Below are 57,510 nucleotides of genomic sequence, written 5' to 3' on the forward strand. Positions count from 1 at the left end.
GTCTGAGGCGGCAGCACGAGCGCGTTGGCCCGGTCCGCCAGACGCGGATCGCCGCCGGGTGGAGGGGGCACGTTGCTCGGCTGGAACGGCGGGAACATGGTGTTGACCGCGTAGCCGTCGGCGGTCAGGGCGCCATCGCGGACGAACTTCGGCGGGCCTTCGAGTGCCGACGCCGGAGAATTCGGCGCGAGCTTCAGGCGCGAGCCGGTGGGGTCGTCGCCTTCGACTACGGCCAGCAGCCTGGCTGCCGGACCGGTGCTGGCGTCGGTGTAAAACGGCGGCTGAGCCGAGATCAGGAAGATGTGGTTCAGCCATGACCCACCGAATGCCGACATGAAGAAGTTGTCGCACAACGTGTATTGCTGTGCGAGCCCCCAGAGTCTCAGTGTGTCCGGCGAGTTCTGGTAATGACCCATGACGAGGCCGCCTGAATCGCCCCACGCCGCGAACTGGTTGTTGCGTCCGGCGTTGATCTGCATCTGGTTCTGATAGAACCGGTGCACGAGATCCCGCGTGATGACGGAATTGGGCAGCGGTGCGCCGTTTGCATCAGGAATCTGGAACGGCCCGTTGCGCAAGCCGGTGATCTGCTGCTCGGAAATGGCGTAACGCACGCCGTTCACTTCCTGCGCCTGCGGGACGAGGCCGCCCCAGATCTTCGGCAGCGAGGGCATGGGCGTGACGCCGTCGCGGTCCAGCTGGGTGTAGTGCGACGCAGGCACGGCCGAGAGCGGATATTGAACGCCCGGAAAATTGCCGTAGAGATTGGTGAAGCTGCGGTTTTCCGCGTAGATCACGACAATGTTCCTGACCTGCGCGGCAAGCGTGCGGTCGAGCGCGAGGTCTGCCGCTGTCTTCGGTGTGGACGGTTTCTGCTCGAACAGGTTGCAACCGCTGAGCGTGAGCCCCGCGAAACCCACGCCCGCGACGCCCGCCGCCAGCAGCCTGCGCCGCGCAGGGTCCGCGGGAGCGTCGCTGGCCAAGCCTTCGTTTCTCGATGATGCGTGCTCGTCAGAAAGCTCGTTCTGCGGATGGTCGTTCTGATTCATCGCCTGACTCCTCGTGAAGACACGGCACACGCCCGATGACGCACGCCAGACGCCCGTATTACCCGGCGGTCGATGGAGCGGCCATGATGCCGCATTGGCCGCTCGTGCGAAAGCTGGCCGAATGGGCTAGGACGAATACGGAATCAAACGGCGCCGGGATGCGGCAGGGTCAGAATCGGCCTATATCTTTTGGCCGACTGGAAACCATCATGCGACGTGACTAACATCAACTGAAAACGAGCTTGACTCCCACGAGCACCAGCGTGGTGGCGAGCACGTGTCGCAACAGGGCCTCGGGCGCCTTTGAGGAGAGCATGCTGCCCACGGCAATACCTGGAATGGAGCCCACGAGGAGGGAGGCGAGCAGGGCCCAGTCCACTGAACCGAGCATCCAGTGGCCCGCGCCGGCAATCAGCGTCAGCGGCACGGCGTGGGCCACGTCCGAGCCCACAATGCGCACGGTCGCGAGCCGCGGATACAGCAGCAGGAGCACGGTCACGCCAATCGCGCCCGCGCCCACCGAGGTGATCGAAACCAGCACGCCGAGCACGGCGCCGGTGAAGACGGTCCAGGCAACCGTGCGCGCCGGCCGCTCGGGACGGCTGCGGCCCTTCTGGTAGGCGAGGCGCGCGAGTTGCGGGCGGAAGATGAGTGAAACGGCGGTGATCAGCAGTGCGCTGCCGAGAATCACCTGAATGAGACGGGCGGTATCCGCAGAGCCTATGCCGTGCGCGTGCAGGAAATAGAGCGTGATGGCAGCTGCCGGCACGCTGCCCGCCGCGAGCCGGCCGGTGATGCGCCAGTCCACGGAACCCTTGAGGCCGTGTACCAGCGTGCCGGCGGTCTTGGTTGCGGCTGCATAGAGCAGGTCGGTGCCCACGGCTGTCGCGGGGTGAATGCCGAACAGAAGGACGAGGAGCGGCGTCATCAGCGAACCGCCGCCCACGCCCGTCAGTCCGACGAGGAAGCCCACCGCGAGGCCCGAGGCGGAATAGAGTAGATCAATATGCGGAAATGACATTGCGCGCGGAGAACCCGTCAGGCCCGGTTGAGTCGAAAAACCGTCGATGATAGCGGGTAAGCGCTTTACCGGGTGCATGCAGGTGCCGTCCGCACGGGCGTTCGGCGCATGCCGCGCCACTCCGGGTGCATTCAATCGTAGTTCACGAACACCCTTCAGATCACTTTCAGGAAGGTGCAATGACTAATCAGGAACAGAAGCAGGACCCCGGCCAACAGCAGCAGCAACAGCAACAGCAGCAGCAATCGGAGGGGCAATTGAAGCCTGCCGGCACGGACGAGGCATTCATCCCGACCGAGCATTCGAACATGCCCAGCGAGCGCCAGTTCGTGCTCAAGTCGGGCAACACGTTCGCCGTGTACGACGCCAATGGCGACATCCGTGGCGGCGACGACGGTCTGTTCGTCAACGACACGCGGGTGCTGTCCGAACTCGTCCTGACCTTTGGCGGCCGCGCTCCTTCACTGCTTTCAGGCAGCGTATCGAGCGACAACGCCGTTTTCACCGCGCATCTGACGAACCGCCCATTGCCGCCCATCGGCGGGGCGCGCACGCCGGAAGGCGTGATTCACGTCGAACGCAAGCGCGTGTTGTCCGGGCACGTGCTGCATGAAAGCATCGTCCTCACGAACTACGGCACGGAGCCGTCCACGGTACCGCTGTCCATTTCCTTCAAGGCGGATTTCCTCGACATGTTCGAGGTGCGCGGCGCGAAACGCGGCAAACGCGGCAGCCTGCGCGCGCCGGTGGTGGAGAACGGCGAGGTCGTGCTCCGCTATGTCGGTCTCGATGAAGTGGAGCGCACCGCGCGCATCCAGTTCACGCCGGCGCCGGACGTGCTGTCGCCCTCGCGCGCCGACTACGCGCTGCATATCCAGTCGGAGACGGCCATCTCGGTCTATCTGTCCGTCACGGCTGTCACCCGCGCATTGAGCGACGCCAGCGAGGAAAGCAAGCGCAACGCGGCTGAAGCCGCGGAGTGCGAGCCCGAATCAGGGCGGCCGGCCATCCGCGAAGCGCTCGTCGAGGCGCACCGGCGCATGCGGGACCGGCGTCGGGCCAGTGCCCGCGTGCGTTCGAGCAATCCGCTCTTCAGCGAGTGGATCGACCGTTCCCTGGCGGATCTCGGCTTGCTGACCACGGATCTCGACACCGGTCCGTATCCGTACGCCGGCATTCCATGGTTTTCCACGGCCTTCGGGCGTGACGCCATCATCACGTCGCTGCAGATGCTCTGGCTGCATCCCACGCTCGCGCGTGGCGTCCTGCGCTTCCTGGCCGCCCACCAGGCCCGCGAGGATTCGGCGTTCCGCGACGCGGAAATCGGCAAGATCATGCACGAGACGCGCAAGAGCGAGATGGCCGCCACCGGCGAAGTCCCGTTCGCGCTTTATTACGGCGGCGTGGACAGCACGCCGCTGTTCATCGTGCTGGCGGGTGCCTATGCCGAGCGCACCGGCGACCGCGCGTTGCTCGACGAAATCTGGCCCGCGCTGCAACTCGCGGCCGACTGGGTGGCGCGCCACTGCGACAAGAATCCATGGGGCCTGCTCGACTATCAGCGCGCCTCTGAACACGGTCTGGCCAATCAAGGCTGGAAGGACAGCCAGGATTCCGTGTTCCACGCCGACGGCAAGTTTCCCATCGGCCCGATCGCGCTGGTCGAGGTGCAGGGTTATGCATCGACGGCCTTTTCCACGATGGCGCGTCTCGCGCGCGAACGAGGCGAAGAAGAGCGCGCCCGCGAGTTCGAGCGGCGTGCGCGTCACATTCGCGAGCGGGTGGAAGAAATGTTCTGGATGCCGGAGATGGATTTTTACGGCATCGCGCTGGACGGCAAGGGCGATCTGTGCCGCGTGCTGTCATCGAACGCGGGACATTTGCTGGCCTTCGATCTCGTCGACCGGACACGAGGCGAAGCGGTTGCCCGTCAGCTCGAATCCACGCTGTTCCATACCGGCTGGGGCGTGCGCACATTGGCGGCGGGGCAGCCGCGCTTCAACCCGATGTCGTATCACAACGGCTCGGTCTGGCCGCATGACACGGCCCTGTGCGCGCGCGGTCTGGCACGCTATGGCGATCGCGGCGCGGCAGTCGGTCTGTTGCAGGCGCTTTTCGAGGCGGCCGTCACTTTCGACATGCGCCTGCCTGAACTGTTTTGCGGCTTCACGCGGCAGCGCGGCGAACGGCCGATCGCGTACCCGGTCGCGTGTCTGCCGCAGGCCTGGGCAGCCGGCACGCCGTTCATGATCCTGGAAGCGTGTCTGGGCGTGTCGGTGGATGCGGTGAAGGACGAAGTGCGCATCGATCGTCCGCAATTGCCCGAGGGCATCGACTGGCTCGAAATCGGTGACCTGCGGCTCGGCGACAAGAACGTGACGATCACGTTCCGGCGCGTCGGCGGGCAGGTGATTCCGTCTGTCGAGGGGGATGTCCGGGTGGTCGCGGTGCTGTGAGGTGCCCCCGCATGGCGCCTCGCAGGCGCCATGCAGGCACAGAAGCTCAAACCGCAACGCTCCCCACGTAGTTCTCGGCAAGCGCGGTGGCGGCCGCGCGCGACGTCGTCACATGCTCCAGTTCCGCCACCTGGAGACGCTGCTCAAACGGCGAGGTGTCTTCGAGCTTGTGCAGCATGCGCGTCATCCACCAGGAGAAGTGCTCGGCGCGCCAGACGCGTTTGAGCGCGGTTTGCGTGTAATGCGCCAGCTTCTCGCCGCTGCCTTCCTTGTAGAAGTCGATAAGCGCGGCATTCAGCACACGCACGTCGGACACCGCCAGGTTCAGGCCCTTGGCGCCAGTCGGCGGCACGATGTGAGCGGCATCGCCGGCGAGGAACAGCTTGCCGGACTGCATCGGCGTGGACACGAAACTCCGCATGCCGACAATGTTCTTCTGAAAGATCCGGCCTTCGGTGATCTGCCAGCCATCGGCGGTGTCGACGCGCGCGTGCAGTTCGGCCCAGATGCGATCGTCGGACCAGGCATCGACCGTGTCTTTCGGGTCGCACTGGAAGTACATGCGCTGCACGCCCGGCGACCGCGTGCTGATGAGCGCGAAACCGCGGTCGTGACGCGCGTAGATGAGTTCGTCCGAGGAGGGCGGCGCTTCCACCAGAATGCCGAACCAGCCGAACGGATAGATGCGCTGATAGTCTTGCCGCACCGCTTCGGGAATCGACTGCCGCGAGACGCCTTGCGAGCCGTCACAGCCGACAATGAAATCGCATTCGAGCGTTTCGTCGCGGCCCTCGTGCCGGTAGGTGATGCGCGGCTTGCGGTCGCTGCCTTCGTGGAAGTCGTGCAGCGAGACGTCCGATACATTGAACTTGAGCGCGCCATTCGCGGCCAGCCGCGCCGCGACCAGGTCCTTGATGACTTCGTGCTGCGCATAGACCGTGATCGAATGGCCGGTCAGTTCGGTCAGCGCGATGCGGCGGCGCTGTCCCTCGAAAGCCAGTTCGAAGCCGTGGTGCAACGCACCTTCAGCCTGCATCCGCGCGCCCAGACCGGCCTGATTGAGCGTGTCCATCGTGCCCTGTTCGAGCACGCCGGCCCGGATCGTCGATTCGATGTCGTTCTGACTGCGCGCCTCGAGCACGACGGATTCGATGCCCCGCAGATGCAGCAGATGTGAAAGAAGAAGCCCGGCCGGGCCCGCGCCGATGATGCCGACTTGAGTACGCATGCTTGTCTCCGAGAGGCAATGTGATGTTGTGCGTACAGTGTCGACAGACTGTTTCTATGCAGCAATGCGATAGCCGGGATAGGGAATATCTTATTTCGAGATAAAGGGGGTAAAAGGCAGTAAATCGCCCTGAATCGAGGGTAAATCCCTAGGCCTGACGGGCGGGTGGAAAGGCCGCCCGTCCCGCTTCAGGCCGAGGACTAGTCCTTCATCTGCTTCAGACGCGCTTCTCCCTGGCGCGTGAGCATCCAGCCCGGATATTCGGCAGGCAACTGACTGACTTCGTCGAGCGCCGCCAGCTCGTCTTCGTTGAGCTTCACCTGGGTGGCCGCGATGTTGTCGTCGAGTTGCTCGATCCGCTTCGCGCCGATGATCACGCTCGTCACGACCTTCTGATGCAGCAGCCACGCCAAAGCAATCTGCGCGACCGTCACGCCTTTCGACTCGGCCATGCGCCGCATCACGTCGACGCAGTCATAAGCGCGGTCCACGTTGACCGGCGGGAAATCGAACTTGCTGCGGCGGCTGCCTTCTTCCTTGCCGCCGTCGCGCGTGAACTTGCCTGAAAGCAGGCCGCCCGCGAGCGGACTCCACACCATCAGGCCGACATTCTCGCTTTGCAGGAGCGGCACGAGTTCGCGCTCCAGGTCGCGTCCGGCGATCGTGTAATACGCCTGGAGCGATTCGAAGCGCGCCAGCCCGAGCCGCTCCGAAATCCCCAGCGCCTTCATGATCTGCCACGCGGCCCAGTTCGACACGCCGATGTAACGCACATGTCCGTGCTGCACCAGCGTGTCGAGCGCGCGCAGCGTTTCCTCGATCGGCGTGGCGGGATCGAAACCGTGGATCTGATACAGGTCGACGTGATCCAGTTGCAGGCGTTGCAGGCTCGCCTTGACGCCGTCGATGATGTGATAGCGCGACGCACCGCGCGAATTGGCGCCCTTGGTGCCGGTTTCGCCAAGAATCTTCGTCGCGACGACCACGTTTTCGCGCGGCACCTTGAGGTTCTTCAGCGCCTGGCCAGTGATGATTTCCGAGCGGCCGTCGGAATACACGTCGGCGGTGTCGATGAAGTTGATCCCCGCATCGAGCGAGCGGCCTACCAGCGTGTCGGCATCCGCTTGCTGCAACTGGCCGATGTTGTCCCAGATTCCGCCGGTCCCGCCGCCGAACGTCATCGTGCCGAGGCACAGTTCGGAGACGAAAAGACCGGTATTGCCGAATTTTCTGTAGCGCATGGTTGCTCCCGAATGGCTGAACGGGCGCGGCATCGCCACGGACTAGCGACGAACCGCCCCGGCAGTGCAGTATCGTCCCGCCGTGCCGCGCGGTCATAGCCTGATCCTGCTCGATCCTTGCCTGTTCCTGCAAACGCATCGGGTGTCCCCGAGCAATCTCCCCCTCGCGCGAGTATCCTGAACGCACTCTCCCATCTCGAAAATGGTCCGGAAATCATGGCTTTGAACGACACACCCGAATTCGCCGGTAAAGAGGAGCACGAGCAGCCGCGGGACGCACGCAACGGCGGGCACGGCGGCCACGCCCCCGATCCCGCGCTGGATCAGGCCCGCCTCGATCTCGTCACGCTGCTGGACCGCTTCACCGCCGGCTGCGAAGGGTCGGTCGAAACGCCGGTGCCGGGGCTGGCCCTGCATCGCATCATGAATCCCGGCGGTCCGAAGCACGGCATCCAGACGCCCGCGCTCGCGCTGATCGCGCAGGGCAGCAAGCGGCTGATGGTCGGCGACGAGGTCTATGTCTACGACCCGATGCACTACCTGGTGTCGTCGGTGGATCTGCCGGTGTGCGGGCAGGTGTCGGTGGCGAGTGAATCAGAGCCGTATCTCGGCATGCGGCTGGAGCTGGATGTCGAGGAAATCACTTCGCTGATCCAGGACGAAAAACTGCCGCCCGCGACCCAGGCCGACGCCTCCCGTGGTCTCTATGTGAACCGCTTGGGCAACTCGATGCTCGACGCGGTCCTGCGTCTGCTGCGGCTCGTCGACACGCCTGAAGACGTGCCGATCCTCGCGCCGCTGGTGAAGCGCGAGATTCTCTATCGGCTGCTGATGAACGGCTCCGGCGCGCGCCTGCGGCAGATCGCGCTGCAGGACAGCCAGACGCAGCGCATTGCCAAGGCCATTCAGCTGCTGCGCCAGTATTTCGATCAGCCGCTGCGCGTGGAAGACATCGCGCGCGACGTGCATATGAGCGTGTCGTCGCTGCATCATCACTTCAAGGCCGTGACCGCGATGAGCCCGCTCCAGTATCAGAAGCAGTTGCGCCTGCAGGAGGCGCGCCGCCTGATGCTGCTCGATATCGCCGATGCCGCGACCGCCGCGCATCGCGTCGGCTACGAGAGCGCTTCGCAGTTCAGCCGGGAGTACAGCCGCCTGTTCGGTGCGCCGCCGCTGCGCGACACGCGCCGCTGGCGCGACGCCACGGCGGCGGCAGCCGGCGTCTGAGCGTGCGTGACATCACGAATCACTGGCCGAGCGCGCCCGAATGGTCTTGAATGGATGCCGTCTGGCGATGCGAGGGCGCTGCCGCATCGATTAATTTCATCGTCCGCGGAATAGTGCAGCGCTGACGAACGTTCTACGGATACTTCTACAACAAGGAAAGATGAAATGAAGAAGCGCATCCTGATGTCCGTCGCCGCGTTTGCCGCTCAGGCCGTGTTCACGGCGGGTTTTGCTTCGTCCGCCCATGCGGCGGCGCCGAAGGAAGCCAACGGCATGGCCGTCGATGAAAACGGCATGACCCTCTACACCTTCGACAAGGATTCGAAAGGCAGCCCGAGCGCCTGCACGGGCGGCTGCGCACAGGCGTGGCCCGCCGCGATGGCCGCCGACTCCGACAAGCCGTCGGGCAAATGGACCATGGAAGCCGCCGACGGGGGCAAGCAGTGGGCCTATGACGGCAAGCGTGTGTACCGTTTCGCGAAGGACACGAAGCCGGGCGACAAGAACGGCGACAACTTCCGCGACGTGTGGCATGTCGTGAAGCCTTGAGTAAGGCGGCACGACGCGGCACCAGGACGGGCTCGCGGAATAAAGCGGCTCGTCCGCCAGTCAATACACTGAAAGGAACACGATCATGAAACGATCGATCGGAGTGACGGCGCTCCTGGTCGCGCTCGTCCTCGGGGCGGGGCTGGCCGGCTGTGCAAGCGGAACGCAGGCGGCGCCTTCATCGGGCGCGCCGGGCGGACCCGCCGGCGGAGGGAGCTACTGATGGCCGATTCGGGGCAGCCGGCGCGATTGCGGTGCCGACGAAGGAAGTCCGGAACGTGAGCTTCGAAGGCGATCTCCTCGCGCACTTGCCGCAGCTGCGCCGCTATGCACGCGCGCTGACGGGCGACCGCGCCTGGGCCGACGATCTCGTGCAGGACGCGACCGAACGCGCGCTGAATCGCGCGGGATCGTTTCATGCAGGCACGAATCTGCGGGCGTGGTTGTTCACCATCATGCGCAACCTGTATATCGATCAGCTGCGTGGCCGGCGTGATATCGCGGTGGACGACGAAACCGCGCCCTGGCGGCAGATGGCCGCGCCGCGCGGAGAAGTCGACGGACTGGTGCTGCGGGACGTGCAGCGCGCGCTCTACTGCCTGCCGGTGGAACAACGCGAAGTGATGCTGCTCGTGTGCGTCGAGGAAATGAGTTATCAGGAGGCATCCGTGGTGTTGAACGTGCCGACCGGAACTGTGATGTCGCGTCTGTCGAGAGCGCGCGAGCACATGCGGGTTCTGCTCGGTGAGGAACCGAACCGCAAGGCTTCGGCGTCGTCGTTGAAAGTGGTGAGCCGCTCATGACAGATCAAGACCGTTCACCCGGTAACGGCGCGCACTCCGGGCAGCCCGTGCCGGATCGCGACCTTCAGGCGCTGTCCGCCTTCGTCGACGGCGAACTGAACGGCGGCGAGCGCGAGGCCGCGGCCCAGCGCGTCGCCAACGATCCCGCAAGCGAGGCGACCGTGGCCGCCTATCGTGCGCAGGACAATGCATTGCGCGCGCTGTTCGCCGATCAGGGCGAGCCGCAGGTCATCCGTCTGAAGCCGCGCCCGCGCGAGCGCTATCTGCTGGCCGCGTGCTTCATGGTGGTCGGCGGGGCGTGCGGCTTTCTGCTGCACATGCTGCTGCCTGCGCTCGGCGAGTCGAGTCCGCCTTTTGCCGAACGCGCCGACATCGCCTACGCGGTCTATGCGCCCGAGCAACGGCACGCGGTGGAAGTGGCGGCGTCGCAGCAGGATCACCTCGTCACGTGGCTGTCCAAGCGCCTGAACCGTTCGGTGACGATTCCATCGCTGGCGGAATACGGCTTTCAGCTGGTCGGCGGACGGCTGCTGCCGGACGAGGAGGGGCCCGCGGCGCAGTTCATGTACCAGAACGCGGCAGGCGAACGGCTCACGCTCTACATGACCACGGCAACCATCCGGCGCAACGACACGAAGATCCGCGTGCTGCGCGACGGGCAGCGCACCACCTTCTACTGGGCGTGGAATCGGGTGGGCTATGCGTTGTCGGGGCAGATCGGCGAGGCGAAGCTGCAGGCAATCGCCTACGACACCTGCAAGGAACTCGGCGGCGATCCGAAGCGCTGGTGACGCGCACCGTCCGCCCATGCAGAAAGGCCGCAGCGATATGGAAATCGCTGCGGCCTTTTTCATGCACTCAGGCGCATGCCCGATGCATCAATAACGATGCGGGGGCGGCGGCGCTACGTGATGATGATGGCTTTCCCATTCACGCCGTTGCCAATAGCGATGCCCGTCCCAGTACCGTTCGCCGTGCCAGCCCACGCTGACGTGATGCGGCGCGTAGTGATGCGTGTCCGCCGAGGCGGCGTTTGCGAGGCCCAAACCCAGGGCCGCGGCAAGGGTGGCGATCAACACACTCTTCTTCGTCTTGTTCATGATGTTTGCTCCTGTTTCGTGTCTGGGCGCTGCGAGTTCGCGCGATCAGCTACAACACAAACTGCGACATGCTCAATCCAGGTTGACTGGGTGCTGCACGGGTAAGGTCAGCGATAGTAGTCGCCGTGATGGTGGTGATAACCGCCGCCATCCGGAACGACGATGCAGCCGGACAGCGCACCGCTCAACAACACGCCCAACGCTGCGAGGATCGCTAGTCTTTTCATTGGTTTCTCCCTGTGAATCCATGGAGACCAATGTAGCGGTTAGCAAAATGACAAGCCGTGTTCCTTTGTAAGCAAACGTGTAACCTGAAATATTCGCGACGGCCGTCTGTAAAGGCGTACCCGTGCCCATCAGTGGATTGCACGACTGGTTAAGCAGGGCTATCCTGAACTCCGACATGATGCGTCGGAGTGGACATGGCTCACATCAGCACTGGAGTGGAGTACGCGTTGCACTGCATGCTGTATCTCGCGGAGCCGCCACACGGCGTGCGCGAGGCCGGCGTGCGCGATCTCGCTGAATTGCAAGGCGTGCCGGCGGACTACGTCGCCAAGCTGTTCACGAAGCTGCACAAGGCGGGACTCGTGGTGGCGACGGAAGGCGCGCGCGGCGGTTTTGCGCTTGCGCGGCCATCGAGTGAGATCAGCGTGCTGGATGTCGTCGATGCCATCGATGGCGACAAGCCGCTGTTCGAATGCCGGGAGATTCGCGCACGCTGCGCGGTGTTTGGCGAGGACGCGCCGCCCTGGTCGACCAGCGGCGTATGTGCCGTGCACGCGGTGATGAAGAACGCCGAGAAGCGCATGCGCGAGGCGCTGGCGGCGGACCGTCTGGCGGACCTGGCGGGCCGCGTTCACGCGAAGGCGCCGCGCGCTTACGGGCGGCAGGTCGTCAAGTGGCTGGACGGTCGCACCCTGCAGCGGCGTCCCCGTCAGAGGTAGCTTGAAGCAGGAGGATCAGCGAACGATCTTCGGCTTCATGTTGGGCGTGAGCGAAACGCCCACGACCTGTCCGTCGCGCACGCCGCAGCGGCTGTCCATGCGCGTCCATTGTTCCTTGCCGCGCGACTTGGCGAACGCGCGCATCACGATGACCTTGTCCACCGGAATCGGATTGCCGAGGCTCAGGATCGGCGTTTCGCTGTCGATCTTCGCGGCCAGCACGCGGCGGTCGGGGACGATCAGCGTGTCGTACTTCGGCGCGTGTTCCACCCAGCGATCGAATGCCGCGACGCATTGCACGACGGAGTCGGGCACGCGCAATTTGGTCAGATACGAGTAGTCCTCGGGCCGGTCCGGCGTTTCCTGGGCCTGGACGACCTGAAACATCGAAGCCGACAGCGCGAGCGCGAGCAAGGCGGGAGCAAGAGTGTTCTTCATGCGGTGGGCGATCCAAAGAAGCGGGGACGTTCGACAGGCGCGGATCGCCGGGACACGGATCGCGTGAATGGCGCTGTGGCTACGATGCGCGCGCCTGCGCAGGGATGGCGCGGAGTATACCGTGTGAGGTTTCGTGTCGTCGAGCGAAACGCGGCTCCCGAAGGCATAGAAAGGCTTTGTGACGCGTTGTATCCTTGGGCCGATCCGCATCACGCCGGGGAGGACACGCAATGAAGAGCGCGCGCTGGTCGCAGGAAGATGGCACGGGACTGGAGCATCTCGTGATGGAGGTGTCGGGGAAGGGCGTCGTGATCGAGAGCGCCGTGGTCGGCGAAAGCGATGCGCAGACGTTCGGTCTCGTGTACCGCATCGAATGCGACGGGCGCTGGCAGGTCACGCGCCTCGCACTGAAGCTCGCAGGCGGCGCGGCGCTAGACTTGCATCGCGACGATCACGACGCATGGCGCGATGCGAACGGCACGCCGCTCGATGCGCTGCGCGGCTGCATCGACGTCGATCTCACCGCGACCCCTTTCACCAACACGCTGCCGATCCGCCGGCTCGCGCTCGTACGCGGCGAGCGGCGCGTGATCCGGGTGGCCTACGTGCGCGTGCCCGAGCTTGCGGTCAATGCGGCGGAGCAGGCGTACACGTGTATCGAACCGGGGCGGCGCTATCGCTACGAGGGGCTCGACACGGGCTTCACGGCGGAGATCACCGTCGATGCGGACGGCCTCGTGCTCGACTATCCCGATTTGTTCAAACGGATCGTGTAGAACGTACTACGGCGCGAGCGGCGATAATGCCCGTTCAGGCACGCATCAATGCACGACCCCACATCCCTTTCCCCGACCATGAACGATACGACCTCTCCACGTCTCACAAGCTTGTCCCACGGCGGCGGCTGCGGCTGCAAGATCGCGCCCGGCGTGCTGGCGGACCTGCTGAAGCGCGCGACGCCGCTGCCCGTGTTCCCGGACCTGCTGGTCGGCAACGACACCGCCGACGACGCCGCCGTCTACCGGCTCAACGACGAACAGGCGATCGTTGCCACCGCCGACTTCTTCATGCCGATCGTCGACGACCCGTTCGACTTCGGCCGCATCGCCGCGACCAACGCGCTGTCCGATGTCTACGCAATGGGCGGCAAACCGATCCTCGCGCTCGCCCTCGTCGGCATGCCGATCAACGTGCTGCCGCACGAGGTCATCGCGCAAGTGCTGAAGGGCGGTGAAGCGGTGTGCGCCGCGGCGGGCATTCCCGTCGCGGGCGGCCATTCCATCGATTCAGTCGAGCCGATCTACGGTCTGGCGGCGATCGGCGTCGTGCATCCGTCGCGCGTGAAGCGCAACGCCGCCGCGCGTCCCGGCGACGTGCTGGTGCTCGGCAAGCCGCTGGGCGTCGGCGTGCTGTCGGCGGCGCTGAAGAAGGACCGGCTCGACGCGGCCGGCTATGCCGCGATGATCGCCGCGACGACCAAGCTGAATCGACCGGGCGCGGAACTCGCGCAAATGGACGGCGTGCACGCGCTCACCGACGTCACCGGCTTCGGCCTGCTCGGCCACACGCTCGAACTGGCGCGCGGCGCGCAGCTGACGGCGCGCATCCGCTATGCAGACCTGCCGTGGCTGCCGCAGGTTCAGGATTTCGTACGCGAAGGCATCTACACGGGCGCGTCCGGACGGAACTGGAACGCCTATGGCGCCGACATCGCGCTGCACGTCGAGGGCGACGAGGCGCGCGCCTTGCTGACCGACCCGCAGACCTCGGGCGGCCTGCTCGTTTCATGTGCGCCGGAAACGGTGAACGACGTGCTCGCCCTCTTCCGCGCCGATGGTTTCGACGAAGCCGCCGTCATCGGCGAGATGGTCGATGGCGCGGGGCGCGTCGAGGTTTCCTGAAACGTCCCTGATCGCCACGCAACCACACGACCGCATGAAGGAAGAATCACCGAAAGCGATTTTCTACGCGCTCGCCGCGAACTTCGGCATCGCCGTGTGCAAGTTCGGGGCGGCGGCGTTCACCGGCTCGGGCTCGATGTTCGCCGAAGCTATCCATTCCACCGCCGATTGCGGCAATCAATTGCTGCTGCTGTTCGGGCTGAAGCGCGCGCAGGCGCCGGCCAACGCGCTGCATCCGCTGGGCTCGGGCCGCGAGATCTACTTCTATGCGCTGATCGTGGCGCTGCTGCTGTTCTTCGTGGGCGGCGCGTTCTCGGTCTATGAAGGCGCGCACCGGCTCATGCATCGCGAGCCGCTGTCGAACCCGGTCGTGGCGCTGGTCATCCTCGGCATTTCTGTCGTGCTGGAAGGGTTTTCGCTCACGGGCGCGATTCGCGAGATCCGCAAGAGCACGCCCAACAAATCCCTGTGGCGCTGGTTCCGCGAAACACGCGAATCGGAATTGCTGGTGGTCGCGGGCGAGGATGTCGCCGCGTTGCTGGGCCTCGCCATCGCGTTCGCCGCCGTGCTGATGACGATGCTCACCGGCAATCCCGCCTTCGACGCGGCGGGTTCCATCGGCGTGGGCGTGCTGCTCATGATCATCGCGTATCTGGTGGCGCGCGAAGTGAAGTCGATGATCGTCGGCGAGTCCGCGAGCCCCGAAGTGCGCAAGGCCGTCGAGGCGCACTTGCGGGCGCGTCCCGAGATCACGCGCATCATCAGCCTCATCACGCTGCAATGGGGCAAGCATGTGGTCGTGGCGGTGCAGGCGGAAATGATCGACTACCCGAGCGGCCGCGCGATGATCGACGCGATCAACGTGATCGAGGACGACTTGCAGCGCGCGTTTCCGCAAGTGCGCTGGGTGTTCTTCGAGCCGGACGTTGCACGCGACCGCAACGAGCCGGCCGCCGCAGGTGAAGCGTGAGACGTGAGACGCACGTGTTAGCGTAGACTTCTTGCGGATGCGCCCGGATGCGGCCGCGGTGTCACGGGCGTGGCGGGCACCTGTGTCTGCTCGCGTGACGGAACCTGGGTGACGCCCATCTCGGGCAAGGGCGCCGCATCATATCGGGACGGCGCGGCCGTCGCCGATGCCGCCATGCCCTGGCTGCCGCTCGCCGTCTGCGCGGCAGCGGGCGCGCCAAGTGCTACCCCGATCAGGGCGGTCAGCAGCCTATGACGTGTCGTGGTGCTGCGCCACGTTCGTTCCGTTCTCTTTTGCATCGATGCAAGCGCCCGTTGTAATTCCACGCTGCATCGCAAGCAGAGTTTGTTCCGCAGCAGTCAAGCGCCCAGGAAACCTGTCTGTCGCGCAGCGTTGTTCGCATCACCTTAGGTCGTGCGTGTTGTCCGCATCGAGTCCCCGAAATTTCGTAATCTTCATCCGACCCATGCGCAAAGTTCTTCTTGCCGTCTTGTTCGTCACCGTGTCGAGTCTGCTCTCGACGTTCCCGCGATCCACCTTTGCCGCAGCCGGCGCCGCGACGCATGCGTCGCAGCCGGCGGTCGCGCTGACCCCGCAGCAGGCGCGCGACGCGCTCTCCGTGCTCAACGATCCCGCGCGCCGCTCGCAGGTCGAGGACACGCTGCGCGCGGTCGCCGCCGCGGGCGCGCTCGCCACGCCTCAGCCCGCGAGCGCGGCGCAGGAGGCGTCGGCGGCGGCGCCTGCGTCCGGCGCATCCGGCGTGCTGGCGCATTCGCTGACCGCGAATGGCCTGGCCTCGCAGTTGTCGCGTCAGGCCGGTCACTGGCTCGTGCAGATCGGCTCGGGCACGCGTCACTCGATCTCCACGCTGCTCGACTTCGGCTCAGTCGCCGCATGGTGGCGCGGCAGCACCGCGACCGATCAGGGACGCACGCTGCTGGGCCGCGTCGCGTGGACGGTGCTGGCGTCGTTGCTGCCTGCGGTGCTGCTCGAACTGCTGTGCTCGCGTCTGCTGAAGAAGCCGCGCGCGCGGCTCGCGGCGCGCGGCGTGGCGGACGCCGAGGTGCAGGAACCCGAACTCGTGCAGGAGCAGCGCGCGGCCGAGCATGCGGAAGACGCCGCGGTACGCAGCGGCGACGAAACCGCGATGCATCTCGCCGAACGCAAGGCCGACAGCGCACGTGGCCAACGTCACGCCGCGCGGCACTGGACCTTGCTGCAACGGCTGCCGAGCGCGCTGCTGAATGGGCTGCTGATGCTGGCGCCGCTGGTCGTGTTCATCGGCGCGGTGACCTTGCTGATGTCGCTCTTCATCGACGACAACACGCCCCAGGCGCGCGTCGCGGGCGCGCTCATCGATGTCTATCTCGTGTGCCGGGCCATCGTCATCGTCAGCGCGTTCTTTCTTGCGCCGCGCGCCAGCGGCCTGCGACTGCTGCAAATGCGCGATATCTATGCGGTGTACACGCACCGCTGCGTGAGGCGGATCGCGACCGTGGCGGGCGTGGGCATCGCGCTCGCCAATGCGGGCGAGGAAATCGGCCTGTCCGGCGACGCGCGCATTGCCGTCCTCAAGATCACGCTGCTGATCGTGCATCTGATGATCGCATATGTCATTTTCGAGTCGCGCAACTCGGTCGCGCAAGGCATCCGCGAGCGCGCACGTGCGAACCGCTCGGTGCGCCTGTTCGGCAACTGGGTCGCCGACGTCTGGGCCGGCGTCGCGATCTTCTTCGTGATCGCGCTGTGGTTCGTGTGGGCGCTCGATGTAAAGAACGGCTATCGCACGCTGTTCCATCTCGGCGGCCTGTCGCTGCTGGTGCTGATCGGCGCGCGCGTGCTGGCGATCGTCGTGTTCGGTGCGCTCGGCCGTGTCTTCCGTGAGAACGACGAAGACGACACCGCGCAGCAATCCATCGTGCGCCGTCGCGCGTATCGCTATTACCCCGGCTTGCGGCGCTTCGTGCAGGTGCTCATCGGGATCGTCACGCTGATTGCGCTGCTCGAAGTGTGGGGCATCGACATCATCCATTTCTTCACGGCGGGCGGCATCGGCAACCGGCTGGCCTCGGCGATCGTGACCATCGCGGTTGCGGCGCTGTTCGCGTTGCTGGTGTGGGAAGGGGCGAACGCGATCGTCGAGCAGCGCCTCGAGCAGTGGACCGCTAGCGGCGAACGCCTGCGCGCCGCACGCCTGCGCACGCTGCTGCCAATGATGCGCAGCGGCCTCTTCATCGTCATCGCGATGGTCGTCGTGCTGACGGGGCTGTCGGAGATCGGTGTGAACACGGCGCCGCTGCTGGCGAGCGCGAGCATCTTTGGCGTCGCGCTCGGCTTCGGTTCGCAGAAGCTGGTGCAGGATCTGATCACCGGCATCTTCCTGCTGATGGAAAACGCGATGCAGGTCGGCGACTGGGTCACGCTCGCGGGTGTCTCAGGCACGGTGGAATATCTGTCGATTCGCACGGTGCGTCTGCGCGGCGGCGACGGCTCGCTCTATACCGTGCCGTTCAGTTCGGTATCGACGGTGAACAACACGAACCGGGGCATCGGCAACGCGGCGGTGCGCGTGTCGATTGCACTGGGCCAGGATGTGGATCTGGCGATCTCCACGTTGAAGGAAATCGGCACGGCGTTGCGCGACGACGCGGCGTTCCGCGACGGCATCCTGTCCGACTTCAGTTTCTGGGGCGTCGATGCCGTCGATGGTTCGACCGTCACGCTGGCAGGCCAGATCCAGTGTCGCGACAGTTCGCGCTGGCCGGTGCAGCGCGAATTCAACCGGCGCATTCTCAACGAATTCACGGCGCGCGGCATCGAGATCGCGAATCCGCAGCGCAATTTTGTCATCGTCAACGGCGGGAATGCGGAGGGCGCTCAGGATTCGACCCAGGATCCCGCCGATGCCGGCGTTCAGGACGCCGATAAGGCGGGCGCGGAGCAGCGCGGCGAGCGGTCGCGAGCGGCCCAGCATCCGACCAGCGAGGCGGGCGTGGCCTCGAGCGCACCGCCGCCGCGCGCGACGCAGGGCGGCTCGTAACGGAGCGCCGTTCGACACGATTTGCAACATGGAGCGCTTATTGGCTCTCCTATAATTGCGCGGGCTGGCCGTGCCCGGTGAGCGGGCGCGGTCTTCTTTCGAAGGTCGAACCTTTATGAGGATCCGCCCGCATGAAAATAGCTCCCGCGTCACGTCCGAAATATCAATCAAGCGCGCTTCGAACCACTTCCCCCGCTGCAAAACTCACGAAATCGATCCGCGCCACTGCGCTTGCGCTGGGTATTGCAAGCCTGGCCACCGTCACCGGCTGCGCCTTCGCCCAGCAACGCGACGACACTTTCAGCAACGATCACGACCGGCACGGCAACGGCGGCCGTCCGGTCAAGGTCATGATCATCAGCATGTTCGGGCCCGAAGGCCAGATCTGGCTCGACAAGCTCGGTCCATGGGATACGGTGCAGGTGCCGGGGCTGTCGCCGGACTATCCCGCGGTGCACTGCAATCGCGACGAAGTCTGCGTCATCACAACGGGCATGGGCCACACGAACGCGGCGGCCTCGATCATGGCGCTGACCTTCTCCGACCGGTTCGACCTGCGGCGCACCTACTTCCTGATCGCGGGGATCGCGGGCATCGATCCGGCGCGCGGTACGGTGGGCTCGGCGGCCTGGGCGAAATATCTCGTCGACTTCGGCATCCAGTGGGAACTGGACGCGCGCGAGAAACCCGCCGACTGGCCGAGCGGATTCCTGGGCATCAACACGAAGGGGCCGAAGGAGAAACCGCCGCTCGACTATCGGACCGAGGTTTTCGCGCTGAATCCGGCACTCGCCGATGCGGCCTACGCCATGTCACGCAACGTAACCCTTTCGGACAGCGACGAGGCAAAGGTAGCGCGCGCAAAGTTTGGCTATGCGCCGGCCAACCAGCCGCCGCGCGTGATTCAGTGCGACACGTTGGCCGGCGACACGTGGTGGTCGGGGAAATACATTGGCGAGCGGGCACGCGAGTGGACCCGTCTCTTGACGGACGGCAAGGGTGTCTACTGCACCACGCAGCAGGAAGACAACGCGACCTTCGAAGCGCTCAAGCGGGCCGCGAGCGTGAAACGTGTCGATCTGTCCCGGCTGGCGGTGCTGCGGGCTGGATCGGACTTCGATCGCCCCTACGAGGGACAGACCGCGGAAGATAATCTTCTGAACTATTCGACACAGGGCGGGTTCACGCCCGCGATCGAAAACTTGTATCTGACCGGCAATCCGTTCGTGCAGGAGGTTGTTACACATTGGGGCGCGTGGAGAAAGGGTATGCCTCAACGTTGACGAGTCTGTAACAACGGGACTGCGATTGGCAGTAACAACCCGGTAACACGTAAGAGGTATTTATTACTCGCTAAGCCGCATATCTGCAATACAGCAGAAATGCGGCTTTTTAACGTCCATATCCTCTGATGAATATCTAAAAAATTAGGAAAACGCTGTCAACGGACTGGCTGAAGCCCCCGTTATGGCTGACATTGCGCAAATACTCTGAAGAAAAGGACGTCAGTGGGCTTCGAACCCTTTAAACATCAGAAGAATAAAGTTTGCGGTCGCTACAGGTAACTTTGGATCGATCGAAAAAATTACCGATACAAAGTGTTGTTTGCAACAAAATATTATTGAGATGACCTTGCTTTCGCTTCAGCCCGTACTTAGAATCCGTTTCACAGTGTTGTTACAAGATGTAACGCACTGAAACAAAGATTACGCAGTACGTAGCCGGGCGGAACGAGCCTGGTGAGGCCACAAAAAAGATATCGGCTAAAAGCCGGCGGGAAATTCGGGGATTTACTGGAAGTTGCAACCATGAACGGTCGCGAAACGCTGGAATCGATCCGGGAAATCAATCTGTCGTACATCATGCTCGCGCAGCGTCTGCTGCGCGAAGACCGCGCCATCGGCATGTTCCGGCTCGGTCTGTCGGGGGAGCTGGCCGACTTGCTGTCGGGTCTCACGCTCGCTCAGGTCGTCAAGCTTGCTTCGTCGGACAACCTGCTTTGCGCTTTCCGTTTCAACGATCACACGATGCTGTCGGCTTTGACGCAACCCGCGAAGAACGCGGACATTGCGCCGACGCACGCGGCAATCCTGCTGGCTGGCCAGCCGGCTGAACAGTTCGCTTAAGTGACGACGGAGCGAGCCATGCTGAAGAAGAGCCTCACTGAAGACGCCCAGGAAGTGTTCCGCGCCATCGCGCTGATTGAACTCGGTGCGCGCATGCAAGTGCTCGAAAGCGAACTGACGCTTTCGCGGGACCGCATGATTCGTCTCTATCGCGAAGTGAAGGGCGCATCGCCGCCCAAGGGCATGCTGCCGTTCTCGGCAGACTGGTACATGACGTGGCTGGCCAATATCCACGCATCGCTGTTCTACAACACCTATACGTTCCTGAAGAACGAAGCGGGATGCTCGCATCTCGATGCGTTGACCAAAGGGTATCGGCTGTATCTCGAGCACTGCAATCATAGCGGCGCCGAGGCGGTACTCGATCTCACGCGGGCCTGGACTCTTGTGCGCTTCTTCGACGCGGGCATGCTGCAGATGACCTCATGCTGCCGCTGCACCGGGAAGTTCGTCGCACACAAACATGATTTGCAGAACAACGTGGTGTGCGGGGCCTGCCAGCCGCCGTCACGCGCGGGGAAGACCAAGAAAGCGGCGGCCGCGAAACAGGCCAGTCAAGAAGCCGCGCTGGAGGTAATCTCGAAGAACGAAGTGCCGGAGCATGCGGAGCACACGGTACTCGATCACGTAGCGGCGTTACAGTCGCAACGGGCAAGCCTGGTCGCACAGGCTGCTTGAGCGGTGGCGGCACCGGGCGCCTGCGGGGGACCGCCCGCCAGGACGGTAGACGACCGGACCGCCGCCACCGCACTTATCTTTTCACCGCAACTCAGTTGAATGTTCCAGCCCGGCGCGATGTTTACGCCGGGCTGTTTGTTTTTACGCCAAGTAAAATGCTTCGATGGCACGCGCTCTCGAAGGTAACGATCTGCCTCCCGCACGACACGGTTTTCTGCTGACTCGTCACTGGCGCGACACACCGGCCGGCGCCGAAGTCGATTTCTGGCTCGCTACCGATGACGGGCCGCAGAAAATTCGCATCGGCGTGCAGACGAGCGTCGCGTTCATTCGCGAGGAAGAGCGCGCGAAGGCCGAACCGCTGATCAGCGCCGTACGCGATGCCTACCTGCGCGATTTACCGCTGCGGGACTTCCAGCAAAGGCCGGTGCTCGGGCTGTACTGCACGCAATATCGCCAGTTGCTCGCGCTCGAGAAGTCTCTGCGCAATGCGGGCGTCAATGTCTATGAAGCCGATCTCCGCCCGCCCGAGCGCTATCTGATGGAGCGCTTCATCACGGCGCCGGTATCGTTCGAAGGCGTCGCGCGCGACGGCACCATCGCGAGCGAACTCAAGCCGGCGCCGGATTACCGGCCGGCGCTGAAACTCGTGTCGCTGGATATCGAAACGAGCGCGCGCGGCGAACTCTATTCCATTGCGCTCGAAGGCTGCGGCGCCCGTCAGGTCTACATGCTCGGCGCGCCGGACGAAACACCCGGCGACATCGACTTCGCGCTTGAATACTGCGCCACGCGCGCCGACATGCTGCGCCGCTTCAACGCCTGGATCGCGCATCATGATCCGGATGCGATCATCGGCTGGAACGTGGTGCAGTTCGATCTGCGCGTGCTGCAGCGCCATGCCGACGACTTCGGCGTGCCGCTCACGCTCGGCCGCGACGGCAGTCCGGTGGAGTGGCGCGAGCACGGCATCAACCGCAATCACTTCTTCATCTCGATCGCGGGACGGCTCGTGATCGACGGCATCGAGGCATTGCGCTCGGCCACCTGGAGCTTCCCGTCATTCAGCCTGGAGCATGTCGCGCAGTCGCTGCTGGGCGAGGGCAAGGCCATCGACACGCCCTATGCGCGCATGGACGAAATCGAGCGGCGCTTCCGGCACGACAAGCCCGCGCTCGCACGTTACAACCTCGTCGACTGCGAACTCGTCACGCGCATCTTCGAGAAAACCCAACTTTTGTCGTTCCTGCTCGAACGCGCCACCGTCACCGGCCTGCAGGCCGATCGCAGCGGCGGTTCGGTCGCGGCCTTCACGCACCTGTACATGCCGCGCATGCATCGGCTCGGTTATGTCGCGCCGAATCTCGGCGACGTGCCCGAGGAAGCCAGTCCCGGCGGCTTCGTCATGGACTCGCGGCCCGGTCTGTACGATTCGGTGCTCGTGCTCGACTACAAGAGCCTGTATCCGTCGATCATCCGCACGTTCCTGATCGACCCGGCCGGGCTCGCACAAGGCATGAGCCTGTCCGATGACGCCGATACCGTGCCCGGTTTTCGCGGCGCACGTTTCGCGCGCGACCTGCATTGCCTGCCCGCGATCGTCGCGCAGGTCTGGCAGGGACGGGAAGCCGCCAAGCGCCAGCACAACAAGCCGTTGTCGCAGGCGCTCAAGATCATCATGAATTCGTTTTACGGCGTGCTCGGTTCGAGCGGCTGCCGGTTCTTCGATCCGCGCCTGGCCTCGTCGATCACGATGCGCGGCCACGAAATCATGCATCGCACGCGCGAGCTGATTGAGGCGCGCGGCTACACGGTGATCTACGGCGATACGGATTCGACCTTCGTCTGGCTGCGGCGCGCGCGCAGCGAGGACGACGCCGCGCGCATCGGACGGGCGCTCGTCGCGCATGTGAACGAATACTGGCGCGAGCATCTGCGCGAAACCTTCAGGTTGGAGAGCGCGCTCGAACTCCAGTTCGAAACGCATTTCAGGCGCTTCCTGATGCCGACGATCCGCGGCGCCGAAGAGGGCAGCAAGAAGCGCTATGCGGGCATGACGACGCGCCCGGACGGCAGCGACGACATCATCTACAAGGGCCTGGAAACCGTGCGCTCCGACTGGACGCCGCTCGCGCAGCGCTTCCAGCAGGAACTCTATACGCGCATCTTCAAGGGCCAGCCTTACGACGACTACGTGCGCGATTACGTCGGCCGCACGCGGCGCGGCGAACTCGACGAACTGCTCGTGTATCGCAAGCGCCTGCGCCGCACGCTCGGCGACTATCACCGCAACGTGCCGCCCCAGGTGCGCGCGGCGCGCATCGCGGATGAGTACAACCGGCAACAGGGCCGTCCGCTGCAATACCAGAACGGCGGCTGGATCAGCTACGTCATGACGACGGCCGGCCCCGAGCCGGTGGAGGCGCGTCATGCGCCGATCGACTACGAGCACTACGTCAGCAAGCAGCTCCAGCCCGTCGCCGACGGCATCCTGCCCTTCATGCGCGACGACTTCGCCGGACTGATGTCGGGCCAGCAGGAGTTGTTCTAGAAGCGCATCCCGACGCCTGCCTCGATGATGTCCGCATCGCGATCATAGCGAGTGACCACACGGTTCCACGTGACGCGCGCGAGCCAGCGCTGATCGAACCGGTAACTCGCCGACAGCGACACGAGCCCGGAGAAACGGCCATCGCCGGTGCGGTTCTGCGGCAGGTCGTCGTTCTGCGTGACCGCCAGATAAGGCCCGGCGCCGACGCCCAGCGTCAGCCGGTCGTCGAAGAACGCGCGCGTGGCCCAGATCTGCGCGGCAATGCCGTCGCGGCGCGACTGCACGTGGCCGCCTTCGTGCAGGTAGGTCGCCGTGACATCGACGTAATGCCACAGCCCGCGCCGGTACTCGACGCTCTCCGCGAGATTCGACTCCGAGTCGAGACTGTTGAGTATGGTCGTCCCGAGCATGACGGTGACTTCGTTGTTCGTCACGTTGGTCGAGCGCGAGACCGGACGCGCGCGCGGTCCGCGGCCTTCCGGTGCATCGAGCTGATAGCCGATGCCGAACAGCAGCGCGGTCGTGTCCGGGCCGCCGGACGCCTGCACGCGGTTGAGCTTCACTTCGGCGATCCAGCGGTTGTCGAAGTAATACGCAGCGCGCAGCGAAAACAGGCCGCCCCAGCCGTGCGTATTGGAGTAGTCGCCGCCCAGTTGCGCCTGCTTGGTATCAAACCAGCGATACGGCCCCGCGCCCGCCGACAATTCCAGCCGATCGTTCCACAGCGGCAAACGCCCCCAGAACTGCAGCGACTGGCCGTCGCGATGATGATCCGGGATGTGACCTTCGTTGACCCAGGAAAAACTCCACGCGGCGTAACGGCCAATGCCCTCGCGATAGCTCGCCTCCCACGAATACGTGTGCTGGCTGCTGCTCTTGAGCGGACCGGCCAGGACGCTGAATTCCTGTGCATGGGCGGCCTTGCTCGCGACGGCGAGCGCCGCACAGGCGATCAGGCAGGCGGCGGTCTTGCGATGTCGGTCTTCTTTGGGCTTTGTCATGAAGCGATTGGGGTGCGCGACTGTCCGGCGCACGGTCAGACCGTCGGATTCGCAAACTGTCGGAACCGACGGCTGGCCCGGACAGACGGACAGCAGATGCGGTCCGGTTGTCGGCCATCCCATACGCGTGGAGGCGCCTTGTCGGACCGCTTCAGGTTTCTCTTCCCCCGATCCGCGCAAACAGGCGGTCGAGGCTATTGCGCAGAAATGCAGCGAACGCGTCGTGCGAGACCGGTTTCATCACGCAGCAGCGCACCACGGTCGTGTCGTCCGTTTCATCGGTTTCCCGGCGAACGGCGTCCGGCATGATGTCCCGCAACGACACCCGATTACGCGAAAACCATGGCAGCTTTTCATCTCCGCTACCGGGCAACTGTGCGTTGCCGATCATTCGCTCACTGAGCAGTTCAATTCTGCGCGCGTTTAATACTACCTGTTCCGCTGGATGGATGCAGAAATTGAGGATGCAGAGGTCCGGCGCGAACATGCTTCTGAAGCGGTTGGCGACGCCATCGAGCAGGAAGGCCGGCTGCGCGTTGAGCGCGTGATGGAGTTGCGTCGCGGTGAGCGCGTTGCCGGCCAGCAAGGCGCCCAGTCCGCTTCGGTGAAGGCCGGACAGCCGATGCGCCATCCATACGGCCGCCGCGGCAGCGCCGGGCCGCGCGCCCTCGAGCGTGTGAGGGCCATGTTCCATATGGCGCGAAGATGACGGCCTGAAATAGCGGGTCGGGCTGGAGATCGCCCATGAGAAGCGGCGGTCGCGAATCGCCAGGCAGCCGGCGGGATACGGCACGCCGGCGCATTTGTGCGGATCGACCGTAATGGTGTCGGCGTGACAGAGCGCTTGCAGTGCTGCCACGACTTCAGGCTTGAGCACTCCGGAGACGTGCGGCGCCGTGCATGCGTCTTCATCGATCAAAGGCTGAAGCAAGGTGCGGTAATAACCGCCGAACGCGGCATCAACGTGCAGGAAGAACGACACGCCAAAGCGATCCTCGCACTCCTGCCGCAGCGCCACGATGCGGTGAATCTCATCGACGCTGCCTTCGCCGCTGCTGCCCGCCGTGGCAATGACGGCAACGACCGGATACGCCGCCTTGAAGTGAGCGAACAGGCGTTCGCGCAGCGCCGCGATGTCGATGCGCATCGAAGCGTCCATCTCCACCGGTTCGAGCACCAGTCCGAGCAGGTCGGCGCACTTGTCCCACGCGTAGTGGCGGCCGCTCGCCACGAGAATGCGTCCCCCGCGCAGTGCGGGATGATCGTGGATGGCGTCGATCCGCGCCCGCAAACGTTCCGGTGGGGCGTTTTCGAGCGCGTGCGAGAGCCGCGCGACGATCTCCCGAGGCGGCAGATTGCAGAGGCGGGCGTCATCCTGCGGGTTATTCCCTTCTGCGAGAGCAAAGGGCACGCGCTGCAGATTCCGGGCGATCCAGATGGCCTCGTAATTGGCGGCATGGCCGCCCGACGTGAGATGCGCCCAGCCTTGTTGCGGATCGAACCCGAAGAGGCGACAGAAGTCGTCGCTCAGTTCGTGTTCCAGCGTCGTGGTGACCGGCGCTGCTTCCGGCGTGACGTTGTTCGGGTTGTAGAGCATCGCGGCGAAGTACGCGAGTCCCGCGGGAAGCAGCGGGTCCGCATTCATGTGCGCGAGATACTGCGGCGCGGGCCACGGCGTGGAATCCGCTTGCAGCCGCCGCGACAGATCGTCCAGCAACTCGATCGCGCGCAGCAGCGGTCGGTTGTCGGCCGGCGGCCGTTCGGACAGCGGCCCTTGCCAATGCTCATGCCACCGGCAGTAGTCGTCGAAGAGACGCCCGAGCGTTTCGCGAAAGACCGTCTGGTTATCCCGATGCGGCCATAGATGCCGCCAGCGCGCGAGCGGATCGTGAGACTCCGGATTCACGCGGCGAGGCCGGTCGAACCGGACGCCTCCGTCAGCGCGGCGATGCGTGCGTGAACCTCGTCCATCTGATCCCACGCCTGTCGGCACGTCCCGATCAGACCGGCGAATCGTTCGGCAGGAAGGGTCTGCAGCCAGGCTCGGCCGACATCGCGGTGGTCGCCGTCCGCTTCAGCATGCAGGTCGAAGTAGCACGCGTCCCGCATGCGCTGCGGGGAGAAAAGCGGGCGGCTCGCCTGGCCGAACAGGAATCCGCTTGCCTCCACCACCTGATGAACGATCACCAGTTTTTCCGCTTCATCGGCATGCAGCATCCTGTCGACGAACCATTGCGCCGCCCTTTCGAGCAGCGGGTCGCGGGTATTGCCTTCAAGACCATGCTGTTCCTGCAACATCGTGTCGTGTCCGAGCTCGTCGCGCAGATGACGGGTATAAAGCGGTAGCAGCCCCGGCTCCGTGCAGAACGCCTGCCGCGCATGAATCATTCGCTGGAAATAGCGCGACCAGACGAGCAGCGCCTCCAGGAAGCGCTTGCGCCGTGCCGCATCCGAGCGTAACCGGTTGCCGCGCAACAGTTGGAACAGCGGATTGCGGCCGTGTCGCTCGAGCAGCAGCGCGTTGATTTTTTCGAGGCTCGCGAACGAATGCGTTGCGTCATTGTTGAATGCGACTCTTGGCGCGCTTTCGACTTCATATAATCCGTTGCCGTCGAACTGAATTGAAAGTCCGTGGAATTGCTGTCCTTCGCAGGTCCGAAATCCATGTTGTTTCCCGGCTGGCACGCAGGCAGCGTCTCCTTCGTTCAGCAGCTGTCCGGTTTCTCCCGTCAGATAAACCGAGCCGCTGCAAATCAGAATCATCGATTGCACCGGATGAACATGATTGTCCAGTATTTCACCGTCTTTCAGACTGACCCAGCTGAATGAAGTGCGTCCTTGGTCCGGAATGAACTCGCGAAAGAAGGGATGCCGGCGAAAATCGCGATGTTCACCGAGTGAGTGAATTTCTTCATCGACTTGAATTGATGTGATAGCCGGGATATCACAGCGCCTGATTACCTGAACTTTCGAAAGCGCGTGTGAGGTGAAATGTTCTGCGTCGGTCATCTTGTTTGACTAGTTGATTGATTTCAATGCGTGAATGACGCGTTCGTTCTCGCTGGCCGTACCGATCGAAAAACGAATGCAGTCATGCAGCCCTTCAGGGTTGAAAAGCGGCTCGATTCGGCAAGCGCGCAGTGCATGGACCACCTTGCTGAAAGCGCGCGTGCGAATGCTGATGAAGCCACAGTCGTCACCCCAGATGTCGGAAACGCAGGCGAGAGAGGCGAGGGCCCGATAGAGCGCGTCGCGGGCGCGCCGGAATTGCTCGATGCCGCGCATGACCCTTTCTGGATTCGCAAGGACCGCGTGGGCAGCGTTCGCGGCCACGGACGAGATCGCAAACGGCAGTTGAACCCGGCGCAGCGGCTCGATGAGTCTTTCCGCGCCGATCGCCGCGCCAATTCGCAGTCCGGCCATGCCAAGAGCCTTGGACATCGTGCGGAGAATCAAAAGCCGGGGAAACGCTTCCAGACGACGGAGATTCGAGGGTTTCCGGCTGTACTCGACATAAGCTTCGTCGATGATGACAAGGCCCGGAAAGCGCCTCATCAGCAACTCAAGGTCAGCCTGATTCAGGCGGCTTCCAACTGGATTATTCGGGTCGCACAGTACGACGCCCTTGGCCTGACTTTCGCACAAGGCATCGACATCGAGGCGGTCATATGCCGAACCGAAGAGTGGCACGGGCACGACTTCGATGCGATGAATCGTCGCCAATCGGGAGAACACGCCGAAACACGGCGGCGTCAGGGCGATTCGCTCAACTCCGGGTTCGAAGAACGCGTTGATTACCTGTTCCAGCGCGCCGGCAGCACCCGTTGTGAAAATGAGGTTCGAAGCATCGAGCACGAGCGGCGCCGCGTGATCGGTTTGCTCGGATAGCTGGAGCCAGTCCAGATAGCTTTCAGTCAGCTTGAAAATTGCGTCATTGCCAAAACCAGGATAACGACAATATTCTGTGCCAAATGGATTTTCGTTGTTTCTCAGAAGCAGAGTAGCGGGCTTGTCGGGATCCGGTGGCTTTGGAACCAAGGGCCCAAGCTCATCAATGACACTACGTGCAAACGGGGATATCAAAACTTTGCTCCATCATCACATTCGAAACAATTCTTTATCAAGTAAGAATCGAATGCTTGCCAGGCCGTGCGTTAATAATCGAATGCGCTATTCGTCATGTCGTTTCAAGAAACAGAATAAATCACGTTTTCCGCTTCACGAGCGGGAAAATTCTTAAAACGAAATGGGAGAACCCTGATTGAAAGCGGAAGGGCGCTGCCCGGACGGAGATCGGCCAATCGTTTGCGTGAAGGGGTGCCGTCGGACAAACGAAAGAATCGCTAGGCCTGCGTTCGCAGGCACTCACAAGCGGGGTTACGCGTTTTTTGACACTTGAGTAGATTGGCTCATGCCCCTGTCCATTCAAGCGAGCGAGGTGAGTGATGGACTCCACCCCAGTCGAGTATCGAGGTTGTGAGCTTTCCGCGATCGTGCGGCATTTGTCCGGCGAATTCGTCGCGACGCTGCTGATCGAGCGTCCTGGCGGCACGCGCCGGGCGATTGGCCCGTTCCGTTCGTTCCCGACAGCGCAGGCTGCCGAGAACTACGCCATCCAGTACGGCAAGGCCGAACTCGACGGGCGGCTGGCGGAGCGCGGGCCGCGCGTCGCCATGGCGGAGCGCTAGCGCCGGACGGATGAACGCCCGGCTCGTGTCTACTGCGCGCGAGCCCGCAGGGGCTTCATCACACGTTACTCGCCGCCAGCCTGCGCAGCATGCGTACGCGCGGCGCCACGGCGGCCTGCAACGCCGGCTCCGGCTCCGCCGTCAGGTTCCACGCGATGCTGCCGGCGCGTACCCGCCGCGTCTTCGGCTTGCTCTGCTGGCGGCGGCGCACCAGTGAGCGCACTGCGCGAGCGAGCGCGAGATCGATCGCACCGCGCCAGTCCCGGGCGATCGAGGTCGCCACGACCTTGTTCTCCTTGCTGACCTGCACTTCCACCTGGCAGCGCTTGTCGAGGCCGCCGCGCGGCCCGTTGATGTCCGACAGGCTGACCGTCGCCTTTGAAATGAGCCACGCCAGACGCCGGAAAACGAATTCGCTGCGGGTTTTCGCCAGTTCGTGCATCGCGATGGCTTCGGGGTCGCGGGACTTGAACAGGACTTTCATGAACGCCTCCTTGGTGAACGTGAGGCTCAGGTTAAGCGGCGGCGGCGCATCGAAAAAGCAGAATCAATGGAACCAAGACTTCGAAAAAAGCGAAGTTAGCCGAGCGCGCTGGCGAGCACCTGCTGCGTCAACGGATGATGTCGTCCGCGCCGCGAGACGATGGCATGCACCTCTTCCTTCACGTCCGGCGAGCGGCCGAGCCAGCGCAGACCGCGCAGCAGGGGTGCGTCGCCGGCGCCGAATTCGGCGAGCGGAAACACGCCGAGCCCGCGTGCGCCGAAGACCGCCATCAGCGCGCTGTCCTCGAATTCGCCGACGATGCGCGGCGCAATCGCCTGCGTCTCCAGCCAACGATCCAGCCGCGCCCGCAGCGACGAGTGACCGGTGGGCAGCAGCATGGGCAGGGTGGCGAGACTCTCCGGAAAGCGGTCGATGGCGCTCTTGCGGACGATCGACGCGGGCCCGTACCAATCCACCGGCGACGCGATGAGCCGTTCGCTCGTCAGCCGCAGGTTCTGGTTATGCGGCGCGGGATGGCTTGACAGCACGAGATCGAGCCGATGCAAGGCCAGTTCGCCGAGCAGTTCGTCGGTCTCGCCTTCATGACACAGCAGCCGCAGCGACGAATTGCCGAGCACCGGCGCAAGCAACGCGTGCGCGGCTAGCTTCGAAATGCCATCAGACAAGCCGACCGCCAGCCGTGCCAGCGTGCCGCTCGCGGCTTCCCGCACTTCGTCCTGAATCAGTTGCCCCAGCTGAAAGATTTCCTCGGCGCGGGCGAACGCGGCCTGGCCCGCTTCGGTCATGGTGACGCCGCGTCCCGCCGGCTTGAGCAACTGATGCCCGAGCGACTTTTCCAGTTCCCGCACCTGCGCACTGATGGTCTGCACGGCCATGTCGAGCCGCTCGGCGGCCCGTGCGAAGCCGCCTTCCTTGACGACGACCCAGTAGTAATGCAAGTGACGATAGTTGAGCATGCGGATATTCCCCGGCGGTTAGGGCGTGAGACCTGACTTCGGAAAAACCGAAGTACCGTTCCGATTATCGCTGATTTTTCCGTTGGGACGGACTGTGGATGATTGCACCATTCCTCAGCTGACCGACATCCACAAAAAAATCCATGGAATATCTTCTTTTGCTCGCCACCGATCCCGCCGTCTGGGCCGCACTCGTTACGTTGATCGTGATGGAAGTGGTGCTCGGGATCGACAATCTCGTGTTCATTTCCATCCTGAGCAACAAGCTTCCCGTGGAGCAACGCGCGCGCACGCAGCGTATCGGCATCATGCTCGCCCTCGTGATGCGCCTTGCGCTGCTGGGCACGGTCGCGTGGATCGCGCGTCTCACCGCGCCGGTGTTTTCGCTTTTCGATCATGCGTTCTCATGGCGCGATTTGATCCTGCTGGCGGGCGGCCTGTTTCTCGTGTGGAAGGCAACCAAGGAAATGCATCACCACGTGGGGAAGGGGGCGCACGATGCGCCGGGCGTCGCGTCGAGTATCGGCACGATGACGGCCTGGTCCGCAATCGGCCAGATCCTGCTGCTCGACCTCGTCTTTTCCGTCGACAGCATCATCACGGCGGTCGGCATGACCGAACATCTGCCGATCATGTTCATCGCCGTCATCTTCGCGGTTGCGACGATGCTGTTTGCAGCGCAACCGCTGTCGCGCTTCATCGAACGCAATCCGACGGTCGTGACGCTGGCGCTGTCGTTCCTGCTCGTGATCGCCATGACGCTGATTGCCGAAGGGTTCGGCACGCATGTGCCCAAGGGTTACATCTACGCCGCGATGGGCTTCGCGGGCTTCGTCGAAGGCCTGAACCTGGTGGCGCGCAGAAAGAAGACCTCGCGCGATGGACGAAAGACTTCGTCCGTGTTTCCTGAACCGGAGTCGCGCGCGGCCGAATGAAGCACTTGCCTCATATCGTTCGGCACATGGAAATCGTGTGCCGAATGTAAGAGGAGCCACCTTGCGCGCGGAATGCAAGGGCAATCCCGCTTGCCAAGGACGCGCCGAGTGACTACGGTAGCCCTGATCGGGTTTCGACTGGAATTTCGGTACCCGAAATAATCAGATGAGTCGTGTCGCACCAACGCCCGAGGTCAAACGCGTTCGAGCCACGACGACACCGATAAAGAGGGAAACAGGCATGGCGCCGCATTGGGAGAGAACGGTTCCCCGCGATGTATTTGGCGAAGCGGCCCGCCAGCTCCTCGCATCCGGAATCCGGCTCGACCCTTATTTCGTGTGGGCAAACCTGGAGCGGCGCGCGAATCCCGCCGGCGAAGCGGGCGCGCGCATGCCGGTTGCCTTGGAACTCAAGCGGGGCGGTTTCACCGCGCGGCAGTTCGCGCAGGAGATCGACCGCCACGGCTGGCAGGACTGGATCTGGATGTCCGCGCTGTATCGGGATCCTCCGGACGGACTCGAGAGCACGCGTTTCTGCACGGCTCACGTCACACGCGAGTTCTTCACACGGCTCGGTACCGATCTCTCCGGAAAAATCGAACGGCTAACGGGCATGACGACACTCGCGTCGGCGCACGGTGTGCGTCCGCACGGCCGGGCCGCGCTTAGCCCCGTACCGGCCTGCGCCTTTCCGGCGCGCATGATCGTGGGCGTGTGCGAGGAAGAGCTTTCATTTTTTCATCGGCGTCACGCGCAGCATTCATTCGGCACCGACACGCGCTTTCATTGTTTCTGGAACCAGAACGATGCAGCCGACAGCGCGCGCGGCCTCGGGTACGGCGGCGAACTGCTCAAGAACCGGATGAACGCGCTGTTGAGCGACGCGTCCGCCACGTCGAACCAGACGCACTTGCATCGTCCGGGTCCGCTCACCGGCCCTGAGGAACGCCCGCCGATGATCGGCGTACAGCTCCAGCGCCGCAGCCGCACGGTACGCGGCGGAGTCGGGCCGAGCCCGGACGCCAGCCTGCTCGACGCCGTCCGCTACGTGGCGCAGCGGGCGCGCGATATCGGCGGGCCGCGCAGCCATCCGCTCGTCAGCATGAACGCCGGGGATGTCGCCTGGCAGCAGGACGGCAGTTCGCTGATCGAAGGCGCGCTCGACGAGCTGATGGACATCGGCGCGTGCTCCATCATCCTTCCGTCCGGCACCGATAACTGGGCGCAGTGCCGCGACACCCGCACCCTCATCACGCAGGCCGCGTTGCCGTGGCCGGTGCCCGCTGCTTGCGCGTCGCCGAGTTTCGCGGAGATCTGGCTCGACGGCGCAGGCGCGGACCCGGACATCGACATTCAGGTGGTCACGCCGGACGGCGTCGGCAGTGCGTGGCTGACGCGCGGCGAGATCGGCGTCTACAGGCAGGGCGCCGATACGCTGTGCAGCGTCGTGCATCTCGGACGGGGCGCGCGGGGCGCCCGGCCGATGATCCTCATCGCCGTTCAACCCACGACGCACAGGGCCCCGTCAGGCCGGTGGCTCATCCGCCTGCGCAACAATGCGCGCACGGCGGTCACGGCATTCGCCTGGATGTCGGGCGATGAAGCGTCGGCAGACCTGCCGCTTGCCGCGCCTGTTCATTCCCGCGACGGCGGCGACTGATCACGTGCCGCGGGAATGCAGCGCGATGATCTCCTGCAGATCGAGGTCGTGTTCGAGCGAATGCAGCAGCTCGTCGTGAATCTGCCCGCCGCGATGCATCTTCAGCAACTCGGCGCGACCCGCGGCGATGGCCGCGAGCACGACATCGTAGTGCGCATGACGCGCCTCGGTCGGGAAGTCCTCTTCGTTCTGGAAGCGCGACGACAAGTCCGCGCGATACGTGTACTGCTCCAGCAGCCGCGGGTGAATGACCTCGCCGTTCGCGTCCCTGACGAGCGGCTGGATGGCGGCCAGTTGCGCGATTTCCATGCGCGCCCACGCCTGTGGCTCGCTCAGATGCCGCGCCGAGCGTTCATGCCCGGTCGCGAGCGCGAGCCACTTGATCAGCGGACCGATCGTCGCGCCTTGCAGCAGCACCGTGACGAGGATCACCGCGAAGCCCGCGAACAGAATGAGGTCGCGGCCCGGCATTTCCTCAGGTAGCGAGAGCGCGACCGCGAGCGTCACGACGCCGCGCATGCCCGCCCAGCTGACGACCGTGGCCGCGCGCCAGTCGGGCCGCATGGCGCGCGCGTCTTCGGCATCCGCGCCTGCGAGCTTGCGGCCCTTGAGCGACCACACGATGCCTTTCAGTCCCTCGACCCCGAACACCCACACGAAGCGCGACACGATCACGACGCCGATCACCGCGGCGGTCGCGGGCCCGAGCAGCGAAAAGGCATCGCCGACGCCGCCCAGACGCACGGCGATGCCGCGCAGCGACAGCCCGATCAGCACGAACACCAGCGCCTCCAGCACGAACACGACGACTTGCCAGAAGGCCGTGCCGCGCATGCGCTGCGCCGCCGAAAACACTTCGTGCTGATGCCAGCCGACCATCATGCCGCAGGTGACCGTGGCGATGACGCTGGACACGCCGAGCATCTCGCCCGCCATATAGCTGACCCACGCGGTGAGCATGGAGGTGGTGATGACGAGATAGTCGTCCGCGAGCGCGCGCATCAGCTTCACGGCGATGTACCCCGCGACGATGCCGACCACCACGCCGCCGATTGCGAGCCCCGCGAAGCTGGCGACGGCGCGCGGCGCGCTGAACACGCCGCTCATCGCCGCGACGAGCGCGAAGCGGAACAGCACGAGGCCGGCAGCGTCGTTGAGCAGGCTTTCGCCTTCGAGCAGCACCATCAGGCGCCGCGGCAACGCGACCCGTTCGAGCACGGCCTTGGCGGCGACGGCATCGGGCGGCGAGACGACCGCGCCCAGCGCGAAGCAGGCGGCCCATGGCAGCGAAGGCACGACGAGATGCACGGCCACGCCGACCACGAAAGTGGTGAAGGCCACCGCGCCTATGGCGAGCAGCAGGATCCCGCTCAGGTTGCGCTTGAAGTCGTCCCATACGAAGAAATAGGCGCCGTACATAAGCAGCGGCGGCAGGAACACGACAAGCACGAGTTCGGGATCGAGTTCGAACTTCGGCAATCCCGGCACGAAGGCCATGGCGACGCCGCCGATCAGCAGCGCGGCGGCGGGCGGCAGACGCAGCCTGCGCGCGAGGACTTCGAGCGCGATGATCGCGATCAGCGAGATGAGCACCAGATTGAAGGCCGTGACGGCGTGCATGAATATCCCTCGGGTCGGTTTTTTTGATCGATCGGTGCTGCAATGCGCGGCGGGCCACGCGGCCTTGACGGGTGGCGCTGCTAACATCGGCACGGGGCCGGCCCGCGAGCCGGGGACATCGTATCCGATCAGGAGGAACAATGAGGCGAAAGTCGTCAGGCTTCGCGGTGGCGGCGGTGCTGATAGGCGTTGCCGTGGCGGCGGTGGTCTATATCGCGAGCATCGGCCGGTCGCGTCACGCGGAGGCGCCGGTGCCGGCCGCCACGTCACTGGCCGTGCAGGAAGGCGCGGCGAGTGCATCGGTGTTCGGCAGCGCGTCGGCAGAGCCCGCCACGGGGACATCCGAGCAAGCGGCCGCGCGCTGAGCTGTCGAGACTTTGTCGCGCCGGGAGCCTTGCTGACGCGCGCGACAGGAATATGACTTGCTCCCCTCCGACGACGCCAACCACGGCTCGCCGGGAGCACAACGTCATGGGACACCATCCCCAGCAGGTTCCACCGGTCGCGTTGCCTGTCGACGGGCGCGGCATGATCGGCAACATGAAGACGGCCGCGCTGGTCTCGCTGCGCGGCGCGCTCGACTTCATGTGCTTTCCCCGTATCGACTCACCCACGCTGTTCGCCGCGCTGCTCGACGGCGAGCGTGGCGGCTCGTTCGCCATTACGCCACGCGTGCCGCACGCCAACGTCAAGCAGATGTATCTGCCCGAGACCAATGTGCTGCTCACGCGCTTCATGACGGGCGACGGCGTATGCGAGCTGCTCGACCTGATGCCCGTCGCCGCCGATGCCCCGCGCGCCGATCAGGCGCCGAACTGCGTGCTGCGCATCGTGCGGCTTGTGTTTGGCCGCATGACGCTGGATGTGACGTGCGCTCCGCGCTTCGACTATGCGCGCGCCGGGCATGAGGCGCGCGCGGTGGAGCGGGGCGTCGAATTCATTCCCGCCGATGGCTCGCCGTCCGTGCAACTGCTCGCCAACGTGCCGCTGTCGCTCGACGGCGCGCGAGCCTGCGCCACGCTGGAACTCGAGGAAGGCGACTGTGCGTGCTTTGCCTTCGGCTTGCCGGAAGGCCTCGCGGATATCGAGGCGGAACACGATGCAGTGCTGGCGGCGACGATCGACTATTGGAAGAGCTGGTCGGCGCGCTCGACGTATCGCGGACGCTACCGCGAAGTGGTGCTGCGATCGGCGCTGACGCTCAAGATGCTGAGTTCGGAGGAGTTCGGCGCGATCGTCGCGGCGCCGACCTTCGGGCTGCCCGAGGCGCAGGATGGTTCGCGCCGCTGGGATTACCGCTTTACCTGGATTCGCGACGCCGCCTTCAGCGTGTACGCGCTGTTGCGGCTCGGCTATACCGGCGAGGCCGAGGGCTTCATGAAGTGGATCGCCGGACGTAGCCGCGATTGCAGCTCGCATGGGCAGTTGCGTGTGATGTATTCCGTCGACGGCGAGGATGCGCTCGCGGAGGCGAACCTCGACAGCCTCGTCGGCGATGGGAAGGGCCAGCTACTGATCGGCAACGAGGCGCGCGCGCAGATCCAGCTGGACGTCTATGGCGCGTTGCTCGACTCGCTCTATCTGTACAACAAGTATGGCGCGGCGATCTCTTACGAAGGCTGGCGGCACGTCACGCGCACCGTCGATTACGTGGTCGAGCACTGGCGCGATGCGGACAACGGCATCTGGGAATTCCGCAACGGCACGCGCCCGCTGCTGCATTCGCGCCTGATGTGCTGGGTCACGGTGGACCGCGCGCTGCGTCTCGCGGAAAAGCGCTCGCTGCCCGCGCCGCTCGCCAGCTGGTTCAGCACTCGCGACGAGATTCATCACGACATTCACGAGCACTTCTGGAATGACGAACTGCAAAGCTTCGTGCAGACCCCGGATTCCGACACGCTCGACGCCTCCACGCTGATGATGCCGCTGGTGCGCTTCATCGGGCCGAAGGATCCGCGCTGGATCGGCACGCTGGATGCCATCGGCCGCGAACTGCGCGTCGATCCGCTGATCTTCCGTTATACGCGTGGCCCGACGCTGGACGGCCTGCCCGGCACCGAAGGCGGTTTCTCCGCGTGCTCGTTCTGGTACGCGGAAGCGCTGGCGCGCGCGGGCCGCGTCGACGAGGGCCGGCTGGTGTTCGAGAAGATGCTCGCCTATGCGAACCATGTCGGCCTGTTCTCAGAGGAAGTGGCGACGAGTGGCGAGGCGCTCGGCAACTTTCCGCAGGCGCTCACGCATCTCGCGCTCATCAGCGCCGCGTATCAGCTCGATCGCGATCTCGACCGCGTGCATGTGCCCTGGACCTGAAGCGCCCGCGTGATGCACGACGTGACCCCGCACGACGCGGTATCCTTTCCGCTCACTCTGCCCGTGAACGGAGGATCGGCGCATGGACGGCAAGACGGTCATGGCGTGCATCGACGCAGCGCATGCGTCGCTCAAGGAACATGCAGACGAAATCGCATCGCTGGATCAGGCTATCGGTGACGGCGATCACATCATCAACCTGCTGCGCGGCATGGATGCCCTCGTGGCGCTGCGCACGCAGATCGAAGCCGAAGCCTTCGCGCCCGCGCTGAAACTCGCCGCGGCGAAGACGCTCTCCACGGTAGGCGGTTCATCCGGACCGCTGTTCTTCTCGATGCTGACCGGCATGGCAAAGACGCCGATCGATGACGCCTCTGATAGCGTCGCCGCGTTCGCGCGCGCATTCGCGGCGGGCGTCGAGGCAGTCGGGCAACGCGGCAAGACCTCGACCGGCAGCAAGACCATGATGGACGTCCTGATTCCGGTGGCGCAGCGTTTCACCGCGCTGGCCGGGGCGGGCGCATCGAAAGCGGAGGCACTGGATGCGCTGCCGCGCGTTGCAGAAGAGAGCATGCTCGCCACGCGCGACATGCTCGCCACCAAGGGCCGCGCTTCGTTTCTCGGCGAACGTTCGCGCGGTCACATCGATCCGGGCGCGCGTTCCAGTCAGCTCATGATCGCGGCCGTCTGCGCGCGCCTCGCGCAAGACGCGGCCTGAACCTCACAAGGAGAGGGAGACATGAAGAAGTTCATCAATCGCGTGGATGACTTCCTGAGCGAGAGTCTCGCGGGCTTCGGCGCTGCGCATGCGGATCTCGTCACGGTGAACCTGGATCCGGCGTTCATCGTGCGCACGGTGCTCAAGCCCGGCAAGGTGGCCGTCATCTCGGGCGGCGGCTCGGGACATGAGCCGCTGCATGGGGGCTTCGTCGGCTACGGCATGCTCGATGCCGCCTGTCCCGGCCAGGTGTTCACGTCGCCGACACCGGACCAGATGCTGGCCGCCGCGCAGGCCGCCGACACTGGCGCGGGCGTGCTGTTCATCGTGAAGAACTATTCCGGCGACGTGATGAACTTCGAGATGGCGTCCGAGCTCTGCGAGATGCCCAACGCCACCGTGCTCGTCAACGACGATGTCGCCGTCGAGAACTCGAGCTTCACGACGGGCCGGCGCGGCGTCGCGGGCACGGTGATCGTCGAGAAGCTGGTGGGCAGCTTCGCCGAGACCGGCGCGGACCTGGAAGCGTGCCGCACGTTCGGAGAACGCGTGGCGGGACGGATCGCGTCGATGGGCGTTGCGTTTTCGAGCTGCACGGTGCCTGCCGCCGGCAAGCCGACCTTCTCGCTTGGCGACGACGAGATCGAGATCGGCGTCGGCATTCATGGCGAGCCGGGGCGCAGGCGCGCGAAGTTCGCCACCGCCGATGCGATTGCCGACGAGCTGCTGGCCGCGATCGTCGAAGATCTGAAACCCGCCGCCGATGCGCGCCTGCTCGTGCTCGTCAACGGACTTGGGGGAACGGCGCTGGGCGAGCTGTATCTGCTGTATGACGCAGTGCGCCGCTGGCTCGATGGCCGCGGTCTCGGCATCGCGCGTTCGCAGGTCGGCGCACTGACTACGTCGCTCGAGATGGCGGGCGCGTCGATCACGCTGTGTACGCTCGACGACGAGATGACCCGTCATTGGGACAGCCCGGTGCACACGGCGGGTTTGCGCTGGGGCATGTAGCTACACGTATACCCGCGAACCGGCGCCTTTCGATACGCCGTCTGAAAGCTTTGGGATGCTGTTCAAGCGCATCCCTCATCTGATCCGATTTTCCCTTTATTTGCAGGCCATGCACCGGTGCGATGCATCGCGTGTGTGCCAGCGCGCGTGCCCTCGGGTATGTCCGAATATGGTCATATCCTTACATTTTTCTAATATCGGACACGGCCGATGTAATCGATAACGCAGATTGCACTCAACAGCGTTGCATGCGCCGGCTGGCAATAACCTGCGGGACCGGGCACGCGCGCCGAGGGTTCGTCGCGCCGACCTTTTCATAACAATCGAGGCGACAGAGACACACATGGGTATGCAGATGAAGCTCATCGCGGGCGTGCTCGCATTCGGCGTATTTTCGTTGGCGCACGCGGCTGACCCGATCAAGATCGGCGTCGATGGGCCGTTCACCGGCGGTTCGTCGTCCATGGGTGTGAGCATGCGCGACGGCGTGCGTCTCGCGACCGCCGAGATCAACAAGTCGGGTGGCGTGCTCGGGCGTCAGATCGTGCTGGTGGAGCGCGATGACGAAGCGAAGAACGAGCGCGGCGTGCAGATCGCGCAGGAGCTCATCAACAAGGAGAAGGTGGTCGCGGTGGTGGGCTACATCAACACCGGCGTGGCGCTCGCTTCGCAGCGCTTCTTCCAGGAAGCGAAGATCCCGGTGTTCAACAACGTCGCGACCGGCACCGTGGTGACCAAACAGTTCGACGACCAGCCCGACAACTATGTGTTCCGCAATGCCGCGGCCGACCGCATTCAGGCGCCGATGATCGTCGAGGAAGCGGTGACGAAGCGCGGCTTCAAGAAGGTCGCGATCCTCGCCGATTCGACGAACTACGGGCAGCTTGGCCGCGAGGATCTGGAGAAGGCGCTGGCCGCAAAGGGCGTGAAGCCGGTGGCGGTCGAGAAGTTCAACATCAAGGACGTCGACATGACGGCCCAGTTGCTGAAAGCGAAGGAGGCGGGCGCGGAAGCTGTGCTGACATACGGCATCGGGCCTGAACTCGCTCAGATCGCGAACGGCATGGCGAAGCTCGGCTGGAAAGTGCCGCTGATCGGCAGCTGGACGCTTTCGATGGCGAACTACATCGACAATGCCGGCAGCAACGGCGAAGGCGCGCGCATGCCGCAGACTTTCATCCAGGAAGCCAATACGCCGAAGCGCAAGGCGTTCATCGAGGCGTATCTGAAGGAGTTCAAGCCGAAGAACGAACGCATCGATTCGCCGGTGTCGGCGGCGCAGGGCTATGACTCGGTGTATCTGCTCGCGGCGGCGATCAAGCAGGCCAACAGCACCGATGGCCCGAAGGTCAAGGAAGCGCTGGAGAACCTGAACACGAAGGTTGAAGGCGTGGTCATGGTCTATGACAAGCCGTTCACGAAGACCGATCACGAGGCGATCAGCCCGAACGTGCCGGTTGTCGGCGAAGTAAAGGGCGGCCGCGTGGTCTATGCCTACGACGCCGACAAGAAGGGCGGCAGCACGCTGCGCACCAAGCAGACGACGGCGACGAACTAAGGCCGGCCGTCCCGACATGCCGATCAAAGCCGCGCTCGCCGGGGAGGCGAGTGCGGCTTTTTCATGCTCTATCCTGGTGCCCGACGATGATCCTCCTGCAACTCGTCTATAGCGGTATCGCGCTCGGCATGATTTACGCCGTGATCGCATTTGGCTACCAACTCACGTTCGCCACGTCGGGCACGCTGAACTTCGGTCAGGGCGACGCGCTGATGCTCGGCGCGCTCGTCGGCCTGACGCTGGTGTCGGCGGGCGTCAACTACTGGTTGATGATTCCGCTGGTCTGCCTGTTCGGACTCGTGCAGGGATCGTTCGTCGAGCGCATCGGCGTGCGGCCCGCCATTCGCATCAAGTCGGAGTTCGGCTGGATCATGTCGACCATCGCGCTCGGCATCATCTTCAAGAATGTGGCGGAGAACGTGTGGGGCCGCGACGACCTGCGCTTTCCTTCGCCGCTGCCGGAAGCGCCGCTCAAGGTCTTTGGCGCGAACGTGCTGCCGATGGAACTGCTCGTGGTCGGCGGCGCGCTCGTCATGATGCTCGCGGTGGAGTTCTTCAATCGCAAGACGATCTTCGGCAAGGCCGTGGTCGCGACCGCCAACGACCGCGACGCCGCCGCGCTGATGGGCATCAACACCGGGCTGGTCATCACGTTCTCGTATGCGCTGTCCTCGCTGACGGCCGCGTTCGCCGGCGTGCTGATCGCGCCGCTCACGCTGACGGGTGCGACGATGGGTGCAGTGCTGGGCCTCAAGGCGTTCGCGGTGGCGATCATCGGCGGGCTGTCGAGCGGCATGGGCATCATCGTCGGCGGGATGATCCTGGGCATCGCGGAGACGACGACCGGCTTCTATATCTCCACCGGCTACAAGGACGTGCCGGGACTCGTGCTGCTGCTGATCGTGCTGGCCGTGAAGCCCGCCGGCCTGTTCGGCAAGACGGCGATCAAGAAAGTCTGAGGCGGCCACGATGAATGCAAAGAACTGGATCGCAGCGCTCGTCGGCCTGGCCGCGCTGGTGGTGTTTCCGCTGGCGTCGGGCAATCCGTATTACATCCATCTCGTCGAAACCATCATGATCTACGCGATCCTGCTGTTCGGGCTCGATATCGTGGTGGGTTATACCGGTCAGGTCTCGCTGGGTCATGCAGGGCTGTTCGGCGTGGGCGCGTACACGGCGGGCGTGCTGTTCATCAAGCTCGGCATGCCGTTCTACGTGACCGCGCCGCTTTCGATCCTCGTCACGGCCGGCTTCGGCGCGATCCTCGCGTTGCCCGCGCTGCGCGTGTCCGGTCCGTATCTCGCGATGGTCACGCTCGCGTTCGGCACGATCATCCAGATCCTCATCAACGAGATGGACTTCCTCACCAACGGCCCGATGGGACTCAAGATCCCGAAGCCGTCCTTTGCCGGGCATCGGCTCGACGAGGTGCAGTACTACTGGCTCGTCGCGGCGCTGCTGGTGGTGTCGCTGATCGTCGTGCACCGGGTGCTGAAGTCGCATCTGGGCCGCGCGTTCGAAGCCTTGCGCGACAGCCCGATCGCGTCCGATTGCATGGGTGTGTCGGTGTATCGATACAAGGTCTATGCGTTCGTGATCAGCGCGGGTTTCGCGGGGCTCGCCGGTTGTCTGTATTCGTATTCGGAGCAGTACATCTCGCCGAATACCTATAACTTCGAACTGACCATCCTGTTCCTGCTCGCCATCATCATGGGCGGACGCAAGACGCGGACGGGCGCGATCATCGGCTCGACGGTGATCGTCCTGCTGCCGAAACTGCTCGACGATATCTCCAACTTCCGCGTGGTTGCCACGGCGCTGGCGGTTATCGTCGTGCTGGGCGCCGCGCTGGCGCTGGCCCGCAAGACCACGACCTTGCGGCGCGTGGCGGTGCCGGTGATCGGCACGGCGGGGCTCGCCGTGTTCTCGTTCTGGATCGAGGCGTTGACCGACTGGCGTCTGACCATCTTCGGGCTGATGATCCTGCTCGTCGTGTATTACTTGCAGGACGGCATTGTCGGCTTCGTGCGCAAGACGCTGAATCTCGGCCGCGTGCGCGTGACCAAGGTAGATACCGAGGAACTCGCGAACCAGACGCGCGAGGACGATGCGCTATCGGCGGTCGAGGCTGCGGGCATGGATGCGATCCTCGACGTGCGCGGCGTCCTGATGCAGTTCAGCGGACTGAAGGCGCTGAACGACGTGAACCTGACGGTCAGGCGCGGCACGATCCACGGGCTGATCGGACCGAACGGCTCGGGCAAGAGCACGATGATGAACGTGCTGACAGGAATCTATGTGCCGACGGCGGGCGCCATCGACTACGAAGGGCAGTCGCTCGCGGGACGCACGTCGTCGAGCATCGCGCTTTCGGGCATTGCGCGGACGTTTCAGAACGTGCAGTTGTTCGGGGAGATGACGGCGCTGGAGAACGTGCTCGTCGGACTGCATCACACGTTCAGGTCGAACCTGGCGGATGTCGGCGTGATGAGTCCGCGTTACCGGCGCGAAGAACTTGCGGCACGGGAGCGGGCGTTCAATATGCTGCGCTTCGTGGGACTGGAGCATGCGGCCGGCGAGGAGGCGCGCAATCTTCCTTATGGCAAGCAGCGTCTGCTCGAAATCGCGCGGGCGCTGGCGCTCGATCCGCAACTACTGCTGCTCGATGAACCGGCAGCCGGACTGACTGCGCCGGATATCCGCGAACTGGTGGCGATCATTCGCAAGGTGAGGCATCACGGGATCACGGTCGTGCTGATCGAGCATCACATGGATGTGGTGATGAGCGTGTGCGATATCGTTTCGGTGCTGGATTTCGGGCAGAAGATTGCGGAAGGAAAGCCGGCGGAGATTCAGGCCAACGAGAAGGTTATCGAGGCTTATCTGGGTGGGCAGGCGGCGGAGGCGGCTTGAGGGCGATTTCGGATCTTTCGGGGTTATCAGGTTTTCGTTCTGGCGATAAGCTGCCGTCACCTCGACTTATCCTGATTTTCTGATGCTCTACAGTCATTCAGGATATTCAGCCGCTGAGGAGCGGCTTCCTCGGCCGAGCGTGGAGATCCATGTCTGGCGATATTTTTGTAGACATCGACGGTATCGACGGTGAGTCTCCGGACGCAATGCACCCTCGTGCCATTCAGGCCAGTTCATGGAACTGGGATATCCGGCAGAACGCTGCCAACACGTCAGGCTCGGGTGGCGGGGCATCCAAAGCTACCGTGGGCGACCTGACATTCATACATCAGATTGACCGCGCCTCGCCCAATCTCGCGGTGTATTGCTTCAATGGGACGCGCATCAGGCAGGTCAAGCTCACCTTGCGGAAAGCGGGTGGGGTGCCGTTCGAATACTTTCGAATAACGCTTGGCGATGTAGTCATCACGCACGTGTCTCCGGCAGGTGGAGGCAGCATGGCAATCGAGACGGTCAGTCTCTCCTTCACTACCATGAAGCAGGAATACTTTCCGCAAAGCATCACCGGCGGCACGATGGGCGCGGTGACGGCAGTGATCGATCTGCGGCAGTTTCGATAACGGCGGTTAGAAGTGAGCTACGAAGCGCTTGTCAGCGATGGGGAGTTGTCAGTCACCCTGTATAGCTATGGTGACCTGCATGATCTCACCAAGGAGGAACTTTATCTCTGCGTGCTGGTGGAGATCATTTGCGAGCACTTCGACGTCGTTGAAGTTGCTGCCGTGTTTGCGGTTGTGTTGGGCGCGCCGATGCTGGGCACGCGAGTAAAGCCCAAGGGCACTATCCCGGGAACGTCACTCGCTTCTGTGATCGGTCGGGAATTTCTGAATGTCAAGATGAAGAAACGCCTCCCAACGCTTGTGGGCTACTTACCACTGCGCGTCAGGCATACCAGCCATCTCGGCGCTTTCGTGGGTAGGTGGCTACCATTTCTTTCGGTGCCTGTCGTCGCCTACGATCTCGTTGCTATCCAGATAAAAACCACGCTCCGCTATAACACGCTCGTTCAACCGCAGGACAGAATCAATGACACGACCCTTGGCACTCTCGGCTGAGCTAGAGGCTGTCGTATTGAACCACGGATACAAGGCAGGGCATCAGCCTCTTGTTCTCAGTGACCGTCTGGACGAAGACCTTGAAATGCTCCCAGAGTCGGCGGCGGATTTGCTCGAAGAGTATTTCGAACGCTTCACCGTCGATCTGGGCGACTACGACTTCAATCGATACTTCCCGTACCGCGGAATCAGAATTCCTTTTCTGACAAAGTGGCTGCTCAAAAGATGGGGCGTTGTCGATTACCGGGTAGCAGAACCCCTGACCCTCGGAATGCTCCAGCACGCTATCGACATGGGCAGATGGGACACCGCCGCGCTGCGCCACATCCACGACCAAAGCACCTGATCCCGCAGCCACGAAAATCCGTCCCAAGCGAGGGCCGTTGCTAATAGACCAGCGCGCACCACAGGTATCTAATCAGAAAGAACAACCCCGAAAAAGCACCCACCGCACAACCCGCGCCGAAGACGAAGAGAGCCCGCTCACGATGCTGACCATCAACAACCTCCACGCCGGCTACGGCAAAGTCAAGGTCCTGCACGGCATCTCGCTTCACGTGCCGAAGGCCAAGGTCGTCACCCTGATCGGCTCGAACGGCGCGGGCAAGACCACCACCATGCGCGCCATCTCCGGCATGATCAAGGCCACTGACGGCGAGATCACCATGGGCGTCGGCAGCAACACCCGGCGTATCGACTCGCTGGACTCGCACCGTATCGCGCGGCTGGGTCTTGCGCATTCTCCCGAAGGCCGCCGCGTCTTCGCGACGATGTCCGTCACCGACAACCTCCTGCTCGGCGCATTCCCGCGCCTCACCTGGTCGCGTCCGAAGGGCGACGTGGACGCCGATCTCGAACGCGCAATCGAACTGTTTCCGCGCCTGAAGGAACGCCGTCATCAACTGGCCGGCACGCTCTCGGGCGGCGAACAGCAGATGCTCGCCATGGCGCGCGCGATCATGCTGAACCCGGATCTCGTGCTGCTCGACGAACCGTCGATGGGTCTTGCGCCCATTCTCGTCGACGAAGTGTTCCGCATCATCGAGCGCCTGAAGGCGGACGGCGTCACGATGCTGCTGGTCGAACAGTTCGCGGCGGCCGCCCTCAACGTCGCCGACTACGGCTACGTGCTCGAAAACGGCCGGGTCGCCACGCATGGCCCGGCGGAGCAGTTGCGCAACGATCCCTCGGTCAAGGCGGCCTACCTCGGCGCAAGCCACTGACTCGCGCGAACCGCACTATCATGGTGAAGGCACGCGCTTTCCGCGCGGCCTGACCTTGCACAAGGAGCGGCCATGATCAGCGGCAAGACCACCCTCATCGCCCATCTCGGCTACCCGACCGAAGCCTTCAAGGCGCCGATGATCTACAACCCGTGGTTCGACCAGCAAGGCATCGATGCCGTCGTCGTGCCGATGGGCGTGAAACCGGACGATTTCGTCGCCTTCCTGCCGCAGTTGTTCAATCTCACCAACATCCGCGGCGCGCTCGTCACGATGCCGCACAAGATCACGACCCTCGGCCTGATGGATGAAGTCAGTCCGACCGCGCGCATCGCCGGCGCGTGCAATGCCATCCTGAAGCGACCGGACGGCACGCTGCTGGGCGATCAGTTCGACGGCGCAGGCTTCGTGCGCGGCGTCGAGCGTAAGGGTTGCAAGCTCGACGGGGCGCGCGTGCTGGTGCTGGGCAGCGGCGGCGTCGGTTCGCCGATTGCCGCGTCGCTGGCCGCCGCCGGTGTCGCCGAACTGGCGATCTTCGACATGAACACGGCGTCTGTGGAAGGACTTGCAGCACGTCTGCGCGAGCACTATCCGCAGTTGACCGTGCGCACCGACACGAAAGATCCCGCCGGTTTCGACGTCATCGTCAACGCCACACCGCTTGGCATGAAAGAGGGCGATCCCATGCCGTTCGATATCGACCGCATCGCGCCTGCCACGTTCGTCGGCGAAGTAGTGATGAAGTCGGAATACACGCCGTTGCTGCGCGCGGCGATGGACAAAGGCTGCAAGGTGCAAGTCGGCACCGACATGCTGTTCGAAATGATTCCCGCCTATCTCGAGTTCTTCGGCTACGGGACGGCAAGCGCCGACGACCTGCGCGCCGTGGCGCAGATCCGTTACGCGTGAAACGTGCTGCAAGAACACAAACCGAACACGAACCCGAACACAAGCCCGCAACCGTTCCTATACTGCTATCGAGACAATCAGGCAGACGCTCATCCTCTGACAAATCGGCCGCGGCATACGCAGCGGCTCCATAACGCAGGGAGGAATCATGGGATCGACTGCAACCGGCATGCCGGCCGGCGACCAGCACGCGCCCGGACCGCACGGCCGCACGGCGTGGGCGGGGCTCTCGCTGGCGGCGCTCGGCGTCGTGTACGGCGACATCGGCACAAGCCCGCTTTACACGCTGAAAACCGTCTTCGATCCCGCCGGTGGTCTCGCGCTGCAGCCGGCCAATGTGATCGGCATCGTCTCGCTGATCTTCTGGTCGCTCACGCTGATCGTCTCGCTCAAATACGTCACGCTGATCCTGCGCGCCAATAACCACGGCGAAGGCGGCATCATGGCGCTGCTCGCGCTCGCGGCGTCCTCGGTCGAATCGAAGAAGCGCCTCAAGCAGACGCTGTTGCTGATCGGCGTGATGGGCGCCGCGCTGTTCTACGGCGACGGCGTCATCACGCCGGCGATCTCGGTGCTCAGCGCAGTGGAAGGGCTCGAAGTCGCCGCGCCCGGCCTGCAGCCCTATGTCGTGCCCGTGACGCTCGTCGCGCTGGTGGCGCTGTTCCTGATGCAGAAGTACGGCACGTCGGGCATCGGCGCGGTCTTCGGGCCGGTCATGGTGGTGTGGTTCGTGATACTGGCCGTATCGGGCGTCGTGAACATCGTGGCCATGCCGAAAATTCTCGCCGCGCTCGATCCGCTCGAAGGACTCGCGTTCTGCGCACATCATCGCTGGCTCGCGTTCGTCGCGCTCGGCGCCGTGGTGCTCTCGCTGACCGGCGCCGAAGCGCTCTATGCCGACATGGGTCACTTCGGCGCGCTGCCGATCCGCCTCACCTGGTTCGCGGTGGTCTTTCCGGCGCTCGCGCTCAATTATCTCGGGCAGGGCGCGCTGCTGATCGCGGATCCCGCCGCGCTGCAGAATCCGTTCTACCGGCTGTTCCCGTCGTGGATGCTCTATCCGATGGTGGTGCTCTCGACCATCGCGACCGTCATCGCCTCGCAGGCGGTCATCTCCGGCACGTATTCGATGACCAAGCAGGCCATGCAGCTCGGCTTTCTGCCGCGCATGAGCGTCGTCTACACGTCGGCACGGGAGATCGGGCAGATCTACGTGCCGGGCATCAACTGGACCTTGCTGCTGGCGGTGGTCGCCGCCGTGCTGGGCTTCGGGTCGTCGACGGCGCTCGGCTCCGCATACGGCATCGCCGTGACGGGCACGATGCTCATCACCACCGTGCTGACCTTCTTCGTGATCCGCTATGCATGGCATCTGAACTGGGCGCTGTGCCTGTTCGCGACCGCGTTCTTCTTCGTGATCGACGCGATGTTCTTCTCGGCGAACCTGCTCAAGATCAGGGAAGGCGGCTGGTTTCCGCTGGCGATCGGCCTCCTGATGTTCACCATCATGGCCACCTGGGGACGCGGCGCCCAACTGATGGTGCAGGAAGCGCGCGTGCGCGCGGGCACGATGCCGCTGCGGCAGTTCCTGTCGAACCTGCATGCCAAGGCGCCGGCGCGGGTGGAGGGCACGGCGATCTTCATGTCGAACGATCCGAACGGCGTGCCGCATTCGCTGCTCAACAATCTGATGCACAACCGCGTGCTGCACGAACACACGGTCTTCCTGACGGTCGCGACCGAGCCGGTGCCGTGGGTCGAGGAAGGGCGCCGCGTCTCGTTGCAGCAGCTCGGCGACGGCTGTTTCCAGTTGACCGTGAACTATGGCTTCAAGGACGAAGTGGACCTGCCCGCCGCGCTGGAGACGTGTCGTTCGTCGGGGCTCAAGTTCGATCGGGCGACGATCTCCTATTTCCTGTCCCGCGCAAGCGTAGTGCCGACTCCGGGCCACGGCATGGCGTTATGGCGCGAGCGGCTCTTCGCGATCATGCTGCACAACGTCGGCAATGTGGCGGCCTACCTGCGCCTGCCCGCCGATCGCGTGATCGAACTGGGCGCGCGCGTCGAGATATGACGGCGGAAATCGGCTGATCAGACTTCACGAGACATATACCCGGTGCAAATCGATGCAAGCGGGTGAAAACAAGATCACATCATCCAGGAGACGCCATGACCGCCAGCAGTCCGCCGACCCGCCAGCCGTTTCCGTCCACCGCCCGGCTCGTCGAGCGCGGCAAGATCGTGTCGGCTCACGAGGCCGTGCGGCTGATCCGTTCCGGCGATACCCTCGCGACGAGCGGCTTCGTCGGCATCGGCTTTGCCGAGGAAGTGGCGATGGCGCTGGAAGAACGCTTTCGCGAAGGCACTGAGCCCCTCGCGGACCTGACGCTCGTGTATGCGGCAGGCCAGGGCGACGGCCGGGGCAAGGGCCTCAATCATCTGGCGCACGAAGGGCTGGTGAAACGCGTGATCGGCGGGCACTGGGGGCTTGTGCCGGGATTGCAGAAGCTCGCCATCGACAACCGGATCGAAGCGTACAACCTGCCGCAAGGTGTGATCTCGCAGCTGTTCCGCGACATCGCCGCGCATCGTCCGGGGCAATTGTCGCGCGTGGGTCTCGGCACCTTCGTCGATCCGCGTCACGGCGGCGGCAAGCTGAACGCGCGCACCACCGAGGATATCGTGCGGCTCATGCCGATCGACGGCACCGAGTATCTGTACTACCAGACCTTCCCGATCGATGTCGCCATCGTGCGCGGCACCACCGCCGACCTCAACGGCAACGTGACGATGGAAAAGGAAGCGCTGACGCTGGAAGCGCTGTCCATCGCGATGGCCGCGCGCAATTCGGGCGGTATCGTGATCGCGCAGGTCGAGCGGCTGGCGGAATCCAACACACTCAATTCGCGGCAGGTGAAGATCCCGGGCGTGATGGTGGATTGCGTCGTGCTCGCGCGGCCGGACAATCACTGGCAGACCTTCGGCGAGCCCTACAGCGCGGCATTCTCGAGCGAACTGCGCGTGGCCGCGAGCTCGGTGCCGCCGATGCCGCTCACCGAACGCAAGATCATCGCCCGCCGTGCCGCCTTCGAGCTGATGGCCAACAGCGTCGTCAATCTCGGCATCGGCATGCCGGAGGGCATTGCGAGCGTCGCGAACGAGGAGCAGGTCATCGACCTCTTCACGATGACCACGGAGCCGGGCGTCATCGGCGGCATTCCGGCGGGCGGCCTCAACTTCGGCGCGGCGACCAACACGCAGGCGATCATCGACCAGCCGTATCAGTTCGATTTCTATGACGGCGGCGGTCTCGACATCGCGTTCCTCGGTCTGGCACAGGCCGACCGTGAGGGCAATCTGAACGTCAGCAAGTTCGGCCCCAAGCTGGCGGGCGCGGGCGGCTTCATCAACATCAGCCAGGCCGCGAAGAAAGTGGTGTTCGTCGGCACCTTCAATGCGGGCAAGCTGGACCTCGCGATAGAAGACGGCCAGTTGCGCATCCGTCGTGACGGGGAGTGCGTCAAGTTCGTGGACGCGGTGGAGCATCGAACCTTCAGCGGCCGGTACGCGGCCGAGCGCGGCCAGACCGTGCTCTATATCACCGAACGCTGCGTGTTCGAACTCACGCAGCACGGGCTGCGGCTGACTGAGGTGGCGCCGGGCGTGGACATCAAGCGGGACATCGTCGCCAGGATGGGGTTCACACCGCTGATGGAGCCGCCGCCGCGCCTGATGGACGAACGCATCTTCCGCGATGCGCCGATGGGCTTGCGAACGCTGTTGCTGCGGCTGGATCTGTCGGAGCGCTTCAGCTACGACGCGGAGAAGAATCTGTTCTTCATCAATTTCGAAGGACACGAGGTCCAGAATGCAAGCGACGTCGAGGCGATCCAGCGCGAAGTCGAAAAGCAACTGAGCGGGGCGAAGGCGCGGCCGCATGCCATCGTGAACTACGACAACTTCTCGATCCGTCCCGACATGCTCGACGCCTATTCGGAGATGGTCACGCGTCTGGTCAACACGCTGTACGAGCGCGTGACGCGCTACACCACCAGCAGTTTCCTGCGCCTCAAGCTGGGCGATGCGCTGAAGCGTCGGGGGCTTGCGCCGTATATCTACGAAAGCCCTGAAGAGGCGCGCGAACACGAGTCGAGGCGCGCCGCAGAGTGAAGCGGCCGCCCACGCGCTGCGCACAGCGGCCATTGCATAGCGCCTATCGGCCACGGCCGCCTGGCGCAATGCACAAAAACGGCGCTGAAGAAGCACCGCAAAAGCGCCCGAAAGCCCCGCCAGAAGGCGTTCCGCACGATCATGGCGCATCGCACCGGTCGAAGTGGCACGCCTCGGGCCGCCTGTGGCTGTGTGGCCTTCCGAACATCGGCCTGTCAACGCGCTGAAGAAAATGTTTTCACTCCGGAAAGCTGCGCGGGTTCGCAAACGCAAAACCCGCCGCGGCACGCGAGGAAAGCGCTGCGCAAGACCCGCGGCGCACGCCGGATAGCACTTCTATATTCTGAACCGAAGCCATCGCGGTCAGGCGCGTTTGCGCCGCGCGAGGACAGTCGTCGTGCGTGCCGATTCATGCCTGGACAGTCGCATCCGGGACTCGGCATGACGCACACGGGGGCCGAGATGAATGCGCTGGATCAGCTTGCGTGTCATGCGAATCAGTGGGTGCTGTCCGATGCGTGGTATTTCGATTCGCTCACGCATCGTTTCGTGCGCGGCGATCTGGAAATAGACGGCGACCGCATCGCACGGATTCTGGCTCCGCGCGAGTCCGTGCGCACGGATCGCCTCGATGCCGCCGATCTCGTCTGCGTCCCCGGCCTCATCGATGCTGACGCCGGCATCGCGCCCGACTCATGGCGCGAACACTCGAACCTGCTGCTCACTCACGGCATCACCACCGCCGGCTCGTTCCAGCGCGGCTTTCCCGATGCCTGCGCATTCGCGGGCGGCAATGGCGTGCGCCGGTTGATCTACATCGAACTCGACGAACCGCCGGAAGCCGACCTGCACGCGTTGTTCGACACACCCGATCCGCGCTGCATGCTCCTGCCCGCCGTGGTGCCCGCGCGGATCTGGTCGGCTGCGTCGCTGCTTGGCGTGGCATCGGCAGCGGAACGTCTGCGCAAGCGCCTGTGCGTCAAGCTGTGTCCTTCGCATGACGACGAGCGCGAGTATCGGCAGACGCGCTACTTCACCGAGGTCGGGCTGCTGTCCTATCTGTCGATCCTGAGCTGCGAGACCACGCTGTTCGGTCCCGCCGACATTTCGCGTCAGGACGCGGCGTTCATCGCGGAAACGGATGTGAATCTCGTATGCGGCGCGCCGCTCGTGCGGGCTTCGCTGATCGAGCATCGGCTCTGGGCTCATTGGCTCAACGCACGCGCGCTGGCCTGCTCGGTCGATGCCGGCGCGCTGCACCGGCTCGCGCAGGGCGCGGCGGAGATGAGCGCCTGTCCGGACGCCGCGTGCGACGCATGGATCGATTCGCTGACGCACGGCGCGGCGCGCGCAGTCGGCCTTCGCGATCTGGGTTCGCTCGCCGTGGGCATGCGCGCCGACCTGTGCCTGTACGACCGGCCGCATGCATGGCAAGGCGGCGAGGGCAGTGCGGGCTTCGCGCATCTGCTCGCGACATCGAGTCCGCGTCACGTGTATGTCGACGGCGTCGCGGAAGTCATCAACGGTGCGCGCGCGGGCGAGCTTGCCGTCGCGGGATAAGCAACGACGCCCACGGGCGAACGGGAGAGACCGATGAATGCACGCGCAGAAGCGCCGCCCTTGCACCGGCAGCTGATGCAGTACGACGAGATGCTGGGATATCGCTTCGTGCCGGGTCTGAAGCTGCGGATACCGCATGAGGGCGGCGGCTATCTCGTCAAGACGAACGGCGCGGGCTTTCGCTGCAATCACGAAGCGACACCGCAGAAGAATCGCGCGCGCCGTGTACTCGTGTTCGGCGATTCCTTCACGGCAGGCGACGGCGTCAGCAACGGCAAGCGCTATTCCGACGTGCTGGAAGACAACCTGCCCGATACGGAAGTGCTCAACTTCGGACTGTCCGGCAGCGGTACCGATCAGCAATACCTGGTGTATCGCGAGTTCGCGAAGAAGATCGACTTCGATGCCGTGGTCATCAGCGTGCTGGTGGAGAACATCCAGCGCAACGTGATGAAGCATCGCGAATGGTCGGATCGCGAAGGCGCGCCGCTCTATGTGCCGAAGCCGTGGTTCGAGCTGTCGGAGTGCGGCGCGATCGACCTGCAGGGCGTGCCCGTGCCGCAGCCGTTTCATTGCGAGGCCGATCAGTCGCCCGCGCCGGGCGGCGGCCTGTTCTCCAAGGCGCGCCAGATGGTGAACGGCATGGGACCGGAGTTCAAGGACAAGGTGCAGAAGCTCACGCGCTTCCAGCCCTTGCCCGAATACGACTCGCCCGACAGTCACGCGTGGAAGCTGCTGCGCGCGATCCTGCTGCACTGGAGCGCCGAAGTGAAGGTACCGGTGCTGATCGCCGTGCTGCCGGTGTATCAGTACGTCGAGAAGACCGCGAGTTATGCGGGCGTGCGCAAGCGTTTCGACGAACTGGCGGCCGAGTGCGGCGTGCCGGTGCATCACGTCGTGGACGACCTGTGGAAGTTCGACGACGAAACGCGCCGCGGCTTCCGTTTTCGCGGCGACGTGCACATGACACCGCCCGCGCACCGGGCGGTCGGGGAAGCCTTGGCCAATCAGCTTCGAAACATCATCGGATAATGACAATGGCACGCTACGTACTCGGCATTTCGGCCTTCTATCACGACTCGGCGGCGGCAATCCTCAAGGACGGCGAGATCGTCGCGGCGGCGCAGGAAGAGCGCTTCACGCGCAAGCGCCACGATCCGGGCTTTCCGGCGGGCGCGATCAACTACTGTCTCGAAGAGGCGGAGATCGACGGCACGGATCTCTCGGCTATCGCGTTCTATGACGATCCTGCGCTGACTGCCGACCGCATCATCCGCTCGTCGATTGCCTTCGCGCCCGAGTCGCAGGCGTTCTTCACGAACGCCGTCAAATCGTTCTTCGGCGTCAAGCCGTACTTCAAGGAACAGATCCGCGCGATGCTCGCGTGCGACGACGTGCCGATCTACTTCTCACGGCATCATTACTCGCATGCAGCCTCGGCGTTCTTTCCCTCGCCATTCCAGGAAGCCGCGGTGCTGTGCGTGGACGGAGTCGGCGAATGGTCCACGACGAGCCTCGGCTTCGGCAGCGGTTCGAAGCTCGATATCCTCAAGGAAATCCGCTATCCGCATTCGCTCGGGCTGCTCTATAGCGCCTTTACGTTCTATTGCGGCTTCAAGGTCAACAGCGGCGAATACAAGCTGATGGGCCTCGCGCCCTATGGCAAGCCGGTCTATGCCGACAAGATCCGCCAGCATCTGATCGATATCAAGGCGGATGGTTCGTTCCGTCTCGACCTCGACTGCTTCGACTACCATCGCGGCCTCGCGCTGACCAACGCACGCTTCCATGAGTTGTTCGGCGGTCCGCCGCGCACGCCCGAATCGCGCATCACGCGGCGCGAGATGGACCTCGCGGCATCGATCCAGGCCGTCACCGAGGAAGTCATGGTGAAGCTGTGTTACGGGATCAGGCAACTCACCGGCGCGAGCAAGCTGTGCCTGGCGGGCGGCGTGGCGCTTAATTGCGTCGCCAACGGCAAGATCCTGCGCGAGGGCATCTTCGACGAAATCTGGATCCAGCCCGCCGCCGGAGATGCGGGCGGCGCCATCGGCGCGGCCTGTCTCGCGGACTTCAACGTGCTCGGCGGAACCCGTCCTGTACTCGCGCCGCAGGGCGATGCGCAAAGCGGCAGTTTCATCGGCCCGGCGTATCGCGACGATGAAGTCCTCTCCTTCATGCAGCGTCAAGGCGCCGTGTTCCATGCGCTGCCGGAGGGTGAAGAGGGCGCGCGGCAGGTGGCGTCGCTGCTGGCGCAGGAGAAGATCGTCGGCATGTTCTCGGGGCGCATGGAATTCGGCCCGCGTTCGCTGGGCGCACGGTCCATCCTCGGCGATCCGCGCGCCGCCGATACCCAGTCGCGCATGAACCTGAAGATCAAGTTCCGCGAATCGTTCCGCCCGTTCGCGCCCATCGTGCTGAAGGAGCGCGCGGCCGACTGGTTCGACATCGACGCCGACAGTCCCTACATGCTGCTCGTCGCGCCCGTGAAAGAGGCGCGCCGTATCACGCCGAAGGACGCCGCTGATCCGGAGGACATGCTGGAGATCGTCAACGCGGTGCGCAGCGACGTGCCCGCAATCACGCACGTCGATTACAGCGCGCGCATCCAGACGGTGACGCAGGACGTCAATCCGCGCATGTTCTCCGTGCTGCGCGCGTTCGATGAACTCACCGGCTGCCCGGTGCTCGTGAACACGTCGTTCAACGTGCGCGGCGAGCCTATCGTCTGCACGCCCGAGGACGCTTACCGCTGTTTCATGCGCACCGAGATCGACGCGCTCGTGCTGGGCAACTACATCCTCTATCGCGACGAGCAAGCTGCTGTCGAGATGGATGAATCCTGGAAGAAGGAGTATGAACTTGACTGATGCCGACCTGAACCAGTTCTTCGCCGCACGGCTCGCGGCCTTGAAGCCGGAAGTCGAAGGCTTTATTCCCACGACCTTCGACGCCGACTGCGCGTCCTATCTGCAGGATGTCTTCGAGCCTGAGCCCATCGTGAGCGAGGACGACATGATCGCCTCGCTCGTGGACATCTGGAGGCGCCAGGGGCTCGATTCGCTCGCGGCGCTCGAACCGGAATGGCGCAGCATGGCCGCAGAACTGCGCGCCACCGATGAGGCGACGCAACAGGTGTCGAATTTCATCTACGCGATGTATTGAGCGCTTTCGATGCGCGAAACAATCGAGCCGCCTGCAAGGGCGGCTCTTTGCCGTGTCAATGACGCGCCGGCTGCGCGCCGCGCTGATCGCGCAGTCTGCTGTGACGGATGCCGTAGACGAAATAGATGACGACGCCGATCGCCATCCACACCACGAGCCGGATCCAGGTATCGGCCGGCAGTCCCGACATCAGGAACAGCGACGACAACGCGCCCAGCGGCGCGACCACATACACGGCCGGCGTCTTGAACGAGCGTTTCAGCTCGGGCTGCGTGATGCGCAGCACCAGCACGCCAATGCAGACCACCATGAAGGCGAACAGCGTGCCGATACTCACGAGTTCGCCGACCAGCCCGATAGGCAGCAGCCCCGCGAGAACCATCACGATGACGCCCGTGATGATGGTCGTGATGTAGGGCGTGTGGAAGCGCGAATGAATCTTCGACGCGAACGGCGGCAGCAGGCCGTCTCTCGCCATCGAATAGAAGATGCGCGGCTGGGACAGCAGCAGCACGAGGATCACCGAGGTCAGGCCGAAGATCGCCCCGAGCTTGACGATGGGCGAGAGCCAGCGCATGCCGATGGCATCGACGCCCACCGCGATCGGGTCCGAGACGTTGAGCTTGTCATAGGGCACGATGCCCGTGAGCACGTAGGACACGAGCACATAAAGAATCGTGCAGATGGTGAGCGAGCCGAGCAGGCCGATCGGCATGTCGCGTTTCGGATTCTTGGTCTCCTGCGCGACGCACGACACCGAATCGAAGCCGATATAGGCAAAGAACACCACGGCCGCGCCCCGCAGCACGCCGCTCATGCCGAACACGCCGGATTCGCCGGTGTTGGGCGGAATGAACGCACCGGTCGGATTCTTCGCGGTGACCCAGTGGCCCGTGTCGACATAGGCGATGCCCGCGCCGATGAAGGCCAGCACGATCAGCACCTTGATGATGACGATGAAGCTGTTCACGCGAGCCGACTCGCGTATGCCGATCACGAGCAGGATCGTGATCAGTCCGACGATCAGCATCGCGGGAATGTTGAGCACCGCGCCCGCATGGCTCCAGCCGTGTCCGGGTTCGTACGAGAAGGGCGCACCCGCGAACTGCGCGGGTATGTCGATGCCGAGTGAATGCAGGAAGCTCACGACATAACCCGACCATCCGATCGCAACGGTCGTCGCGCCCACTGCATATTCGAGGATCAGATCCCAGCCGATGAGCCAGGCGATCAATTCGCCCATCGTGGCGTAGGCGTAGGTATAGGCGCTGCCGGATACCGGCACCGTGGAGGCCATCTCGGCATAACAGAGTCCCGCCAGCGCACATACGATGGCGCCGAGCACGAAGGACAGAATGATCGCCGGGCCGGCGTTGGTGGCGGCGGCATGGCCCGTCAGCACGAAGATGCCCGCGCCGATGATGCAGCCTATGCCCAGCATCACGACATCCAGCGAGCTGAGCGAGCGTTTCAGCGCATGGCCGCCGTGTTCCTGCATGGCGTCGTCGGTCGCGTCCGCTTCGTCCTGCAGCGTAGCGATGGATTTTCTTTGCATGACAGTCACGATCGCCTCCTGTGCGGCGGCAGGGCGGCCGCGCCCGTTGGCACGGCGAAGGCTGTCCGCCTGTTCGAATGCGGGATCTTGCGCGGTCCTGCTACTTCCCGCCAACCCATGCTTCAGCGATTGGCGTCGTTCCGTAATAGCAGATTTCACCGTCGAATTCGAGCGACGCTTCGTCGGAAGGTCTGCAAAACAGCACCGGGGCAGCAGGAAATGTGCCGCGACGACACGGGCGTTCACATTGAAGCGCAGTGACACAAGGCCACACGAAGCGCAAGGGCTTTGGGAGCCGGGAGCGCGGGCCCGGCGTCGCGCACTATAATCGGCGTGACTGTGGCATTTTCAGTGTTTCAACCCGGAAACCATTCTTGCCGCATGCAGAATGTTCACCGGTTCTTTCTATATGTGGAGATTTGATATGGCTATTCGCATTGGTGATGAAGCGCCCGATTTCACGGCAGAAACGACCGAAGGCACGATCCGCTTTCACGAGTGGATTGGCGACCACTGGGCGATCCTGTTCTCGCATCCGAAGGACTTCACACCGGTCTGCACCACCGAGCTTGGCTACATGGCGAAGCTCAAGCCCGAATTCGACAAGCGCAAT

Annotated in this window: 51 protein-coding genes (2 of these 51 cut by a window edge); 37 read left to right on the plus strand and 14 right to left on the minus strand. The window is 64.0% G+C overall.

Annotation, left to right across the window (positions count from 1 at the left end; all coding sequences use genetic code 11):
• On the minus strand, nt 1–1,049 hold the 5' portion of the coding sequence (locus tag QCE64_RS30690; RefSeq protein ID WP_310007922.1) for an acid phosphatase. It extends 673 nt beyond the left edge of the window; 1,049 of the gene's 1,722 nt are visible here — the first part of the coding sequence; it begins with the start codon at nt 1,047–1,049; the stop codon falls past the left edge of the window.
• Nucleotides 1,050–1,275: 226 nt separating this feature from the next.
• Nucleotides 1,276–2,070, minus strand: a complete 795-nt coding sequence (locus QCE64_RS30695; RefSeq protein ID WP_310008607.1) for a sulfite exporter TauE/SafE family protein — start codon at nt 2,068–2,070, stop codon at nt 1,276–1,278.
• 179 nt (nt 2,071–2,249) lie between these two features.
• Here QCE64_RS30695 and QCE64_RS30700 point away from each other — a divergent pair, with 179 nt between their 5' ends.
• Nucleotides 2,250–4,526, plus strand: coding sequence for an amylo-alpha-1,6-glucosidase (locus tag QCE64_RS30700; protein WP_309926214.1), 2,277 nt, complete (start codon nt 2,250–2,252; stop codon nt 4,524–4,526).
• Nucleotides 4,527–4,572: 46 nt separating this feature from the next.
• On the opposite strand, the gene QCE64_RS30705 is transcribed toward QCE64_RS30700, so the two are convergent.
• Complete coding sequence (locus QCE64_RS30705) at nt 4,573–5,754, minus strand: 4-hydroxybenzoate 3-monooxygenase (RefSeq protein WP_310007924.1); 1,182 nt, start codon at nt 5,752–5,754, stop codon at nt 4,573–4,575.
• Nucleotides 5,755–5,954: 200 nt separating this feature from the next.
• Entirely contained in the window at nt 5,955–6,995 is a 1,041-nt protein-coding gene (locus QCE64_RS30710) for an aldo/keto reductase (protein ID WP_309934705.1), read from the minus strand.
• A 216-nt stretch (nt 6,996–7,211) separates the two neighbouring features.
• On the opposite strand from QCE64_RS30710, the gene QCE64_RS30715 reads away from it, so the two are divergent.
• The 5 genes from QCE64_RS30715 to QCE64_RS30735 all read left to right on the plus strand — a co-directional run bounded on the left by QCE64_RS30715 (nt 7,212) and on the right by QCE64_RS30735 (nt 10,365).
• Nucleotides 7,212–8,222, plus strand: a complete 1,011-nt coding sequence (locus QCE64_RS30715; RefSeq protein ID WP_309934707.1) for an AraC family transcriptional regulator — start codon at nt 7,212–7,214, stop codon at nt 8,220–8,222.
• Nucleotides 8,223–8,387: 165 nt separating this feature from the next.
• Nucleotides 8,388–8,771 (plus strand): hypothetical protein, encoded by a 384-nt coding sequence (locus QCE64_RS30720; protein WP_309820075.1) that lies wholly within the window; start codon nt 8,388–8,390, stop codon nt 8,769–8,771.
• An 85-nt stretch (nt 8,772–8,856) separates the two neighbouring features.
• Nucleotides 8,857–8,994 (plus strand): hypothetical protein, encoded by a 138-nt coding sequence (locus tag QCE64_RS30725; protein ID WP_309926221.1) that lies wholly within the window; start codon nt 8,857–8,859, stop codon nt 8,992–8,994.
• A gap of 55 nt (nt 8,995–9,049) precedes the next feature.
• Nucleotides 9,050–9,574, plus strand: coding sequence for an RNA polymerase sigma factor (locus QCE64_RS30730; RefSeq protein WP_309820080.1), 525 nt, complete (start codon nt 9,050–9,052; stop codon nt 9,572–9,574).
• Nucleotides 9,571–10,365, plus strand: coding sequence for an anti-sigma factor (locus QCE64_RS30735; protein WP_310007926.1), 795 nt, complete (start codon nt 9,571–9,573; stop codon nt 10,363–10,365). The genes QCE64_RS30730 and QCE64_RS30735 overlap by 4 nt, the downstream gene beginning before the upstream one ends.
• Before the next feature lie 87 nt (nt 10,366–10,452).
• On the opposite strand, the gene QCE64_RS30740 is transcribed toward QCE64_RS30735, so the two are convergent.
• The gene (locus QCE64_RS30740) at nt 10,453–10,674 is read right to left on the minus strand and encodes a hypothetical protein (RefSeq protein ID WP_309820084.1); all 222 of its coding nucleotides are present in this window, start codon (nt 10,672–10,674) and stop codon (nt 10,453–10,455) included.
• Between the two features lie 422 nt (nt 10,675–11,096).
• On the opposite strand from QCE64_RS30740, the gene QCE64_RS30745 reads away from it, so the two are divergent.
• Nucleotides 11,097–11,621, plus strand: coding sequence for an Rrf2 family transcriptional regulator (locus QCE64_RS30745; RefSeq protein WP_309926226.1), 525 nt, complete (start codon nt 11,097–11,099; stop codon nt 11,619–11,621).
• Between the two features lie 15 nt (nt 11,622–11,636).
• On the opposite strand, the gene QCE64_RS30750 is transcribed toward QCE64_RS30745, so the two are convergent.
• Entirely contained in the window at nt 11,637–12,059 is a 423-nt protein-coding gene (locus QCE64_RS30750) for a BspC domain-containing protein (RefSeq protein ID WP_309820088.1), read from the minus strand.
• A 230-nt stretch (nt 12,060–12,289) separates the two neighbouring features.
• Here QCE64_RS30750 and QCE64_RS30755 point away from each other — a divergent pair, with 230 nt between their 5' ends.
• The 8 genes from QCE64_RS30755 to QCE64_RS30790 all read left to right on the plus strand — a co-directional run bounded on the left by QCE64_RS30755 (nt 12,290) and on the right by QCE64_RS30790 (nt 23,325).
• Nucleotides 12,290–12,835, plus strand: coding sequence for a putative glycolipid-binding domain-containing protein (locus tag QCE64_RS30755; RefSeq protein ID WP_310007928.1), 546 nt, complete (start codon nt 12,290–12,292; stop codon nt 12,833–12,835).
• A 78-nt stretch (nt 12,836–12,913) separates the two neighbouring features.
• Nucleotides 12,914–13,960, plus strand: a complete 1,047-nt coding sequence (selD, locus tag QCE64_RS30760; protein WP_310008609.1) for a selenide, water dikinase SelD — start codon at nt 12,914–12,916, stop codon at nt 13,958–13,960.
• A gap of 34 nt (nt 13,961–13,994) precedes the next feature.
• Nucleotides 13,995–14,930 (plus strand): cation diffusion facilitator family transporter, encoded by a 936-nt coding sequence (locus tag QCE64_RS30765; RefSeq protein ID WP_310007930.1) that lies wholly within the window; start codon nt 13,995–13,997, stop codon nt 14,928–14,930.
• Nucleotides 14,931–15,396: 466 nt separating this feature from the next.
• Entirely contained in the window at nt 15,397–17,970 is a 2,574-nt protein-coding gene (locus QCE64_RS30770; protein ID WP_310007933.1) for a mechanosensitive ion channel domain-containing protein, read from the plus strand.
• 131 nt (nt 17,971–18,101) lie between these two features.
• Entirely contained in the window at nt 18,102–19,253 is a 1,152-nt protein-coding gene (locus tag QCE64_RS30775) for a purine nucleoside permease (RefSeq protein ID WP_309926233.1), read from the plus strand.
• Nucleotides 19,254–19,778: 525 nt separating this feature from the next.
• The gene (gene flhD / locus QCE64_RS30780) at nt 19,779–20,096 is read left to right on the plus strand and encodes a flagellar transcriptional regulator FlhD (RefSeq protein WP_309926234.1); all 318 of its coding nucleotides are present in this window, start codon (nt 19,779–19,781) and stop codon (nt 20,094–20,096) included.
• Nucleotides 20,097–20,114: 18 nt separating this feature from the next.
• Entirely contained in the window at nt 20,115–20,774 is a 660-nt protein-coding gene (gene flhC / locus QCE64_RS30785; protein WP_309820112.1) for a flagellar transcriptional regulator FlhC, read from the plus strand.
• Between the two features lie 163 nt (nt 20,775–20,937).
• The gene (locus tag QCE64_RS30790; RefSeq protein ID WP_310007935.1) at nt 20,938–23,325 is read left to right on the plus strand and encodes a DNA polymerase II; all 2,388 of its coding nucleotides are present in this window, start codon (nt 20,938–20,940) and stop codon (nt 23,323–23,325) included.
• On the opposite strand, the gene QCE64_RS30795 is transcribed toward QCE64_RS30790, so the two are convergent.
• The 4 genes from QCE64_RS30795 to QCE64_RS30810 all read right to left on the minus strand — a co-directional run bounded on the left by QCE64_RS30795 (nt 23,322) and on the right by QCE64_RS30810 (nt 28,364).
• A complete protein-coding gene (locus tag QCE64_RS30795; RefSeq protein WP_309934722.1) occupies nt 23,322–24,326 on the minus strand; it encodes a hypothetical protein in 1,005 nt (334 codons plus the stop codon). The genes QCE64_RS30790 and QCE64_RS30795 overlap by 4 nt on opposite strands.
• Before the next feature lie 151 nt (nt 24,327–24,477).
• Nucleotides 24,478–26,232, minus strand: a complete 1,755-nt coding sequence (locus QCE64_RS30800) for a pyridoxal-dependent decarboxylase (protein ID WP_310007937.1) — start codon at nt 26,230–26,232, stop codon at nt 24,478–24,480.
• Entirely contained in the window at nt 26,229–27,335 is a 1,107-nt protein-coding gene (locus tag QCE64_RS30805) for a cupin domain-containing protein (protein ID WP_310007939.1), read from the minus strand. The genes QCE64_RS30800 and QCE64_RS30805 overlap by 4 nt, the downstream gene beginning before the upstream one ends.
• A gap of 9 nt (nt 27,336–27,344) precedes the next feature.
• Complete coding sequence (locus QCE64_RS30810) at nt 27,345–28,364, minus strand: aminotransferase class I/II-fold pyridoxal phosphate-dependent enzyme (protein ID WP_309926244.1); 1,020 nt, start codon at nt 28,362–28,364, stop codon at nt 27,345–27,347.
• A 407-nt stretch (nt 28,365–28,771) separates the two neighbouring features.
• Between QCE64_RS30810 and QCE64_RS30815 the strand changes: the two genes are divergently transcribed.
• Nucleotides 28,772–29,014, plus strand: a complete 243-nt coding sequence (locus tag QCE64_RS30815) for a hypothetical protein (RefSeq protein WP_309820123.1) — start codon at nt 28,772–28,774, stop codon at nt 29,012–29,014.
• Between the two features lie 58 nt (nt 29,015–29,072).
• On the opposite strand, the gene QCE64_RS30820 is transcribed toward QCE64_RS30815, so the two are convergent.
• Nucleotides 29,073–29,498: an HPF/RaiA family ribosome-associated protein gene (locus QCE64_RS30820; RefSeq protein ID WP_309926246.1), complete on the minus strand. Its 426-nt coding sequence runs from the start codon at nt 29,496–29,498 to the stop codon at nt 29,073–29,075.
• Between the two features lie 95 nt (nt 29,499–29,593).
• Nucleotides 29,594–30,475 carry a LysR family transcriptional regulator gene (locus tag QCE64_RS30825; protein WP_309926248.1) on the minus strand — a complete coding sequence of 294 codons (882 nt, stop codon included), beginning with the start codon at nt 30,473–30,475 and terminating at the stop codon, nt 29,594–29,596.
• 143 nt (nt 30,476–30,618) lie between these two features.
• On the opposite strand from QCE64_RS30825, the gene QCE64_RS30830 reads away from it, so the two are divergent.
• Nucleotides 30,619–31,410 (plus strand): TerC family protein, encoded by a 792-nt coding sequence (locus tag QCE64_RS30830; RefSeq protein ID WP_309926250.1) that lies wholly within the window; start codon nt 30,619–30,621, stop codon nt 31,408–31,410.
• 241 nt (nt 31,411–31,651) lie between these two features.
• Nucleotides 31,652–33,070, plus strand: a complete 1,419-nt coding sequence (locus tag QCE64_RS30835; RefSeq protein WP_310007940.1) for a hypothetical protein — start codon at nt 31,652–31,654, stop codon at nt 33,068–33,070.
• On the opposite strand, the gene QCE64_RS30840 is transcribed toward QCE64_RS30835, so the two are convergent.
• The gene (locus QCE64_RS30840; protein WP_309926253.1) at nt 33,071–34,690 is read right to left on the minus strand and encodes a Na+/H+ antiporter; all 1,620 of its coding nucleotides are present in this window, start codon (nt 34,688–34,690) and stop codon (nt 33,071–33,073) included.
• Between the two features lie 140 nt (nt 34,691–34,830).
• Here QCE64_RS30840 and QCE64_RS30845 point away from each other — a divergent pair, with 140 nt between their 5' ends.
• The 18 genes from QCE64_RS30845 to QCE64_RS30930 all read left to right on the plus strand — a co-directional run bounded on the left by QCE64_RS30845 (nt 34,831) and on the right by QCE64_RS30930 (nt 55,342).
• A complete protein-coding gene (locus tag QCE64_RS30845; RefSeq protein ID WP_310007942.1) occupies nt 34,831–35,055 on the plus strand; it encodes a hypothetical protein in 225 nt (74 codons plus the stop codon).
• A gap of 106 nt (nt 35,056–35,161) precedes the next feature.
• Complete coding sequence (locus QCE64_RS30850; RefSeq protein WP_310007944.1) at nt 35,162–37,000, plus strand: glycoside hydrolase family 15 protein; 1,839 nt, start codon at nt 35,162–35,164, stop codon at nt 36,998–37,000.
• Between the two features lie 82 nt (nt 37,001–37,082).
• Complete coding sequence (gene dhaL, locus QCE64_RS30855; RefSeq protein WP_309926259.1) at nt 37,083–37,718, plus strand: dihydroxyacetone kinase subunit DhaL; 636 nt, start codon at nt 37,083–37,085, stop codon at nt 37,716–37,718.
• A 21-nt stretch (nt 37,719–37,739) separates the two neighbouring features.
• Nucleotides 37,740–38,729, plus strand: a complete 990-nt coding sequence (dhaK, locus tag QCE64_RS30860) for a dihydroxyacetone kinase subunit DhaK (RefSeq protein ID WP_310007946.1) — start codon at nt 37,740–37,742, stop codon at nt 38,727–38,729.
• 349 nt (nt 38,730–39,078) lie between these two features.
• The gene (locus QCE64_RS30865; RefSeq protein WP_404987799.1) at nt 39,079–40,287 is read left to right on the plus strand and encodes an ABC transporter substrate-binding protein; all 1,209 of its coding nucleotides are present in this window, start codon (nt 39,079–39,081) and stop codon (nt 40,285–40,287) included.
• Between the two features lie 86 nt (nt 40,288–40,373).
• Nucleotides 40,374–41,246, plus strand: coding sequence for a branched-chain amino acid ABC transporter permease (locus QCE64_RS30870; RefSeq protein ID WP_309820144.1), 873 nt, complete (start codon nt 40,374–40,376; stop codon nt 41,244–41,246).
• 10 nt (nt 41,247–41,256) lie between these two features.
• On the plus strand, nt 41,257–43,200 hold the full coding sequence (locus QCE64_RS30875; RefSeq protein ID WP_310007948.1) for a branched-chain amino acid ABC transporter ATP-binding protein/permease: 1,944 nt from the start codon (nt 41,257–41,259) through the stop codon (nt 43,198–43,200).
• Between the two features lie 149 nt (nt 43,201–43,349).
• Nucleotides 43,350–43,820: a type VI secretion system tube protein Hcp gene (locus tag QCE64_RS30880; protein ID WP_309926266.1), complete on the plus strand. Its 471-nt coding sequence runs from the start codon at nt 43,350–43,352 to the stop codon at nt 43,818–43,820.
• Nucleotides 43,821–43,832: 12 nt separating this feature from the next.
• Nucleotides 43,833–44,315, plus strand: a complete 483-nt coding sequence (locus tag QCE64_RS30885; protein WP_310007949.1) for an STM2901 family protein — start codon at nt 43,833–43,835, stop codon at nt 44,313–44,315.
• The gene (locus tag QCE64_RS30890; protein WP_310007951.1) at nt 44,287–44,661 is read left to right on the plus strand and encodes a DUF1493 family protein; all 375 of its coding nucleotides are present in this window, start codon (nt 44,287–44,289) and stop codon (nt 44,659–44,661) included. The genes QCE64_RS30885 and QCE64_RS30890 overlap by 29 nt, the downstream gene beginning before the upstream one ends.
• 142 nt (nt 44,662–44,803) lie before the next feature.
• Nucleotides 44,804–45,538: an ABC transporter ATP-binding protein gene (locus QCE64_RS30895; RefSeq protein WP_309838060.1), complete on the plus strand. Its 735-nt coding sequence runs from the start codon at nt 44,804–44,806 to the stop codon at nt 45,536–45,538.
• A 72-nt stretch (nt 45,539–45,610) separates the two neighbouring features.
• Nucleotides 45,611–46,447, plus strand: a complete 837-nt coding sequence (locus tag QCE64_RS30900) for a ThiF family adenylyltransferase (RefSeq protein WP_309934755.1) — start codon at nt 45,611–45,613, stop codon at nt 46,445–46,447.
• Between the two features lie 148 nt (nt 46,448–46,595).
• Nucleotides 46,596–48,521, plus strand: coding sequence for a potassium transporter Kup (locus QCE64_RS30905; RefSeq protein ID WP_309934757.1), 1,926 nt, complete (start codon nt 46,596–46,598; stop codon nt 48,519–48,521).
• Nucleotides 48,522–48,616: 95 nt separating this feature from the next.
• A complete protein-coding gene (locus tag QCE64_RS30910; RefSeq protein WP_310007953.1) occupies nt 48,617–50,617 on the plus strand; it encodes an acyl CoA:acetate/3-ketoacid CoA transferase in 2,001 nt (666 codons plus the stop codon).
• 441 nt (nt 50,618–51,058) lie between these two features.
• The gene (locus QCE64_RS30915; protein ID WP_309926279.1) at nt 51,059–52,177 is read left to right on the plus strand and encodes a hypothetical protein; all 1,119 of its coding nucleotides are present in this window, start codon (nt 51,059–51,061) and stop codon (nt 52,175–52,177) included.
• A 33-nt stretch (nt 52,178–52,210) separates the two neighbouring features.
• Entirely contained in the window at nt 52,211–53,209 is a 999-nt protein-coding gene (locus QCE64_RS30920; protein ID WP_309934763.1) for an SGNH/GDSL hydrolase family protein, read from the plus strand.
• Nucleotides 53,210–53,214: 5 nt separating this feature from the next.
• On the plus strand, nt 53,215–55,047 hold the full coding sequence (locus tag QCE64_RS30925) for a carbamoyltransferase (protein WP_310007955.1): 1,833 nt from the start codon (nt 53,215–53,217) through the stop codon (nt 55,045–55,047).
• Entirely contained in the window at nt 55,034–55,342 is a 309-nt protein-coding gene (locus tag QCE64_RS30930; protein WP_310007957.1) for a hypothetical protein, read from the plus strand. Before QCE64_RS30925 ends, QCE64_RS30930 begins: the two co-directional genes overlap by 14 nt.
• A 55-nt stretch (nt 55,343–55,397) precedes the next feature.
• On the opposite strand, the gene QCE64_RS30935 is transcribed toward QCE64_RS30930, so the two are convergent.
• Nucleotides 55,398–56,897 (minus strand): amino acid permease, encoded by a 1,500-nt coding sequence (locus QCE64_RS30935; protein ID WP_309927509.1) that lies wholly within the window; start codon nt 56,895–56,897, stop codon nt 55,398–55,400.
• Between the two features lie 424 nt (nt 56,898–57,321).
• Here QCE64_RS30935 and QCE64_RS30940 point away from each other — a divergent pair, with 424 nt between their 5' ends.
• On the plus strand, nt 57,322–57,510 hold the 5' portion of the coding sequence (locus QCE64_RS30940) for a peroxiredoxin (RefSeq protein ID WP_309838052.1). Its footprint extends 468 nt past the window's final position; 189 of the gene's 657 nt are visible here — the first part of the coding sequence; it begins with the start codon at nt 57,322–57,324; its stop codon lies beyond the right edge, outside the window.

Source organism: Caballeronia sp. LZ043 (genome assembly GCF_031451075.1).
GTDB lineage: Bacteria > Pseudomonadota > Gammaproteobacteria > Burkholderiales > Burkholderiaceae > Caballeronia.

Bases quoted from the DNA above. Each gene is read 5' to 3' on its own strand.
- QCE64_RS30745 (WP_309926226.1), top strand. From the start codon at position 11,097: ATGGCTCACATCAGCACTGGAGTGGAGTACGCGTTGCACTGCATGCTG.
- QCE64_RS30915 (WP_309926279.1), top strand. From the start codon at position 51,059: ATGACGCACACGGGGGCCGAGATGAATGCGCTGGATCAGCTTGCGTGT.
- QCE64_RS30775 (WP_309926233.1), top strand. From the start codon at position 18,102: ATGAAAATAGCTCCCGCGTCACGTCCGAAATATCAATCAAGCGCGCTT.
- flhD (WP_309926234.1), top strand. From the start codon at position 19,779: ATGAACGGTCGCGAAACGCTGGAATCGATCCGGGAAATCAATCTGTCG.
- QCE64_RS30735 (WP_310007926.1), top strand. From the start codon at position 9,571: ATGACAGATCAAGACCGTTCACCCGGTAACGGCGCGCACTCCGGGCAG.
- QCE64_RS30875 (WP_310007948.1), top strand. From the start codon at position 41,257: ATGAATGCAAAGAACTGGATCGCAGCGCTCGTCGGCCTGGCCGCGCTG.
- QCE64_RS30850 (WP_310007944.1), top strand. From the start codon at position 35,162: ATGGGACACCATCCCCAGCAGGTTCCACCGGTCGCGTTGCCTGTCGAC.
- QCE64_RS30710 (WP_309934705.1), bottom strand. From the start codon at position 6,995: ATGCGCTACAGAAAATTCGGCAATACCGGTCTTTTCGTCTCCGAACTG.
- QCE64_RS30705 (WP_310007924.1), bottom strand. From the start codon at position 5,754: ATGCGTACTCAAGTCGGCATCATCGGCGCGGGCCCGGCCGGGCTTCTT.
- QCE64_RS30935 (WP_309927509.1), bottom strand. From the start codon at position 56,897: ATGCAAAGAAAATCCATCGCTACGCTGCAGGACGAAGCGGACGCGACC.
- QCE64_RS30840 (WP_309926253.1), bottom strand. From the start codon at position 34,690: ATGCACGCCGTCACGGCCTTCAATCTGGTGCTCATCTCGCTGATCGCG.
- QCE64_RS30755 (WP_310007928.1), top strand. From the start codon at position 12,290: ATGAAGAGCGCGCGCTGGTCGCAGGAAGATGGCACGGGACTGGAGCAT.
- QCE64_RS30790 (WP_310007935.1), top strand. From the start codon at position 20,938: ATGGCACGCGCTCTCGAAGGTAACGATCTGCCTCCCGCACGACACGGT.
- QCE64_RS30700 (WP_309926214.1), top strand. From the start codon at position 2,250: ATGACTAATCAGGAACAGAAGCAGGACCCCGGCCAACAGCAGCAGCAA.
- QCE64_RS30890 (WP_310007951.1), top strand. From the start codon at position 44,287: ATGACACGACCCTTGGCACTCTCGGCTGAGCTAGAGGCTGTCGTATTG.
- QCE64_RS30880 (WP_309926266.1), top strand. From the start codon at position 43,350: ATGTCTGGCGATATTTTTGTAGACATCGACGGTATCGACGGTGAGTCT.
- QCE64_RS30795 (WP_309934722.1), bottom strand. From the start codon at position 24,326: ATGACAAAGCCCAAAGAAGACCGACATCGCAAGACCGCCGCCTGCCTG.
- QCE64_RS30750 (WP_309820088.1), bottom strand. From the start codon at position 12,059: ATGAAGAACACTCTTGCTCCCGCCTTGCTCGCGCTCGCGCTGTCGGCT.
- QCE64_RS30805 (WP_310007939.1), bottom strand. From the start codon at position 27,335: ATGACCGACGCAGAACATTTCACCTCACACGCGCTTTCGAAAGTTCAG.
- QCE64_RS30825 (WP_309926248.1), bottom strand. From the start codon at position 30,475: ATGCTCAACTATCGTCACTTGCATTACTACTGGGTCGTCGTCAAGGAA.
- QCE64_RS30925 (WP_310007955.1), top strand. From the start codon at position 53,215: ATGGCACGCTACGTACTCGGCATTTCGGCCTTCTATCACGACTCGGCG.
- QCE64_RS30725 (WP_309926221.1), top strand. From the start codon at position 8,857: ATGAAACGATCGATCGGAGTGACGGCGCTCCTGGTCGCGCTCGTCCTC.
- QCE64_RS30740 (WP_309820084.1), bottom strand. From the start codon at position 10,674: ATGAACAAGACGAAGAAGAGTGTGTTGATCGCCACCCTTGCCGCGGCC.
- QCE64_RS30865 (WP_404987799.1), top strand. From the start codon at position 39,079: ATGCAGATGAAGCTCATCGCGGGCGTGCTCGCATTCGGCGTATTTTCG.
- QCE64_RS30830 (WP_309926250.1), top strand. From the start codon at position 30,619: ATGGAATATCTTCTTTTGCTCGCCACCGATCCCGCCGTCTGGGCCGCA.
- QCE64_RS30870 (WP_309820144.1), top strand. From the start codon at position 40,374: ATGATCCTCCTGCAACTCGTCTATAGCGGTATCGCGCTCGGCATGATT.
- flhC (WP_309820112.1), top strand. From the start codon at position 20,115: ATGCTGAAGAAGAGCCTCACTGAAGACGCCCAGGAAGTGTTCCGCGCC.
- QCE64_RS30770 (WP_310007933.1), top strand. From the start codon at position 15,397: ATGCGCAAAGTTCTTCTTGCCGTCTTGTTCGTCACCGTGTCGAGTCTG.
- QCE64_RS30895 (WP_309838060.1), top strand. From the start codon at position 44,804: ATGCTGACCATCAACAACCTCCACGCCGGCTACGGCAAAGTCAAGGTC.
- QCE64_RS30815 (WP_309820123.1), top strand. From the start codon at position 28,772: ATGGACTCCACCCCAGTCGAGTATCGAGGTTGTGAGCTTTCCGCGATC.
- QCE64_RS30900 (WP_309934755.1), top strand. From the start codon at position 45,611: ATGATCAGCGGCAAGACCACCCTCATCGCCCATCTCGGCTACCCGACC.
- QCE64_RS30910 (WP_310007953.1), top strand. From the start codon at position 48,617: ATGACCGCCAGCAGTCCGCCGACCCGCCAGCCGTTTCCGTCCACCGCC.
- QCE64_RS30845 (WP_310007942.1), top strand. From the start codon at position 34,831: ATGAGGCGAAAGTCGTCAGGCTTCGCGGTGGCGGCGGTGCTGATAGGC.
- QCE64_RS30905 (WP_309934757.1), top strand. From the start codon at position 46,596: ATGGGATCGACTGCAACCGGCATGCCGGCCGGCGACCAGCACGCGCCC.
- QCE64_RS30715 (WP_309934707.1), top strand. From the start codon at position 7,212: ATGGCTTTGAACGACACACCCGAATTCGCCGGTAAAGAGGAGCACGAG.
- selD (WP_310008609.1), top strand. From the start codon at position 12,914: ATGAACGATACGACCTCTCCACGTCTCACAAGCTTGTCCCACGGCGGC.
- QCE64_RS30765 (WP_310007930.1), top strand. From the start codon at position 13,995: ATGAAGGAAGAATCACCGAAAGCGATTTTCTACGCGCTCGCCGCGAAC.
- QCE64_RS30820 (WP_309926246.1), bottom strand. From the start codon at position 29,498: ATGAAAGTCCTGTTCAAGTCCCGCGACCCCGAAGCCATCGCGATGCAC.
- dhaK (WP_310007946.1), top strand. From the start codon at position 37,740: ATGAAGAAGTTCATCAATCGCGTGGATGACTTCCTGAGCGAGAGTCTC.
- dhaL (WP_309926259.1), top strand. From the start codon at position 37,083: ATGGACGGCAAGACGGTCATGGCGTGCATCGACGCAGCGCATGCGTCG.
- QCE64_RS30695 (WP_310008607.1), bottom strand. From the start codon at position 2,070: ATGTCATTTCCGCATATTGATCTACTCTATTCCGCCTCGGGCCTCGCG.
- QCE64_RS30835 (WP_310007940.1), top strand. From the start codon at position 31,652: ATGGCGCCGCATTGGGAGAGAACGGTTCCCCGCGATGTATTTGGCGAA.
- QCE64_RS30920 (WP_309934763.1), top strand. From the start codon at position 52,211: ATGAATGCACGCGCAGAAGCGCCGCCCTTGCACCGGCAGCTGATGCAG.
- QCE64_RS30720 (WP_309820075.1), top strand. From the start codon at position 8,388: ATGAAGAAGCGCATCCTGATGTCCGTCGCCGCGTTTGCCGCTCAGGCC.
- QCE64_RS30930 (WP_310007957.1), top strand. From the start codon at position 55,034: ATGAACTTGACTGATGCCGACCTGAACCAGTTCTTCGCCGCACGGCTC.